Origin of the sequence: Paenibacillus sp. FSL W8-0439, from assembly GCF_038008995.1 — a bacterium.
GTDB classification, from domain to species: Bacteria; Bacillota; Bacilli; order Paenibacillales; family Paenibacillaceae; genus Paenibacillus; species Paenibacillus polymyxa.
In genome coordinates, this window is the sequence record NZ_JBBPAK010000001.1 from 3372226 (window position 1) to 3429896 (window position 57671).

65 protein-coding genes and 1 other annotated feature (2 of these 66 only partly in view) are annotated in these 57671 nt (G+C 46.2%); of the genes, 5 read left to right on the plus strand and 60 right to left on the minus strand.

Annotation, left to right across the window (positions count from 1 at the left end; translation table 11 throughout):
* Nucleotides 1-713, plus strand: partial view of a YitT family protein gene (locus tag MKX36_RS14415; RefSeq protein WP_016822189.1) — the 3' portion only. It extends 157 nt beyond the left edge of the window; only the last 713 of its 870 coding nucleotides appear in the window; the start codon falls outside the window, past its left edge; the stop codon is at nucleotides 711-713.
* 75 nt (nucleotides 714-788) lie between these two features.
* Here the strand turns inward: MKX36_RS14415 and MKX36_RS14420 are convergent, their stop codons facing one another.
* From MKX36_RS14420 to mtrB, 31 genes are all read right to left on the minus strand, one after another.
* Nucleotides 789-1634 (minus strand): sporulation protein YpjB, encoded by an 846-nt coding sequence (locus MKX36_RS14420; RefSeq protein WP_340864934.1) that lies wholly within the window; start codon nucleotides 1632-1634, stop codon nucleotides 789-791.
* A gap of 78 nt (nucleotides 1635-1712) precedes the next feature.
* Entirely contained in the window at nucleotides 1713-2276 is a 564-nt protein-coding gene (locus MKX36_RS14425; RefSeq protein ID WP_340864935.1) for a GNAT family N-acetyltransferase, read from the minus strand.
* A 129-nt stretch (nucleotides 2277-2405) separates the two neighbouring features.
* A complete protein-coding gene (locus tag MKX36_RS14430) occupies nucleotides 2406-3056 on the minus strand; it encodes a DUF1405 domain-containing protein (RefSeq protein ID WP_025365122.1) in 651 nt (216 codons plus the stop codon).
* 173 nt (nucleotides 3057-3229) lie between these two features.
* Nucleotides 3230-3409, minus strand: a complete 180-nt coding sequence (locus MKX36_RS14435) for an IDEAL domain-containing protein (RefSeq protein ID WP_013371655.1) — start codon at nucleotides 3407-3409, stop codon at nucleotides 3230-3232.
* 22 nt (nucleotides 3410-3431) lie between these two features.
* Nucleotides 3432-3938 (minus strand): gamma carbonic anhydrase family protein, encoded by a 507-nt coding sequence (locus MKX36_RS14440; RefSeq protein WP_090890187.1) that lies wholly within the window; start codon nucleotides 3936-3938, stop codon nucleotides 3432-3434.
* A gap of 54 nt (nucleotides 3939-3992) precedes the next feature.
* Nucleotides 3993-5102 (minus strand): hypothetical protein, encoded by a 1110-nt coding sequence (locus MKX36_RS14445; protein WP_340864936.1) that lies wholly within the window; start codon nucleotides 5100-5102, stop codon nucleotides 3993-3995.
* 183 nt (nucleotides 5103-5285) lie between these two features.
* Nucleotides 5286-5870, minus strand: a complete 585-nt coding sequence (locus tag MKX36_RS14450; RefSeq protein WP_025365124.1) for a histidine phosphatase family protein — start codon at nucleotides 5868-5870, stop codon at nucleotides 5286-5288.
* A gap of 67 nt (nucleotides 5871-5937) precedes the next feature.
* Nucleotides 5938-6564, minus strand: coding sequence for a hypothetical protein (locus MKX36_RS14455; protein WP_013371659.1), 627 nt, complete (start codon nucleotides 6562-6564; stop codon nucleotides 5938-5940).
* Entirely contained in the window at nucleotides 6561-7157 is a 597-nt protein-coding gene (locus tag MKX36_RS14460; RefSeq protein ID WP_013310707.1) for an RNA polymerase sigma factor, read from the minus strand. Before MKX36_RS14460 ends, MKX36_RS14455 begins: the two co-directional genes overlap by 4 nt.
* 140 nt (nucleotides 7158-7297) lie before the next feature.
* Nucleotides 7298-7486, minus strand: a complete 189-nt coding sequence (locus MKX36_RS14465; protein WP_340864937.1) for a hypothetical protein — start codon at nucleotides 7484-7486, stop codon at nucleotides 7298-7300.
* Between the two features lie 504 nt (nucleotides 7487-7990).
* Nucleotides 7991-9079, minus strand: a complete 1089-nt coding sequence (locus MKX36_RS14470; protein WP_340864938.1) for a prephenate dehydrogenase — start codon at nucleotides 9077-9079, stop codon at nucleotides 7991-7993.
* Between the two features lie 26 nt (nucleotides 9080-9105).
* The gene (hisC, locus tag MKX36_RS14475; RefSeq protein ID WP_340864939.1) at nucleotides 9106-10209 is read right to left on the minus strand and encodes a histidinol-phosphate transaminase; all 1104 of its coding nucleotides are present in this window, start codon (nucleotides 10207-10209) and stop codon (nucleotides 9106-9108) included.
* A gap of 57 nt (nucleotides 10210-10266) precedes the next feature.
* Nucleotides 10267-11073, minus strand: coding sequence for a tryptophan synthase subunit alpha (gene trpA, locus MKX36_RS14480; RefSeq protein ID WP_340864940.1), 807 nt, complete (start codon nucleotides 11071-11073; stop codon nucleotides 10267-10269).
* Nucleotides 11070-12266 (minus strand): tryptophan synthase subunit beta, encoded by a 1197-nt coding sequence (trpB, locus tag MKX36_RS14485; RefSeq protein ID WP_016822200.1) that lies wholly within the window; start codon nucleotides 12264-12266, stop codon nucleotides 11070-11072. The genes trpA and trpB overlap by 4 nt, the downstream gene beginning before the upstream one ends.
* Nucleotides 12263-12949, minus strand: coding sequence for a phosphoribosylanthranilate isomerase (locus MKX36_RS14490; RefSeq protein ID WP_340864941.1), 687 nt, complete (start codon nucleotides 12947-12949; stop codon nucleotides 12263-12265). Before MKX36_RS14490 ends, trpB begins: the two co-directional genes overlap by 4 nt.
* Nucleotides 12946-13740 (minus strand): indole-3-glycerol phosphate synthase TrpC, encoded by a 795-nt coding sequence (trpC, locus tag MKX36_RS14495; protein WP_340864942.1) that lies wholly within the window; start codon nucleotides 13738-13740, stop codon nucleotides 12946-12948. The genes MKX36_RS14490 and trpC overlap by 4 nt, the downstream gene beginning before the upstream one ends.
* Nucleotides 13730-14776, minus strand: coding sequence for an anthranilate phosphoribosyltransferase (gene trpD / locus MKX36_RS14500; protein WP_126666179.1), 1047 nt, complete (start codon nucleotides 14774-14776; stop codon nucleotides 13730-13732). Before trpD ends, trpC begins: the two co-directional genes overlap by 11 nt.
* Nucleotides 14777-14808: 32 nt before the next feature.
* Nucleotides 14809-16359 carry an anthranilate synthase component I gene (trpE, locus tag MKX36_RS14505; protein WP_016822204.1) on the minus strand — a complete coding sequence of 517 codons (1551 nt, stop codon included), beginning with the start codon at nucleotides 16357-16359 and terminating at the stop codon, nucleotides 14809-14811.
* A gap of 384 nt (nucleotides 16360-16743) precedes the next feature.
* Complete coding sequence (aroH, locus tag MKX36_RS14510; RefSeq protein ID WP_016822205.1) at nucleotides 16744-17118, minus strand: chorismate mutase; 375 nt, start codon at nucleotides 17116-17118, stop codon at nucleotides 16744-16746.
* 2 nt (nucleotides 17119-17120) lie between these two features.
* Nucleotides 17121-18215: a 3-dehydroquinate synthase gene (aroB, locus tag MKX36_RS14515; protein WP_340864943.1), complete on the minus strand. Its 1095-nt coding sequence runs from the start codon at nucleotides 18213-18215 to the stop codon at nucleotides 17121-17123.
* Between the two features lies 1 nt (nucleotide 18216).
* Complete coding sequence (aroC, locus tag MKX36_RS14520; RefSeq protein WP_019687864.1) at nucleotides 18217-19386, minus strand: chorismate synthase; 1170 nt, start codon at nucleotides 19384-19386, stop codon at nucleotides 18217-18219.
* A gap of 232 nt (nucleotides 19387-19618) precedes the next feature.
* Nucleotides 19619-20419: a CheR family methyltransferase gene (locus tag MKX36_RS14525; RefSeq protein WP_013371673.1), complete on the minus strand. Its 801-nt coding sequence runs from the start codon at nucleotides 20417-20419 to the stop codon at nucleotides 19619-19621.
* Nucleotides 20420-20449: 30 nt separating this feature from the next.
* Nucleotides 20450-20893, minus strand: a complete 444-nt coding sequence (gene ndk / locus MKX36_RS14530; protein ID WP_013371674.1) for a nucleoside-diphosphate kinase — start codon at nucleotides 20891-20893, stop codon at nucleotides 20450-20452.
* A gap of 110 nt (nucleotides 20894-21003) precedes the next feature.
* On the minus strand, nucleotides 21004-21978 hold the full coding sequence (locus MKX36_RS14535) for a polyprenyl synthetase family protein (protein WP_107733426.1): 975 nt from the start codon (nucleotides 21976-21978) through the stop codon (nucleotides 21004-21006).
* On the minus strand, nucleotides 21975-22841 hold the full coding sequence (locus MKX36_RS14540) for a menaquinone biosynthetic enzyme MqnA/MqnD family protein (protein WP_117289645.1): 867 nt from the start codon (nucleotides 22839-22841) through the stop codon (nucleotides 21975-21977). The genes MKX36_RS14535 and MKX36_RS14540 overlap by 4 nt, the downstream gene beginning before the upstream one ends.
* A complete protein-coding gene (locus MKX36_RS14545) occupies nucleotides 22798-23457 on the minus strand; it encodes a UbiX family flavin prenyltransferase (protein ID WP_016822210.1) in 660 nt (219 codons plus the stop codon). Before MKX36_RS14545 ends, MKX36_RS14540 begins: the two co-directional genes overlap by 44 nt.
* A complete protein-coding gene (locus MKX36_RS14550; RefSeq protein WP_016822211.1) occupies nucleotides 23457-24329 on the minus strand; it encodes a UbiA-like polyprenyltransferase in 873 nt (290 codons plus the stop codon). Before MKX36_RS14550 ends, MKX36_RS14545 begins: the two co-directional genes overlap by 1 nt.
* Nucleotides 24322-25050 (minus strand): demethylmenaquinone methyltransferase, encoded by a 729-nt coding sequence (locus MKX36_RS14555; protein WP_017427546.1) that lies wholly within the window; start codon nucleotides 25048-25050, stop codon nucleotides 24322-24324. Before MKX36_RS14555 ends, MKX36_RS14550 begins: the two co-directional genes overlap by 8 nt.
* Before the next feature lie 9 nt (nucleotides 25051-25059).
* Nucleotides 25060-25929 carry a heptaprenyl diphosphate synthase component 1 gene (locus MKX36_RS14560; RefSeq protein WP_117289647.1) on the minus strand — a complete coding sequence of 290 codons (870 nt, stop codon included), beginning with the start codon at nucleotides 25927-25929 and terminating at the stop codon, nucleotides 25060-25062.
* Between the two features lie 116 nt (nucleotides 25930-26045).
* Complete coding sequence (locus MKX36_RS14565) at nucleotides 26046-26597, minus strand: hypothetical protein (protein WP_340864944.1); 552 nt, start codon at nucleotides 26595-26597, stop codon at nucleotides 26046-26048.
* Nucleotides 26598-26695: 98 nt separating this feature from the next.
* A complete protein-coding gene (gene mtrB / locus MKX36_RS14570) occupies nucleotides 26696-26926 on the minus strand; it encodes a trp RNA-binding attenuation protein MtrB (protein WP_025365133.1) in 231 nt (76 codons plus the stop codon).
* Nucleotides 26927-27082: 156 nt separating this feature from the next.
* Here mtrB and MKX36_RS14575 point away from each other — a divergent pair, with 156 nt between their 5' ends.
* Nucleotides 27083-27256: a hypothetical protein gene (locus MKX36_RS14575; RefSeq protein ID WP_290402700.1), complete on the plus strand. Its 174-nt coding sequence runs from the start codon at nucleotides 27083-27085 to the stop codon at nucleotides 27254-27256.
* A gap of 71 nt (nucleotides 27257-27327) precedes the next feature.
* Here the strand turns inward: MKX36_RS14575 and MKX36_RS14580 are convergent, their stop codons facing one another.
* The 19 genes from MKX36_RS14580 to MKX36_RS14670 all read right to left on the minus strand — a co-directional run bounded on the left by MKX36_RS14580 (nucleotide 27328) and on the right by MKX36_RS14670 (nucleotide 45608).
* Nucleotides 27328-27600 carry an HU family DNA-binding protein gene (locus MKX36_RS14580; protein WP_014599981.1) on the minus strand — a complete coding sequence of 91 codons (273 nt, stop codon included), beginning with the start codon at nucleotides 27598-27600 and terminating at the stop codon, nucleotides 27328-27330.
* 246 nt (nucleotides 27601-27846) lie between these two features.
* Nucleotides 27847-28833 (minus strand): ABC transporter permease, encoded by a 987-nt coding sequence (locus tag MKX36_RS14585; protein WP_340864945.1) that lies wholly within the window; start codon nucleotides 28831-28833, stop codon nucleotides 27847-27849.
* Nucleotides 28830-30347, minus strand: coding sequence for a sugar ABC transporter ATP-binding protein (locus MKX36_RS14590; protein ID WP_340864946.1), 1518 nt, complete (start codon nucleotides 30345-30347; stop codon nucleotides 28830-28832). The genes MKX36_RS14585 and MKX36_RS14590 overlap by 4 nt, the downstream gene beginning before the upstream one ends.
* 73 nt (nucleotides 30348-30420) lie before the next feature.
* Entirely contained in the window at nucleotides 30421-31536 is a 1116-nt protein-coding gene (locus MKX36_RS14595) for a sugar ABC transporter substrate-binding protein (RefSeq protein WP_340864947.1), read from the minus strand.
* A gap of 167 nt (nucleotides 31537-31703) precedes the next feature.
* Nucleotides 31704-33182 carry a stage IV sporulation protein A gene (gene spoIVA, locus MKX36_RS14600; RefSeq protein WP_017427540.1) on the minus strand — a complete coding sequence of 493 codons (1479 nt, stop codon included), beginning with the start codon at nucleotides 33180-33182 and terminating at the stop codon, nucleotides 31704-31706.
* Between the two features lie 424 nt (nucleotides 33183-33606).
* Nucleotides 33607-33957 carry a 2Fe-2S iron-sulfur cluster-binding protein gene (locus MKX36_RS14605; protein WP_257125989.1) on the minus strand — a complete coding sequence of 117 codons (351 nt, stop codon included), beginning with the start codon at nucleotides 33955-33957 and terminating at the stop codon, nucleotides 33607-33609.
* A gap of 42 nt (nucleotides 33958-33999) precedes the next feature.
* Entirely contained in the window at nucleotides 34000-34650 is a 651-nt protein-coding gene (locus MKX36_RS14610) for a hypothetical protein (protein ID WP_257125990.1), read from the minus strand.
* Between the two features lie 178 nt (nucleotides 34651-34828).
* The gene (locus MKX36_RS14615) at nucleotides 34829-35104 is read right to left on the minus strand and encodes a stage VI sporulation protein F (protein ID WP_016822222.1); all 276 of its coding nucleotides are present in this window, start codon (nucleotides 35102-35104) and stop codon (nucleotides 34829-34831) included.
* Between the two features lie 166 nt (nucleotides 35105-35270).
* A complete protein-coding gene (locus MKX36_RS14620) occupies nucleotides 35271-36311 on the minus strand; it encodes an NAD(P)H-dependent glycerol-3-phosphate dehydrogenase (RefSeq protein WP_340864948.1) in 1041 nt (346 codons plus the stop codon).
* A complete protein-coding gene (plsY, locus tag MKX36_RS14625) occupies nucleotides 36304-36912 on the minus strand; it encodes a glycerol-3-phosphate 1-O-acyltransferase PlsY (RefSeq protein ID WP_016822223.1) in 609 nt (202 codons plus the stop codon). The genes MKX36_RS14620 and plsY overlap by 8 nt, the downstream gene beginning before the upstream one ends.
* 11 nt (nucleotides 36913-36923) lie before the next feature.
* On the minus strand, nucleotides 36924-38246 hold the full coding sequence (gene der, locus MKX36_RS14630; protein WP_013371698.1) for a ribosome biogenesis GTPase Der: 1323 nt from the start codon (nucleotides 38244-38246) through the stop codon (nucleotides 36924-36926).
* 147 nt (nucleotides 38247-38393) lie between these two features.
* A complete protein-coding gene (rpsA, locus tag MKX36_RS14635) occupies nucleotides 38394-39620 on the minus strand; it encodes a 30S ribosomal protein S1 (protein ID WP_013371699.1) in 1227 nt (408 codons plus the stop codon).
* A gap of 118 nt (nucleotides 39621-39738) precedes the next feature.
* A complete protein-coding gene (locus MKX36_RS14640; protein ID WP_016822224.1) occupies nucleotides 39739-40332 on the minus strand; it encodes a lysophospholipid acyltransferase family protein in 594 nt (197 codons plus the stop codon).
* Nucleotides 40329-41036, minus strand: a complete 708-nt coding sequence (gene cmk / locus MKX36_RS14645) for a (d)CMP kinase (protein ID WP_017427536.1) — start codon at nucleotides 41034-41036, stop codon at nucleotides 40329-40331. Before cmk ends, MKX36_RS14640 begins: the two co-directional genes overlap by 4 nt.
* A 129-nt stretch (nucleotides 41037-41165) precedes the next feature.
* The gene (locus MKX36_RS14650; protein ID WP_019687873.1) at nucleotides 41166-41825 is read right to left on the minus strand and encodes a flagellar brake protein; all 660 of its coding nucleotides are present in this window, start codon (nucleotides 41823-41825) and stop codon (nucleotides 41166-41168) included.
* Nucleotides 41826-41990: 165 nt separating this feature from the next.
* Nucleotides 41991-43376: a germination protein YpeB gene (gene ypeB / locus MKX36_RS14655; RefSeq protein WP_017427535.1), complete on the minus strand. Its 1386-nt coding sequence runs from the start codon at nucleotides 43374-43376 to the stop codon at nucleotides 41991-41993.
* A gap of 263 nt (nucleotides 43377-43639) precedes the next feature.
* A complete protein-coding gene (gene prsW, locus MKX36_RS14660) occupies nucleotides 43640-44335 on the minus strand; it encodes a glutamic-type intramembrane protease PrsW (protein ID WP_016822228.1) in 696 nt (231 codons plus the stop codon).
* 84 nt (nucleotides 44336-44419) lie between these two features.
* A complete protein-coding gene (locus tag MKX36_RS14665; RefSeq protein ID WP_016822229.1) occupies nucleotides 44420-45034 on the minus strand; it encodes a genetic competence negative regulator in 615 nt (204 codons plus the stop codon).
* 196 nt (nucleotides 45035-45230) lie between these two features.
* Nucleotides 45231-45608 (minus strand): hypothetical protein, encoded by a 378-nt coding sequence (locus tag MKX36_RS14670; RefSeq protein WP_013371707.1) that lies wholly within the window; start codon nucleotides 45606-45608, stop codon nucleotides 45231-45233.
* Nucleotides 45609-45701: 93 nt separating this feature from the next.
* On the opposite strand from MKX36_RS14670, the gene MKX36_RS14675 reads away from it, so the two are divergent.
* Nucleotides 45702-46628, plus strand: coding sequence for a polysaccharide deacetylase family protein (locus MKX36_RS14675; RefSeq protein ID WP_103042496.1), 927 nt, complete (start codon nucleotides 45702-45704; stop codon nucleotides 46626-46628).
* 149 nt (nucleotides 46629-46777) lie between these two features.
* On the opposite strand, the gene MKX36_RS14680 is transcribed toward MKX36_RS14675, so the two are convergent.
* On the minus strand, nucleotides 46778-47119 hold the full coding sequence (locus MKX36_RS14680; protein WP_017427534.1) for a hypothetical protein: 342 nt from the start codon (nucleotides 47117-47119) through the stop codon (nucleotides 46778-46780).
* The gene (locus MKX36_RS14685) at nucleotides 47116-47703 is read right to left on the minus strand and encodes a type II CAAX endopeptidase family protein (RefSeq protein ID WP_017427533.1); all 588 of its coding nucleotides are present in this window, start codon (nucleotides 47701-47703) and stop codon (nucleotides 47116-47118) included. The genes MKX36_RS14680 and MKX36_RS14685 overlap by 4 nt, the downstream gene beginning before the upstream one ends.
* Nucleotides 47704-47889: 186 nt before the next feature.
* Nucleotides 47890-48140, plus strand: a binding site (T-box leader).
* A 262-nt stretch (nucleotides 48141-48402) separates the two neighbouring features.
* Here MKX36_RS14685 and serA point away from each other — a divergent pair.
* Nucleotides 48403-49995 carry a phosphoglycerate dehydrogenase gene (serA, locus tag MKX36_RS14690; RefSeq protein WP_017427532.1) on the plus strand — a complete coding sequence of 531 codons (1593 nt, stop codon included), beginning with the start codon at nucleotides 48403-48405 and terminating at the stop codon, nucleotides 49993-49995.
* A gap of 204 nt (nucleotides 49996-50199) precedes the next feature.
* Here the strand turns inward: serA and MKX36_RS14695 are convergent, their stop codons facing one another.
* From MKX36_RS14695 to MKX36_RS14720, 6 genes are all read right to left on the minus strand, one after another.
* Nucleotides 50200-51654: an ATP-binding protein gene (locus tag MKX36_RS14695; protein WP_044785215.1), complete on the minus strand. Its 1455-nt coding sequence runs from the start codon at nucleotides 51652-51654 to the stop codon at nucleotides 50200-50202.
* Between the two features lies 1 nt (nucleotide 51655).
* Nucleotides 51656-52372, minus strand: a complete 717-nt coding sequence (locus MKX36_RS14700; RefSeq protein ID WP_013371713.1) for a response regulator transcription factor — start codon at nucleotides 52370-52372, stop codon at nucleotides 51656-51658.
* Nucleotides 52373-52481: 109 nt separating this feature from the next.
* Nucleotides 52482-53240, minus strand: coding sequence for a pseudouridine synthase (locus MKX36_RS14705; RefSeq protein ID WP_013371714.1), 759 nt, complete (start codon nucleotides 53238-53240; stop codon nucleotides 52482-52484).
* A 78-nt stretch (nucleotides 53241-53318) separates the two neighbouring features.
* Nucleotides 53319-53849, minus strand: a complete 531-nt coding sequence (locus MKX36_RS14710) for a spore maturation protein (protein ID WP_277507022.1) — start codon at nucleotides 53847-53849, stop codon at nucleotides 53319-53321.
* Nucleotides 53850-53856: 7 nt separating this feature from the next.
* The gene (locus MKX36_RS14715; protein WP_340864949.1) at nucleotides 53857-54600 is read right to left on the minus strand and encodes a nucleoside recognition domain-containing protein; all 744 of its coding nucleotides are present in this window, start codon (nucleotides 54598-54600) and stop codon (nucleotides 53857-53859) included.
* 63 nt (nucleotides 54601-54663) lie between these two features.
* A complete protein-coding gene (locus MKX36_RS14720) occupies nucleotides 54664-55926 on the minus strand; it encodes a D-alanyl-D-alanine carboxypeptidase family protein (RefSeq protein WP_340864950.1) in 1263 nt (420 codons plus the stop codon).
* 213 nt (nucleotides 55927-56139) lie between these two features.
* On the opposite strand from MKX36_RS14720, the gene MKX36_RS14725 reads away from it, so the two are divergent.
* Nucleotides 56140-56862, plus strand: a complete 723-nt coding sequence (locus MKX36_RS14725) for a protein-glutamine gamma-glutamyltransferase (RefSeq protein ID WP_340864951.1) — start codon at nucleotides 56140-56142, stop codon at nucleotides 56860-56862.
* A gap of 90 nt (nucleotides 56863-56952) precedes the next feature.
* On the opposite strand, the gene ytfJ is transcribed toward MKX36_RS14725, so the two are convergent.
* Both ytfJ and MKX36_RS14735 read right to left on the minus strand, forming a co-directional pair.
* Nucleotides 56953-57441: a GerW family sporulation protein gene (gene ytfJ, locus MKX36_RS14730; RefSeq protein ID WP_016822238.1), complete on the minus strand. Its 489-nt coding sequence runs from the start codon at nucleotides 57439-57441 to the stop codon at nucleotides 56953-56955.
* A gap of 98 nt (nucleotides 57442-57539) precedes the next feature.
* Nucleotides 57540-57671: the 3' end of a DUF2953 domain-containing protein gene (locus MKX36_RS14735; RefSeq protein ID WP_340864952.1), read on the minus strand. Its footprint extends 582 nt past the window's final position; only the last 132 of its 714 coding nucleotides appear in the window; the start codon falls outside the window, past its right edge; its stop codon occupies nucleotides 57540-57542.

Genomic DNA, 57671 nt, shown 5'->3' on the forward strand with positions numbered 1-57671 from the left:
CGATTTCACCTTCTCTCTCCACTTTGTTACTGAACATTCCATTATTTTTAATTGGATGGAAAATGCTTGGGGGCAAGCAGATTATATACACGGGGGTTGGTATCGGGTCGCTCACATTCTTTTTGTGGTTGTTTGAAAAAATGATTCATCTCGGATGGATGGGGACCTTTCAGACTGAACACGATTTTATACTTTCTTCATTATATGCAGGGGTTACGCTTGGGGCCGGGTTAGGTATTGTGTTTCGCTTTGGCGGCACTACTGGAGGCTCGGATATTATCGCTCGTATTTTAAACCGGAAGTTTGGCTGGAGTATGGGAAGGATTCTGCTGGTCATTGATATTGTCATTATCGGTGCTTCACTACTTTACATACCCAAAGAAAAAATTCTATATACATTAGTGGCTGTGTTCATCGCGTCTAAGATTATTGATTTTATACAAGAAGGGGCGTACTCTGCCAGAGCCTTTATGATTATCAGCGACCACACGATGGATATCGCAGATATTATTACCAGGGACATGGATCGCGGAGTTACCATTATTCCGGCTGTAGGTGCATTTTCCAAACAGGCCAAGCATGTTGCCTATTGTGTCGTGTCCCGTCAGGAAATAAGACGACTGCATCAAATTGTTAAATCAGTTGATCCACGGGCGTTTATCATCATTCAGGATGTGCATGATGTACATGGCGAGGGGTTCAAAGAGGAATAGCCCGGTAATCCGGGCAATGGGCTGACATCTATGAATGGCTCCACAGCCAACGACGCGAATGTTCAACTTTCATCATTACCCAGTGAAGCCAGCCCGATATTTACGATAACCTGCATAGGCCAGCGCCAACAGCACAATCATGCCGATAGTCAATTCAGCCCGGCGCTCACTCTCACGCGGGATAAATGGCGCCAGTGCGGTAGCATCTTTTTCACGTCCAAACAAGGCATTCAACGTCGGGTTGCCCTGGTCCAATGCTCCTCTAATCGCTGAGGCATCTGCATTTTGCTGATCCCCCAATCCTTTGACGTAGGAAATCCAGGAATCAGTCCGCACGACCTCGGTTGTTCTGCCATGGATCAATGCTGCTGTACGGATCGTTTCATAGTGGTCTTCCAGGACTTCGGTACCAGCTTTGAATCCCTTCATGTTCCCTTTAGCAAACTGGTTATTCAAACCGCTAACATCTTCTCTTAAAATCTTATAATACTGCTGCCATAAGGGCTGGCGTGGGTGTGCAATCGCATCTGTCGCAAGCCGTAAATTGGCCGCTGCCTTCACCCACTCATCCGGGGATGCTTGAACCGACTGTGTAGCTTGCTGCACCTCCAGGATGCTGCCGGATAGAGCATGAATGGCCTCTACAGATAACGTGGCCTGTACCTGTCCAGTGCTGAACCATCTGCTCACCTCGGCTACATCCGCACGCGCTTTTTCAATATTCCCGTCCATTACGTCACGGTACAGTGTCGCAGCTGCATGATCCAGTTCTTCAATTTCCTTGCTATTACCTTCGAGTTTTGACTGATCGCGCGCTTCTGCCATACCTGGAGGGACGCAGACGGACAGCAGCAAGACCATGGATAACACAATACTCGAAACCAAGCGTAACGTAATATGAACCCCCCGACCCCTAATCATGGGACATCCCTCCTCACCTTACTGTATGGCAAGGTTAACGGGACTAGAACTGGCTTTAGGTGAACCATTCGAAACCGGCTATGCTCTGGACAAAACAGGAAACATAAGTGGATTTTCATTACATCTGTTTGGGTGCTTAGTCATATAAAACAGTGTAGTATAAGGAATGTCGCCCGCTCCAAAAATATCGTAACAGTTCATCGTATCTCCTTCGAAACCTGCAACAACAATCGTATCGTATTGAGGTATGTGCCAAAAAAACTTGTCTTTAAAAAATAACGTACTATAAAATAAAACCAACCACTCATTGTTTTCCGCAGAAAAAAGTGAATACGGATTGAAGTCAGCACTCTTCATTTTCAACAACTGCAAATCCGGCATTTCTTCCATATTTAATTGATCAATCTTTATGTTTAGGTTGCTGGTAGGTGCCTTCCGACTACATTGATACTCAGGTGCCGAAGCGAAGCCGAATCTAGGATAAAAATCCTTCACACTATCATTTCCAAACAGATAGATACCGTCACAGATACCGTCACAATTGCCATGCCAATCTTTCAGCGCTTGCTCTACTAAAAACCGACTCAAACCTTGATTCCTGTAGTTTGCAATCCCCCAATTGAAACCAGGTTTCAAAATCAAAACCAAAACTCTGTTTTGCTAAATAATTAAAGCTTGCTTTTATTTTGTGATCATCACGGATGCCTTTTTGGAATACATATTCCTTCTGATTTATAACGATATGCATCTCTATTTCTCCATTCAAAAGACTCAAGCTAGTTCACGATAAGACGATACCTTTCGATTGCGTGCTAGCATGGCAAGCCATGCCGCTACAATACTAACAAGGGTCAGCATGTAGGTAAAAGTACGCACTTGCGTCACATCATCCGTTAGCGTCCTGGGAAGATAAGGGTATATGCCATAGGTATAATCCATCGTATCATTTAACAATGTCCAAAGTGCGGCTAAGCATAAAGCAATCCATTTGCAGCTAAAAAATCGTACAAACAGTAACGCTTCGACCGCCATTGCTGTGTGAGATGCTATCAGCATCCAATCCTGCCAAACCATAGGCCCCCCCTGCGCAACTCCCCACAAAATAATAGCCGAAGCCCAAATGCCGTACTTTACACTCGTAACGACAGCCAACGCTTCCATGATCTGGCGAATGACCTTCAAGCTTTTGAAATGCGGAGGATAGAGCAAAAATGCTATAGAAATTGTAAAAAATAGGCTGGCCGTCGGACTATCAGGCACAAATACAATCTGCCACGCCGGGTGATAATTCAGTGTATATTCCAGCTGTCCGCCATACCATATGTACCCATACACCGTTCCAACTAAATTACACCAGAACAGCAGCCACAAAAAGGGCCGGCTCGTCAAGAACGACCGGCTCCACAAATAAGATAACGACACGTCCTTCATCCTCCGTTCATACGACAGTTGCCTTGTACAGGCACTATCCTACAATGACTATATCATATCCAAGCGTATCAAAAAAACCTGACCGCCGTTACAGTCAGGTTTGATGATATAATCTCGAACTGGCGCTTGGTCAAAATGACCACCTTAAGCTTACCAAAAGCGTTCTAACTCATTGCTTTCAGCTCATCCGTAAGATGACGAAAAGCTACTTCATCTCCGGAGGCTAACGCCTCATCAATATCCTTGTAGAGTTTTTCACTCCGGTGTTTACGTAATGCCTCGTCCAAAACCATCTCAGCAGACAGGCCCAACATTACCTCATAAGTAACCTTCATTTTATCCATAGGATGCACCTCCAACATGAGTTTAAGAGATCCTATATTCTTTTCCTTTCGCCACATAGCTGAGTGTCGTTCGTGACATCCGCTGTAAATCTGCATCTGTCAATTCGCGCACCACTTTGGCAGGTGTACCGATAGAAAGAGTATAGGGTGGTATTTTGGTATTTTCCGTAACGACCGACCCTGCTCCTATTAAAGCATATTCACCAAGCTCCGCTCCGTTGAGTACAATGGCCCCCATACCAATTAAAGTGCCTTTGCCTATCGTACAACCGTGGATAATGGCAGCATGTCCTACCGAAATATCATCCGCCAGCAACAGGGGCTGATTCGTGTTCACATGTCCCACGACACCGTCTTGAATATTGCAGCGTTCACCGATGATGATAGGCGCCATATCCCCGCGCAGTACGGCATTAAACCATACGGAGGAATCTTGGCCGATCGTTACTTTTCCGACAATTTTTACTCCTTCTGCCACATAGACAGATGAATGGAGTTGTGGCAAGTTTCCGTTGTAGTGAATTAGCATCAACTTCACCCTCTCATATTTTGGGTGAAATTCTATCAACATGTGTACTGCTTGTCAATGGAGCTGTATACCCGAGTCGCTTCGCCCAAGACGGCACTCTCCCGCCAACTTCTGCCCCCAGGCCGTCATTTGTACAGAGGGTCCTGTCGAATGTTCACCTTGTCGAAGCATACCCAAGTGAAGCATCATTCGTATAATCCTCTGATCAAAGACCGAACGGGAGGTATCATAGTAAAACGGTCGGATCAGTGGGCCGATATGCACAAAAATCGACTCTGAGGAAGTCCATGGCCTGGCACATTCTCCAATCCAGTAGACTAGTGAAAGCAGATTGGGTACGGCTCCTTTATACAATCTTAACCAAAACCTGAATAGCTGTATCATTTCATCCTCAATTGCGAGTTCCTGTTGTGCCTCCCCTTTTGCGGTCAGCTCAACCCTGTCTCCCTTCTCCTCAATATACTTGGAGTGCCGGGCGTAATCATACAGTAATGCCATTCGATCCGGATAAAACTTAAAAGAGGAACCATAGCCAAAACGCCATCCTCCTTTACCCAATAACGGCTCCGCAATGTGCAAATGCTCCATTAGTTGCTGCTGATTGCGACGGTACCAAGCTCCCTCAGGGTTAAGCAGAACCTCATGCTGCCTCATATATTGAAGGAAAAGCCGTAAATCCTCCGCCAGTAGATGCCCTTCATCCCGGTACGACGACGGTTCGCTTACCCGGATCATTCCGTTTTGAAAGTCATGTACCATAACACGCCGAAAGCGCTCCTTCATATCCGAAGGAATTTGGTACAAATATCTCGTATTGTGCGTTGAACCATTGAACAACCAGCCGCTAGAACGTAGACGGGTCACAATATCTCGTGGTCGCTCACCAGCATCTCCGTCCTGCTCGACAGACTGTTTGGCAATCGCAATCAATTCCTCCATACTGAAATAAGGTCGGTCATCGAACAATAGCGCATTCAAAAACCTTACCTCTGACAACCTCAGCTCCTTGACCTGCGTCTCAAAAAAACTACTACTGCCGAGCTTTGTCAAAATCCCTTGGATCAACTCATGCTTGGAATTAGGTTTGCAGTCACAATCGTAATACACTGCGATTCTGTTCAAATGCACAATATCCGCAAATGTCAGCATATCCGCCAGATTCATTGTTCCATCGCCTCGTCACTGGACTGTCATCCGGAAATGATTCTTACCTGTTGTACCCACAGCTTTGACGGAATCTTCAGACTCTAAACCTCTTTTTTTGCAAAGGTATAATTAAAAAACAAAAAGACCACGACTCTACGATGAGTAGAAGCCGTGGTCTTTCACAAAGTATTGGAGTTGCAGTCACTTTTTCTCTTGCAAATGCTTCGTGCAATTATATAAAAGCGGTTCCCAGTCCGCATCCTCACGCTGGAGTACACTTAGTGACAAATTGCCAATTCGTTCTGTAAATTTTTCCTGATACAGAGCCTTATACAAATTAGCCAAGAAACCCCCGTGGGAAACGATCAACAGATTCTTGTCCCGATTTTCTGTCCAAAGAGCCTCCATAAAAGCTAGCGCACGAAGCTGAAGATCTGCATCGCTTTCCTGCCCTAAATCCAGCAGATGCCAGTCAACTCCCCACTTCTCTTCACGTTCGGCCTGTGTCATCCCCTCGACCTGACCATAAGCACGTTCTCTTAGTCGATCATCAGGTTCCAGCAATGGCAAATGCAGGGCAGAGGCAATAATATCCCCCGTCTCTTTCGCTCTGGAGAGACTACTGGTAATAAGCCCGTCCCATTGATAAGGCTCTTCCTTCAATCGTTCTGCCAGCAAGCGTGCCTGCCGACGCCCTTCCTCATTCAACGGAATATCACTGTGCCCCTGGATTTTACCTACCGCATTCCAATCCGTCAATCCATGTCTGATCAAGCCAATAAGCATTGTGTCAGTCCTCCGCTGTTGTGTTATTCAGGCATATAATGAATTTTATATGGAGCCCATCTGCCAGCTAATTTCTAACTCTTCTCGTCCGATGGATCCAGCCCAGAGAAAATAAAGCAAGCGCAAGTGCCAATACAGACAACAACATCCAGTATTGTGGGTAAGTAGGAACAATGCTTGCAACCAGCGGATCCATAATGCCACTATTCACATCTTTAATGTGGTATTGATACTGTGGAGATGTACTTGTAGTTTCCAGCAGGCCTGTCGGTAAAATACCCGTATCCATGACAGGAGCCGCTTGGGGGGGATTTTCCTGAGAGGAGCTTCCATTCCAGTTCAAAAACAAAAAGCTGCACAAAAATACGGCCAAGAAGCCGGCGATCCATACAGACATATACTTACGGGCTGCTGGGTTCACACGCGCACGTCGATGCTCGCCCGGAACAAGCCACGGTGATTCTTCATAAATTCGATCCATGACTCTACGATTCATTGCCTCTAGCTTATCATCTGTTATTTCAAAGGAAATATCACGAATAGCCGATCGACTTTCTTTTGACAAATTCCAATCATTCTCTTCCGAACCATGCTCCCACCCGGCAGACGAGCTTTTGGCCCGTCTGCGCTCCGAGTCTTGTTTCGATACATTTTTGCCTGTAGCGAACAAATCCTCAGCGTCCCTGGATTTCATTGGCTGCTCATCCCTTCGTTTTCCTCATAGAGAGGCTCAAAAAAATAAGGCTCCAACTGCGTCTTCACACTGGTTCTTGCCCGGAAAAGCAATGACTTCACCGCACTGACCGTCTGTCCTAAAATAGTCGCAATCTCCTGATAATCTAATTGCTCATATTCACGCAAAATCAGCGCAGATCGCTGCTTCTCAGGCAATCTGTTGATTGCTTCACGAACCATCTCTACCTTCTCACCGCGAAGAACAGCCTGCTCCGGGATTACATCCGATGGAGCTACCGGTACATAACCGCTCTCTTCCAATGGAACCTGACCACTACGGTGCTTACGAAGCTCACTTAGCACCGTATTGCGTGCAATTGTATATAGCCAAGTGGAGAACGATGCATCTACCTCGCGAAAAGAATGCAGGCTCCGATACGCTTTATAAAACGTCTCCGAGCATAAGTCCTCAGCAATCATTTCCAGGTTCGAACTTTTCAGCATATGATAAACAAAAGCTAAAATTTTACGTTGGTGCCGCCTCATTAATTCTGAATAAACCTCAACATTACCTTGTTTGATTTCCTGAATCATCTGGGAATCTGTCATCATCCGAGTGAGACCCTCCTCGCCCATACATGTGCTGTTTTCCCGTCCGATTCTGTCTATATATACCGAACAGGCCAAAAAAAGTTGCGCCCTCTGCGCAAATGGATGAAACAGCATCATGGAACATTTGTTATTTTCTTACCCTATGTAGTGCCAACATTAACGGTGCTATCCCCAACAATATTCAATATCCAAAATGGACTTACCCATTGTACCACAAAATGGCCGCCAGTAAAAAAGTCCAAAATCCCCACGATTTCCATCAAAGGCTCCCTAACGCTGGCAGCTAATTCATTTAAACCGCTTTTCAATGGAATTTTAAGTTTATTCAAGATAAATGACAAATCCAATTAAAGTGTTTCATTTAGAGCACCAATAAGGATAATTAAACAAAAAGAAAACGCTTTAAAAAAATATTGACAAAATGAAAACGTATACATATAATAAAAGTACAGTATGGTTTCTCTCCACTCCTATCCTACTCAGCTACTTTACTGAAAGTAGCTACCACCCGGGGCTTTACCCGGGTGGTTTTTTTTCTTTATTAATAAGTAGTAAAGGACCATTCCATCGACTCTTCAAATAACAAAAAAGCGGGAAGAGAACCTTCGCCCGCTTTAAATCTTTTCTTACTACTTCACTCCAGAAAGTATGATGCTTTTAAGGCGGTCCGTAGCGGAGCGATTCATTTGAATCTGGAGAAGCGTAGCGCTCGCCTTTGCCTGCGGATTTTCCCCTTTGTACATATATTCAGAAAATCTGCAGGCAACAGCGATCGTAAGATCAAATGAATCGCGGAGCGGTCTACCTCCTTATTGAACACTCATACTTTCCTTCTATACAACCACTTTATAGCCCATCGAATCCAGTAAGGTTTTGGCACGCTCCCAGTCCTGCTCTTGACGGAAGGAAAGCCTCATGATGCCAGGAACATCCTCCCGACTTTCAATGATTCGCATATTGCTCAGATTAATGCTGTGATTTCCTAGTTCCATTGCAATTCTTCCGATAATCCCTGGGGTATCCGGTACATCAATATACAGATCAAACGTAGAGACAATAACTCCTTTACGACGTTCTGGCAGTTCACTACGGAAATGCCCTGCTGTCAAAAATTCGTCAGCAATTCCCTCTCCGTCTTGTGTTCTCAGCAAATGAGTAAAACGCTCAATCTGCCCATTCCATTCTTCTAACAGGCCCAGTAAAACATCACGATTACTCAGCAAAATGTCCCGCCACACAACCGGATCACTAGAGGCTATCCGTGTAATATCACGAAACCCACCAGCAGCCAATGTACGGTACAACGGATTTTCATCATTGTGCTTTCTTACCTGATTCACCAGCGCTGCTGCAATAATATGTGGAAGATGGCTAATCACACCGACAATATCGTCATGCATATCAGGTTGGACACGCACAACATGAGCACCGGTATATTTCAACAAACGCTCCAGCGAGCTGTAAGCTTCCTCAGGCACACCCTCTGCAGGGGAAAGCACATAATATGCATTTTCAAACAACAACGCAGAAGCGGCCCTGACACCGGAACGCTCCGAGCCAGCCATCGGATGACCCCCGATAAAGTAAGCATTGTGCAAAGATATTTCTGATGCCTTTTTGGCAATCGCCGATTTTGTGCTACCTACGTCGGTAATAATACACCCCGCTTTAAGCGGTAACTTGCTTAACAATTCGAGGTAATGCTCCAGTAAACCAACCGGAACGCATAAAAAAATAAAATCGGCATCCTTGACCGCCTCTTCAACCGAAAGAGTCGCGGTGTCCACGACACCACGGCTTAGCATCGGTTCTATCAGTTCAGGAAGATGAGCATGACCGACCACAGTAATATCCGGCTTCCCTCTAAAACAAAGTGCGAGGGACCCGCCAATCAGTCCCACGCCGAAAATGGCAATCTTCATCTATTATCAAATCCCATCTGCGGAAATTATAGGCGTACTTTCGCCGCTTCCGCCCCCAGGACCTGTTCCAGCGCACGAATAAACAACTCATTTTGCGGCTGTGATCCAACCGACACCCTAATATATGTCGGATATTTGTGATGACCTGCGCGAATAATCACACCTTTACGAAGCAACTCCTGAAATACCTCACCGGATGGACGACGTACATCCAGCATAATAAAATTACCATGTGCCGGGAAAGACTCCAGCCCCAAACGCTTCAGCTCATTTTGCAAATAAGCTCTACCCTCTGCATTACGATCCCGACATTCCTGAACAAATTCCTGATCTTCCAAGGCAGCAATGGCCGCAGCCTGTGCTACCCGTGAAGTATTAAACGGCTCACGAACCTGATTGATCAAGCGAATGGTTGCCTCGGCTCCCATACCATATCCGATGCGTAGCGAAGCCAGACCATAGATTTTGGAGAAGGTACGCAGTACAACCAAATTTTCATAAGCTGACAACAAGCGAATACCGTCTGGATACGAATGATCTATTACAAACTCAGCGTAGGCTTCATCCAGCACCACCATGATATGCTTTGGCACTTGGTTCAGAAACGCAATCAGCTCAGCTTCGGGTACAATCGTTCCCGTCGGATTATTTGGATTACAGATCCAAATAATTTTTGTACGGTCATTGATATGAGACAGCATGGCATCCAAATCATGTACACCGTCACGCAAAGGCACCTCAACTGCAACTGCTCCCTCAATTTCCACGTTACTTTTATAGACGGAAAATGTCTGATCAGCCATGATGCTTTCTTCCCCTGGAAGGAGGAATGCACGCGTAATCAACGCAATAATTTCGTCAGAGCCACAGCCATAGATAAATTGTTCTTCTTTTAATCCCGTCCGTTTAGCTAGTGCCTGTGTCAGAGCAACTGCACTTCCATCAGGATATACACTGATGTTAGCAAACTCCTGCTGAATGGCCTGCAACACTTTGGGAGAGCTGCCATACGGATTCTCGTTTGAGGCGAGCTTGATTACTTCATCGAGTCCCAGCTCACGTTTCACATCCTCAATCGGTTTACCGGGCTGATATACTGGCAAATGTACAATATGCGGTTTAGGCTGCATGCCCCTTCCTCCTCTATCCAATCAGAACTAAATTAAATATTTTATATTTGACACCCATTACTGCTTTAATTGTGCCACAAAATCGCGAATTTGCAAAAGTCCTTCTTCTCTGCGTGCAGAATCCTCCAGCAATGGAATGGCTTCCTCCACCTGTCGCACAATGGCACTGCCAACCACAACTCCATCGCAAATGTCTGAAAACCGGACAACCTGCTCACGATTTGAAATACCAAAGCCTATCGCCACCGGAACATCCGTATGCCGTTTGACCTGCGCGATAAAGCCCTCTATACCTTCAAAAAAAGAAGCTCTTTCTCCGGTTACACCCAGCGAAGATACACAGTACACAAATCCTCGGGCCTGACGGGCAATTCGTTCGATCCGTTGTTCAGACGTTGGGGCTACCAGCGGAATCAGATGCACACCTACCTCTGCTGCCCGTCCTCCCAGCTCCTCTGCTTCTTCAAGCGGAAGATCCGGAATAATCAGACCACTGATACCGTGCTCCTGCAAGCCTGCAAAGAAAGCATCCATCCCCATTTGCAATACAGGATTATAATACGTGAACAGAATAAAAGGCAGGCTTGAAGCTGCCGCCCTAGCCAGAGACGCTGTCTCCATACAGGTGCGGATTGAAATTTGCCGTTTCAGTGCACGTTCAGACGCACGCTGAATCACAGGGCCGTCAGCCAACGGGTCCGAATAAGGTACGCCTAGTTCCAATATATCGGCTCCGGCTGACTCTAACTGCCGAATGATCTCTATCGTAGTATCCACATCCGGGTCGCCTACCGTCAGAAAAGGAATTAATGCCGTTTTGCCTTCATGTTTAAGGCGTTCAAACGCCTGATCAATTAAATTCATGACGGATTTCCCCCTAAATACTTGATAATGGAGTCCACATCTTTATCCCCGCGCCCAGACAAACAAATAACGATAATATCATCTGAAGTCAACGTAGGTGCCAGCTTGGCGACCTGTGCAACGGCATGTGCCGACTCTAATGCAGGCAGTATTCCTTCGGTACGGCAAAGGAGCTGAAGTGCATCCAGCGCTTCCTGATCAGTAATCGGGACATATTGGGCCCGCTCAATATCTTTTAGGTATGAATGCTCCGGTCCAACACCTGGATAATCCAGTCCAGCCGAGATGGAATGCGCAGGTTGCACTTGTCCGTACTCATCCTGAAGCAGATAACTCATAGAGCCTTGGAAGACTCCTTGCGTCCCCTTGCTCATGGTAGCTGCATGGAATTCCGTCTCGACGCCTTTACCAGCAGCCTCCACGCCAATCAAAGCAACACCTTGATCCTCTATGAAAGGATAAAACATACCGATAGCATTGCTTCCGCCACCGATCGCTGCCACAACAACATCCGGAAGTCTGCCTTCCTTCTCCAAGATCTGACGGCGTGTTTCATCGCCTATCACACGCTGGAAATCCCGCACCATCATCGGATACGGATGCGGACCGACAGCCGAACCCAAAATATAGAACGTGTCATGAACATGGCTCACCCAATAACGTAAAGCTTCATTCCCGGCATCCTTAAGTGTACGCGTACCGGATGTCACCGGAATCACTTCTGCACCCAAAAGCTGCATCCGAAATACGTTCAACTGCTGGCGAACCGTATCCTCTTCGCCCATAAACACTTTGCATTCCAATCCGAGCAATGCAGCTACGGTAGCCGTTGCGACACCATGCTGTCCTGCACCTGTTTCGGCAATGACCTTCTGTTTACCCATACGCTTTGCCAGCAATCCCTGGGCCAATGCATTATTAATTTTGTGGGCGCCAGTATGGTTTAAATCTTCGCGCTTCAAGTAAATTTTTGCCCCGCCCAGATGTTGGCTCAGACGCTCCGCATGATAAAGCGGAGTTTCCCGACCCGAATAGTCTTTTAGAAGTCCGTTCAACTCTGCTTTAAATTCAGGATCATCCGCGTATTTTCGGTAGGATTCCTCCAATTCAATCAGTGCGTTCATCAACGTTTCCGGTACAAAACGTCCGCCAAATGTTCCAAAACGTCCGTTGTTATCAGGTAATTGTGTCATGCCTGCTTCACCCTTTCTACGAATGCTGTGATTTTTGCAATGTCCTTGACTCCGTTCGTCTCTACACCGCTGGAAACATCCAGCCCGTCGGGATGATACTCGCTAATCAGTTTTTCTGCGTTATCGGCAGTCAGCCCCCCAGCTACAAACAGAGGGATTCCGTGTTGATGAGTCCAAGCCTGATAGGCGGGAATTCGATCCCACGCAAACGTTTTTCCAGTACCGCCACCATACAGGGGATCATAGGTATCCAGCAGTAAAGCATCAATCGTCCCAACGTAGGCCTCCAGTTCGTCCGCCCGGCGTTCTGCCTGGCCCTTCACCGTCTGCTCTTGATTGTGCACAGACCAAGCCTTGAATACCTGTATGCCGAAATGTTCCTTAAGCTCCCGGCAACGCTGCGGACTCTCCTGTCCATGCAACTGAATGACATCCAATGGTGCTTTCTCCATCACATCGTTTAACAGTGCATCGTCAGGGTTCACAAATACGCCCACGCTGCGCGGTCTGCTGCCCGAGGCCCATTCATCCAATACGCGAAGCAACTCTCCAGCATGTGCGCCGTCAATCCGGCGCTTGCTGTCAGCAAACACAAAACCTATATAATCGACCGGTAAGTTTACCATAGATTTTAGCACTTCAACGCTTTGAAGTCCACAAATTTTTACGCCCGTTTTGTTCATGCTTTAACCCCGTCCATCAATTCGACTACAGCCTGTCCTACATCTTCCTTACGCATCAGATGCTCCCCTACAAGAATGCCGTGCGCACCTACCGAATGCATATACTTAACATCTTCCGGTCCTGCAATGCCGCTTTCGCTGATGAATGTAACCCCTTTTGGGATCAGTGAGATCAGCTCCTCTGTCGTCTGGAGACGGGTCTCAAATGTCCGAAGATTGCGATTGTTCACACCAACTAAGGTCGCTGTACCCAGATCCAGCACTGCTTTAAGTTCCTCACTGTCATGCACCTCTACCAACGCATCCAGCCCAAGATCCTTGGCGATTTGCAAGAATGACCCTAAAACATGGGGTTCCAATATCGCGGCAATCAACAGTACCGCATCCGCTCCCAATAGACGAGCTTCATAGATTTGCCGTTCATCAATGATAAAATCTTTTCGCAGCAGCGGAATTTTCACTTGATCGCGAATTTGCTGTAAATATTCAGGACTCCCCTGAAAATACGTAACATCTGTCAGTACAGAAATGCAATCGGCTCCTGCTCCCTCATATGCACGCGCAATATCCACCGGATGGAAATTGGGTCGAATCAACCCTTTGGACGGAGAAGCCTTCTTTACTTCAGCAATCAGCCCGAGCGGACGGTTGCGTCCGCTAGCGATCGCATTTTCAAATCCTCTCGTCACAGGTAAATCTGCAATTAAGCGTTCGGCTTTATTAATCTCAAAATGCTGCTTAAGCTGCTCCACTTCTTGTCGCTTCGTCACCACAATTTTATCAAGATACATATTGATATTCCCCCGTTGCCTGTATTAATTGATCCAGCTTGGAAAGAGCCAATCCAGAGTCGATGGCTTCTGCCGCTCGCGCTACTCCGTCTGTTAAGGTAGCTGCTGCGCCTGAGACATAAATACACGCTCCTGCATTCGCTAGCACAACATCACGATAAGCTCCATGCTCTCCGTTCAAAATTCGCCGTATGATCTCTGCGTTAACCTGTGCATCGCCGCCCAACACCTGATCGAGAGAATGTGTCTGCAAGCCCAGATCGGACGGATGAAGCTCGAACGTGTGAACCTTGCCGTCCTTGAGCTCGGATACTCGTGTGGCGGCCGAAATACTAATTTCATCTAGCCCATCCAAACTGCTGACGACCATGGCTCGTTTGGAGCCAAGCTGGTTCAATACCTCGGCAATCACTTCCGTTTTGCCAGCATCATAAATACCCAGCAACTGCCGATCCGCACCAGCCGGATTCGTCAATGGACCGAGCATATTGAATACCGTCCGCACACCTAGCTCGCGGCGCGGTGCTGCGGCATGCTTCATAGACGGATGATACAGCTGTGCGAATAAAAAGCAGATACCGATGCGGTCCAGACACGAGCGAGCCTGATCACTTGTCAAATGAATGTTGACTCCGAGTGCCTCCAGGACATCAGCGCTCCCGGCACGGCCACTTGCAGAGCGGTTGCCGTGCTTGGCTACCCGTACAGAAACCGAAGCCGCGATAATAGCGGAAATGGTGGAAATATTAAACTTGTGAATACCCGAACCCCCGGTGCCGCATGTATCCAGTAGACGACTGTTCCCCTCCCCAGCTTGCACTGGACTAGCGTAATTGCGCATTGCTTCGGCAAAACCGGTGATTTCATCTACCGTCTCTCCCTTGAGGCGAAGAGCCGTCAGGAGCCCGCCGATTTGCGCCTGTGTAGCACTCCCACTCATAATCTGTTCCATCACGCTACGGGCCTCCGTACGCGAAAGATGCTGTCCTTCAATGATCCGGCTTAACCCTACTTGTATCATGTCATGTCGTTCCATTGTCGTCTCCTCCTCAGAATCAGATTTTTGTGTTACGGAGTGTACAAATAATCTTGGTTGATGACGCTGTTGTAAGGCTGTGTCGTTGCTGGAAACATCGCTTCCGCCGTGCGGATTGCTTTGAGCAGTGCCTTTGCTTTGTTCACCGTCTCCTGATACTCGCTTTCCGGTACCGAGTCCCACACAATTCCAGCCCCTGCCTGGACATAGGCCCGGTTCTTTTTAAACACAATTGTGCGAATCGTAATGCAAGCATCCATATTGCCTGAGAAGCCCAAATATCCAATTGCTCCTGCATAGGTTCCGCGTGCTTCCCGCTCCAGCTCAGCAATAATCTCCATCGCCCGTAGCTTTGGAGCTCCGGATACGGTGCCGGCCGGCAGGCAAGACAGGAAAGCATCGAAGAAATCTTTGTCCTCACGCAGTTCGCCCGACACATTCGATACAATGTGCATCACGTGGGAATAGCGTTCAATCTCCATGAATGTATCGCATTTTACGGTGCCAAACTGGGATACACGTCCCAGATCATTTCTTCCCAGATCTACCAACATCAGATGCTCTGCACGTTCTTTTTCATCCTTCAACAATTCTTCAGCAAGCGCCGCATCTTCGGTTTCCGTTACGCCACGCGGTCTCGTTCCTGCAATCGGTCGGGTCTCTACACGGCCGTTTTCCACCTTGACGAGTGCCTCCGGCGAAGTGCCTACGATGATCTCGTCATCCATTTTCAGATAATACATATATGGCGACGGGTTCATCGTGCGCAGCACGCGGTATACCTGTAGTGGAGAGGCCTCTGTATCGATGTGAAAACGCTGGGACAGTACAACCTGAAAAATATCACCGGAGCGGATATACTCCTTTGCCTGCTCCACGTTTGATATAAACTGTTCCTTTGTCACATTGGATTGGATCTCACCCAGTTCCACATCATCAGGAATGGAGGCAGAGCCTAATCGCTCCGGTGGGGACTGCTTGCGCAGATACTGCGCCGTGTTCTCCAACTTGCGTTCCACATCTGCATAAGCAGCACGAATGTCCTCCTCGCGGAACCCTTCACCTATATGAACATTGCCAACCAGCAAAATTTGCTGTTTCACATGATCAAAGACAATGACTTGATCGCAAAACATAAAACGAATATCATCCATATTCAAATCATCTACCGAGTGCTCTGGCAGCTTTTCGTAGTATTGAAGCAGGTCATATCCAAAAAATCCGATAGCCCCGCCTGTAAATGGAGGCATGTCTTTCAGTTTCGGACTACGGTATTTACGAAGTAATGCTTTGAGCGCTTCAATCGGCTTGTCGCTTAATATTTGCCGTTTACCGTGTTGTTCCAAAATCAATCGACCTTTTTTACCTGAGACCATCAGAAATGGGTCTGTTCCGATGAAGGAATGTCGCGCCCACTGCTCGCCTCCCTCTACACTCTCCAGCAGAAAGGCACGGTCCCGCTCAGCATACCGACGGAAAATCCGAATCGGCGTCTCCATATCAGCCAGCACTTTTTTGTACACAGGAATCAGGTTAAATTCATTCGCCATCGCTATCACTTGCTCCACATGCGGCGTTAACATGAGATCACTTCCTTTCCAAATTGGCGCAGAACCCAATGGAGAGAATAAAAAAGCCTCTACCCGTAAGGTAGAGGCTGTCAGTTATTGAAATTATAAGAATGCTCCATATGTAAAATGATCACAGCAAATAGAAAAGCATACACTTATCCCTTTTGCATAACCGCGCAGATTACCTCAAATAAGCTTCTCTTTATGAAGAAGGTCTCTTCACGGACAAAAGCTTACCCGCTACCGCTGGTCTCTGTAATCTCATATGGAATTGGCTAGACTACACTCTTCTCATCTCAACTCTGCTCTGGCTAACTCTACTCTACTCAACTCTGCTACACACACTATATCTCATGGAATGTTACTTTGGCAACCATCAACTTAAAAAATGGACGATTATTTCCCTTGGGAAGCCAGATCCGGTCTTAGCATCTGTGCTCCGTTCAAATATACATGTTTCATTTCACGCTGAGATTTATCGGTATTCACCTGTACCATCAAACGGATGCACTTGGGCAAGCTACCAGCCACAGGAATTTCTAATGCACACATGAGCGGAACCATGTCCCAGCCGTCAAGCTGACGGATGGCCATGGCTGGAAAGGCAGCATCCAGGTCATGGGTCACCGTTATCCATACATTACTAATATCCTCCGGCTGAATTTCATTGTAGGATACAATTTCCTCCAGTAGTTGGCTTGTTGCTTCCAAAATTTCGTTTGCTTCATTATTCGTCACGGTCGTCGCGCCACGAATTCCACGATTGTACATCGTTACGCCTCCTCTTTTAACTGTTCAATGACTTCCCGGATGTAAGAGACGGAAATATCCTTCACAACCTCCACACGCCCAATACTGCGTGGGACAACGAAAGTAATGCTGCCTTCTTTGAATTTTTTGTCATGCATCATCGCTTCGAGCAATCGATCTGTATCGAGATGTGACGGAAGAGAAGTCGGTAAGCGCAGCGATGACAGCATTTCCTTCGTTTCGTTTACCAAAGAAGGATCTGCCCCCAGCTTCACACCCAGTAGTGCCGAGCCAACCATACCAATAGAAATGGCTTCCCCGTGTAAAAACTCACCATATCCCGCAATCGCTTCAATCGCATGCCCAATCGTATGGCCTAAGTTTAAAATAGCGCGCAAATCATTTTCTCGTTCATCGCGTGATACAATTTCGGCTTTAATGGAACATCCCTTCTCCAGTCCGTACTCCAATGCCGTCGCATCCAGTCCGAGCAAATCCGTCGCATGTTCACGGCACCACTGAGCAAAATCAGCATCCCAGATCAAGCCATGCTTGATCATTTCAGCAAGCCCCGCAGATACCTCGCGAGGAGGTAATGTTGACAACGTATCTACGTCATACAGTACGAGTTCCGGTTGATGAAAGGCTCCTATCATATTTTTCGCCAAAGGATGATTGATGCCGACCTTACCACCCACGCTGCTGTCATGGGCAAGGATAGTAGTTGGAACCTGTACGAACTTGATGCCTCTCATAAAAGATGCCGCCACAAATCCAGCCAAATCACCCACCACACCACCACCAAGAGCGATAACAGCTGAATTGCGATCCAAACCGCCCTCAATGGCTGCTGTTATACCCCGCTCAAATACAGCAAGCGACTTGGATGTTTCACCTGGCTTAACGACAAATGATACCGTTTTGTACCCCGCCTCTTGAAGATTGCTTTCCAATGTTGCCAAGTAGAATCCCGCTACATTTTCGTCTGAAACAATCAATAATGGGCTTTTTTGTGCAATTCCTCGTTCCTTCAACGACTCTCCGGCTTGATGCAGCAACCCACGTCCGATAAGAATAGGATAAGAACGTTCGCCAAGCTGTACCGTCAGCGTACTCATCTTAGTATTGCTCCAGTTGTTGTTCATAGGATGCAATATTCGCGCGGATTTCTTCAATTGAATCCCCGCCGAATTTCTCTAGTAAAGCTTTGGCTATCTCCCAAGCTACCACATGCTCCATGACTACGCTTGCCGCTGGTACCGCACATGCATCCGAACGCTCAACCTGTGCAGTGAACGCTTCTTTCGTATCAATGTCGACGCTTTGCAGCGGCTTATAAAGTGTGGGAATTGGCTTCATAACGCCACGAACCACCACTGGCATTCCGTTGGTCATGCCACCCTCAAAACCACCCAAACGATTCGTACGACGGTGATATCCACGTTCCTCATCGTATAAAATCTCGTCATGCACCTGTGAACCGCGCAATTCTCCTGCTTCAAACCCAATGCCGATTTCCACACCTTTAAATGCATTGATCGACATGACGCCTTGTGCGATACGTGCATCCAACTTCCGATCATACTGTACATGACTGCCCAGACCAATCGGAACACCTTCCACGATACATTCCACTACCCCACCGACGGAGTCACCTTCTTGCTTGATCAGGTCAATATACGCTTCCATCTTCTTCTCCGTTTCTGGATCGGTTACTCTTACCGAAGAAGCTTCTGTTACGGCAATCAGTTCATCAATCGGCAAATCGCGATAAGGAGCTTCGATTTCACCAATGCGGATAACCTGACCTGCCACCTTGATCCCGAACTCAGCCAGTAATTGACGAGCCAAACCGCCACATGCCACACGAATTGCTGTTTCACGTGCACTGGAGCGTTCCAACACGTTACGAAGATCCTTCAGGTTGTATTTCATTCCGCCATTCAAATCCGCATGACCCGGACGCGGCCGATGAACCCGACGTTTTTCTTCATCACTGCCTTCAATAGGCTCAATATTCATAATATTCTGCCAGTGCTTCCAATCGTTATTTTCCACAACTAGTGCAATTGGTGCACCTGTGGTATATCCGTGACGTACGCCACCAGCAATCTTCGCCGTATCTTTTTCAATCTGCATACGCCGCCCCCGTCCATATCCTTTCTGACGACGGTGCAATTGAAAATTCAATTCTTCAAAATCCAATTTCAAATTACTCGGCATACCCTCTACAATGGCAGTTAGCTGGGGACCATGCGTTTCCCCCGCGGTTAAATAACGTAAACTCATGACGCGTTCCCCCTTTAAACTGTTAAACTGTGCATCGCTAAAATCTTTAACTGTGCTTCATTATAGTATACGCACCTTTCTTTGACAAGAAAAGCCACGTCTGAGGCAGATAAACAAAAAAACACGTCCCTCAGCCAGAAGAGCTAAAGGACGTGCGCTGTTGATAAGCCAGCCATCCATTACTTTAGAATAGAAATAAGTTCCTACGAAACGATGGATGATATGTACAGGCTTATGCTTTTTTGCGGTAAAAAAAGGTTTCAGTCGATTCCAGCCCATATTGGTTAGGAGAAAAGATTTGCTCGGTACTGCCGACAAATAGAACACCGCCGGGACGAAGGCTGGCAGCAAACTTTTGATACAACGCATGTTTGGCCTCTTCTGTAAAATAAATCATAACATTTCGACAGATAATGAGATCATACCCATCCTCAAACCGATCCAGCAGCAAGTTTTGCTTTTGAAATTTCACAGCCTGTTTTAAACGGTCATCAATCCGATACATGGCACCATCTGGTTTAAAATATTTGCTAGCTACCTGCTCAGGCACATCCTTGAGCGAACGCTCCAAATATTTACCTTCCTTGGCTTTAGCCAATGCACCATCATCAATGTCGGAAGCTGTAATAGAGCAATTTCCTAAAATTCCTTTACCGTCGAGAACCATAGCCAGGCTATAGGGCTCTTCACCAGTCGAGCAGGCCGCACTCCACAGCTTAAGCTTCTGCTTTCCTACAAGCAGCTGTGGCAAAATGATATCCCGTAGCACTTCCCACCGATTGGGATTTCGCCAAAACTCGGAAACATTGATCGTCATACGATCCAAGAATTCATAGAATAGAGGTTTTTCCTTCATCATGGCATCATAAAAAGAAACAAAACTGGGAAACCCGTTTTTGTTGCGAAGCGTCGTTAACCGCCTTTTCATCTGTGCTTCTTTGTATTGTGCAAGATCAATACCTGTGCTGTCCTTGATTTTGCGGATAAACGCTGTGTAATCGGGGTCCGTCTGACCCAGTTCCAGATCCGTCATGCTACCATCCTTCTTCATACGTAATTAAACTTACACCCAGGTCGCTACAGTTTTTTCATACCGAACCAATTCTTCTGGTGTGAAAAAATTTGCAATCTCGCGCTCTGCGCTCTCCGGTGAATCTGAACCATGAATGAGGTTAAACGGTGTATGTGCAGCAAAGTCTCCACGAATGGTGCCCGGAAGAGCCTCTGTTACTTGTGTTTTACCAATCAGCAAGCGGGAAAGCGTAACAATGTTATCCCCTTCCCAAACCATGGCAAATACAGGTCCTGATGTGATAAAGCCTACAAGCTCTTCAAAAAAAGGCTTGCCCACATGCTCCGCATAATGCCGCTCTGCTTGTTCTCTAGATACCTGCACAAGCTTGCCAGCCGCCATTTTGAAGCCCTTGTCTTCCAAACGACTGACAATACGTCCAATCAGTCCGCGTTGTACACCATCCGGTTTAACCATCAAAAACGTACGATCCATCGGCTCACTCCCAATCCAATCTAATGTATTTATACAGTACTAATCTGTATTGTAACAGAAAGATTGGAAACGGTTAAAGTATTTTGTCACAGCAAACCTAAAATACAACTTTAGTAGGAGCGGCGTGTTACAAAATGAGCAATATCGCGCAGCGTCTTTTTTGTTTTGACATCTGGTAGTAAGTCCAGCGCATTCAGCGCTTTATTAATATATCGGTCGGCGAGAATTTCAGCTTTAGTGATTCCTTCACTTTTTTTGATCATATCCACCGCTTTACGGGCGTCTCCTTGCCCGTCCCCATCCTGAATTCGCCGAATTTCAGCCAGCAGATCATTCCGCAGTTCGGGTTGTTCAAGCGCATAAATGACCGGAAGAGTAATATTGCCCTGTCTCATATCACTGCCTGGCGGCTTGCCGATCTTTTTTTCTGTTCCACACAGATCAAGCAAATCATCCTGAATTTGAAAAGCCATACCTACGTTATAGCCATAGCTGTACAACAGAGAGTTGACTCTTTCCCGTGCTCCTGCAGCCATAGCTCCCAACTGGCAACTGACCGCAATCAACAATGCCGTTTTGCGCCGAATGCGAAGCAAGTAATTGCGCACACTCTGATCCACATTAAAAAAATCACGTATTTGTTCCATTTCACCAATCGACATCTGCACCAACGCCTTAGACAGCACTCGGTGAATATCAGGATTCGGCAGCCCAGCAGCAATAGATAGTGCGCGTGCATATATGTAGTCTCCGGTGTACATAGCCACCCGATTGTCCCATTTGGACTTCACGGTGGGTTGGCCGCGTCTCATTTCCGCATCGTCAATCACATCATCGTGAACGAGAGAGGCAGAATGAATCAGTTCCAGAGGTACCGCTATGCGCTTGAGCTTGTCCAGATCATATTCTCCAAACTTGCCTCCCAGCAATACAAATACGGGACGCAAACGCTTGCCCCCTGCTTTAAGCAGATGAAGCGACGTATCATTAATCAACGGCTCCCTACTGTCAATGCTGCGGTACAGCTCTTCTTCTATGAAGTTCATATCCTTTTTTAATAAACCGAACAAATCCAATCGTTTCATTCTTTCACCCGTGTCAGCGTATTGTCACTCCAGAGAAGCGGCTTCACTCGTCGGTCAAGCAGCCCCAGTTCATATGCATACTGAAAATAAAGCTCTAAACCTTGTTGTTGCTTCTCTCCAAAATCATAACACAGATTCGTAAAGTAGCGCTCCCAATAATCTTCCGAACCTCCAATTTCCTTGCAAGCTTCAGAAATAACAGGTGCTAGGTCAGACAGACTACGCTGCTTGCTTACGCGGAACGCACTCGCAATTTCAGCCACCGCAGCGGGATTCTGAGCAGCAACAGCACGTCGAACTGCCCATACAGCAAAGGTCATACTATAGCCCGTCCAGCGTTTCCACTCTTCCCCGAGGTCGGTTACGTACAGGCCCTCACTTCGCCAGGAAGCCTTGATCGCGTGATCTCCAATCAGCAGCCCTGCATCTGCCTGTTTCAGCATCAAATCAAGATCCGGTTCACAATCAAAGTAAGTAGGCTGACCTTCCCATGCCTTTTGCATCAAAATTTTCAACAAGTTCACCGATGTGGCTGAAGTATTCGTCAGTGCAATGGTGCCGTTAATGATTTCATTTAGCGGCTTGCGTGAAAATAGTAATATGGATTGGACTGGACCGTCTGCACTAACGGATAAATCGGGCAACAGCAGCATTTCCTCAGCACCTGATGCATACGCAAAGGAGGACATCGCACTCATATCCAAACTCCCTTTCAGCATGCCTCGATTCAATTCAGCCGGAACTTTGGAAACCATCTCCGCCGAATGGAGAAGCTCTGAAGGATTAAAGTAATGAAAAATAGGCCAGGCGTTTGTATATTTAATTTTTCCGATTGTGATTGTCTTGGTGTCCGGTATCGGCATCGGAATCCCCCCATCTCGTAAACAGTTGATGTTCTATACGCAAGCTGTCTAATACTTTGCCTACGAGGAACAGTACAATATCATCCAGCGTCTTTGGATGAAAATAAAAAGCTGGCATGGCCGGAATCATTTTGACGCCGAGTCTCGCAAGCTTAAGCATATTTTCCAAATGAATAGCATGTAGCGGTGTCTCACGAGGCACAAGGATTAGCGGACGACCTTCCTTCATCATCACATCTGCTGCACGTGCCATGAGATTATCAGACGAACCGTGCGCTACCGCTGACAACGTCCCCATCGAGCAGGGCATGATAATCATGGCATCTACTAAATAAGAGCCACTCGCTATTGAAGCTCCAATATCTGTGAACGGATGGTATACAAGAGAACCGGGACGGCCTCCGAATTGTTCATTCAAAGCTCCTTCCCGGTCGGTCACATTCCAGCCCAGCTCCTCTTTCAATACCCGCCAGCCAGCATTAGAAACAATCAGGTGAACTGTATACTGCAAGTCCAGCAGTGTCTCTACTAGTCGTACACCATAAATGCTTCCGCTCGCACCTGTAATGCCAATAACGATTCGTTTGCCTTGATGGTTGCTCACCTGATTATTCATTAGTATTGACGCACCACCAAATCAATCAGTGTAAAAGCAAATACGACAATGCTAAGTACACCGTTCATAGTAAAGAATGCCGTCTGCAAACGACTCAAATCTTTTGGAGATACGATATAGTGCTCATAAAATAAAATAATGTATGAAATAATCATGCCCGCCAGATACCACCAGCTTAAATCTGCGATAAAGAACAGCACAATAAATCCGATCGCCGTAATGACATGGAACACACGGGCGATGTTCAGAGCACCTGCTACACCAAAACGGGCAGGAATAGAATAAACCCCTTCGCTCTGGTCAAAATCAATATCCTGACAAGCATAAATAACATCAAATCCAGCGGTCCAAAATGCAATCGTGAGATAAAGTACGATAGCAGTTAAATCCATTTGTCCCGTCACTGCAACCCACGCGCCTAGCGGCGCCAAACCAATGGTCAAACCAAGTACAAAGTGGCACAGCCAAGTAAAACGCTTGGTGTAAGAGTAAAAAACAAGCATAAAAAAGGCCAGCGGGAACAGCTTGAACGCCAGCGGACTTAACTTGAATGAGGCCCAAAATAACAACAACAAGCTAACGATGATGAAAATCACCACTTCGCTCGATTTGAGCAGCCCTGCCGGAATAGCGCGTCCTGCTGTACGCGGATTTTTCCCGTCAATCACACGGTCAATCATACGATTGAAGCCGAAGGCTGCGCTACGTGCGCCAACCATAGCCAGCAAGATCCAACCGATCTGCGGCCATGAGGGAAGGTTGTCCGTCACGACAACTGACCCCAATACAGCCCCCATAAATGCAAATGGGAGCGCAAATAAAGTATGTTCAATTTTAATCATTTCCAAAAAAATAGCAATTTTCTTAAACATGCTGACTCTCCTTGATTCCAATATGCAATGCCGCAATGCCTCCGGTGAGAGAATGAGCCTGAACATCCTTCAATCCGACTTCACGAAAGATGTCAGCCAGTTCATCCCTTCCTGGAAAAAGCGCCAACGAATCAGGGAGCCATTTGTACTGCTCATAACGTTTGGCGAACAATTTGCCGAGCATGGGCAAGATGTGCTGAAAATATGCGTAGTAAATTCCCTTGAACGGCTGCCAAGTAGGTTTGGACAACTCTAGACATACAACCTGCCCACCAGGTTTGACGACTCGTTGCATTTCCTGCAACACGCGGCGCAGATCAGGTACATTGCGTAGACCGAAACCAATCGTCGCATAATCAAATGAATTGTCTTCAAAAGGTAGATCCATCGCGTTGCCTCGTACAAGCTTGATTTGCTTTTCGCGGGATTCTGATGTAATCTTGCGCTCGCCAACATTTAGCATGTTCTGGCTAAAATCCAATCCTACGATGTGACCACTTTCACTTGCACGCGCCATCGCAAGCGTCCAGTCACATGTCCCACAACAAAGGTCGATTGCCGTATCGCCGTGATGCATGTTCATTTTTTTCATTGTAAATTTCCGCCAAGCCTTATGTCTGCGAAAGCTCAGTATATCGTTCATCAAATCGTATTTACCGGCTATACTTTCAAACACGCCATGAACGAATTGCTCTTTCGGCTTGGTGTCGCTTGATCCCATGACGTTCACCTAACCTTCCCTCACAACCGGGTGCGAACTGTTTAGCAGCTTCAGGAAAGGCTCAAGCATGCATTCAAATTCCTCAATCCCCGTGTTTTGTTCATCTGACAGGGTCTGCCGGATGTGTGTAACAGCCGTGCGAAGCTTGTCCAGTATCGCATCCTCGGCTTTGTATTTCAGCACAAGCTTACGCCAAACTGCTGTTTCAGTACCACCCTCTGAAAGCAGTGCCTGCTCATGCTGGTCTCCGTTACCGTAAATATGCCAGAACATATATCCGAAACGGGACTTGTCTGGTTCTGCCCGTTTCTCCCATTCCTCCACCAGCGTGTCACAGAGAGCGAATTCATTAAGAAGCTGCTTCCAGACTTCCTGATCCTGTTCTGCAATAAGTGAAGTCAATGATAAAAAAAGCTCCTGTTTGAAGCAAACCATCTGAGATAAATACTGAGCGGCATTCAATCGATAATGCTTCATCTCCCAGTATAAGCTCATTTTCCCTGCGTTCACTTCACATACAGCATCACTCAGCTTCGAAATGGCCTCGATTCGGCCTGCCAGTGCAAGTAGCTGATAAAAACGGCTACTGAAGTAGTCACCGGCTAACACTTTCAGCTGTCTGGATCGCATCTCTTCCGGACTTCGTATACCGGATAAAGTATCAATCATATCATGCGTATCCAGTCCCATCTGCACAAGTGATGTAACCAAAGCGTACAGTTCATCCTCACTGGCATGCAGCCCTTGCGCATTCCGGTTCAAAAACTCAAACAGCAAACGGGTACGGCTGTCAGGAAAAGCCGGCATTTCCGTATGTTGTTGAATCATGTCGTATTCCACATATTTCCTTGCTAATTGAGGTACGCGATACGGTTTCATCCTAAGCCTCCGAGCCATGACTTTCTGGTATACTCAAATAATTGCAATGCCTTATATTATATCACAATTTAAAATGATTCGCGACTAAAGTACTGTAGGTCCAGCGGTAGAAACATCTAGTTTGTATATACACCGCTAAACCTGTTTTGCCACATAGGCGTTACTGTAATGCGGAAACGAGATTTCAAATCTTCTGGCAGTTCAGCGCCTTCCCGATTTCTAAGTTGTTCCAATGCCTCGTTCGTCCACTCGTTCCGGCGTATATCGGATGCCAGCAGCAAATGGCGTTCTCCTGACCATTCGTCCTGCGTCACCACCCGCAACAGCAATTGCCGTACATTCGTCGTTCCGTAAAAGCTAAAGGCGGCAAGCTCCGCCATGTTTTGATAAATCTCCAGAGGTGTGGTTTCTTCCTTGGACAGCTTAACATCCAGGGTCAGGACAGAATGTTCCCAGCTTGCACTTGCAATCGGTGTGGTCAATGGAAGCTCGTTCAGTGTATCTACCAGATTGTCATCCGTCAGCAACACTCGTTGCTGGGGCGAGATTGTTGCCTGTGTTTCACGAACTGCTGCGGTACCCGAGTCCAGCATCTGTAAGGACGGCAGCAATATTGCTGCTGCGGTGGTTATGAGAATGGAACCACCGAGTGCAATCCAAGGTTTCATCAGAGCCTCCCCTGACCCCTACCCCATAATGTGGGTTTGCTACGGTAAAGGTCCTCACTCTCATTGTACAACAAAAAAAAGCAGGCTATGCCTGCATTTTACTCCTCCGTATCTACAACCCCGTGCTTGGTCATCACCACGGCCTTGCCGCGTATTTTGATGGCAGAAGTATGATCCGTAAATTGGACGATCAGTATCTCACCCTTGTCCAATTTTTCTGAATGATGCAGGCGTGTATCCTGACCTCTGGTCAGACCAAAAACCTGACATCCGTTGCTTTTTGCTTTAATTACGACGTACTCACTGCTGCCCGTCACGTTATCTTCCATGTCCTTTTCCTCCCTGAGAGCCGAAGCTATATTTTTATGATGGAGATTTAAGCTTGTTTTGTCAACTACCTGCTTCCCACGCTGCCTGCAACAATTAGTGCTTCCTGTGCCATACTATCTGTGCAGTCCCATCTATTAACGAAAGGAACGGATCGGATGGAAAACTATCATCCCGCCAATCTCAGTCCTGCTCAGATTGAACAGCTACAACGGCTGGAACATGAATTTGCCGAGCTGACAGGTGAACCCTTAGTGCTGATCGCTTATGCCTCGCAAAACGGCAGGGCACCTTCCTCTTCTTCAGTCCATAGCACCTCTACCACAAAGTAAATAGGACAAAAAGAAAAGGCCGTGAATCAAATTCACGGTCCTTTCAGCGCATTGGGAATATGTAAGAAATCTTATTTAATTCCGTCTTTGAGCGCTTTACCCGGTTTGAATGCCGGAATTTTGCTCGCAGGGATTTCGATTTCTTCTCCTGTTTGCGGGTTACGTCCTTTACGTGCGGAACGTTCACGAACCTCAAAGTTCCCGAAACCTACCAGTTGTACCTTGTCTCCGTTTTGCAGTGCTCCAGCGATCGCTTCAAATACTGCATCGATTGCTTTGGTTACGTCCTTTTTGGACAATTCAGTGCTCTCAGAAACCTGATTGATCAAATCCGTTTTATTCAACATATTCACCTCCCAATTCAAGTGTAGTCCAGCATTAAGGTTATCGGTGCTCCACCGATAATGAAGTCGCCTGTATAAAATAACCCGGGCGGCATACTGCCTTCCATAATGTTATCATCTGTTTCCGTTTCGTCGTTAAATATACATAGAATATACCTAACCACCGCCATATAGGCCGAAACTGGCGTTTTATGGCACCCTTCTTGCGTGGAACAAGGTTTATAGTAATACAGTCGACAGACAATTTCAAGTACGACGACGGTTCAGTACGTAAAAAGTAACAGCCAGCGCAAGCACCAGCACTACTCCTTTGACAATGTCATGGGCAAAATATTGCACATTCATCATGGTCAGTCCATTAACTAATACGCCGATTAACACCGCACCAATAAATGTACCAATAACATTGGGTTTACCCGCACCAAACACTGAAAAGCCGACGAATACTGCAGCTACTGCCTCCATAAGTAAGGGAGAGCCAGCGTCAATTTGACCCGAGCCTACACGCGAGGCATATAAAATACCGGCAATTGCCGCAAATACGCCTGAAGCGATATAGGCCAGTGTACGGACCTTTTTTACCCGTATACCTGACAGACGAGCAGCCTCCTCATTCCCGCCAGTTACATACATTTGACGCCCGTGCTTTGTGTAGGTCAAGAAAACATGCACCGCTGCCACAGCTAGCAACAGTAAAATAACCGAAATCGGGATACCCAACCATTTACCCTGCCCCAGTAAAAGAAATGCTGGAGATATCTCGCCTGGCGCCTTGCTGCCATCAGGAAACTGCATATGATTGTAGATGGTATAGCCTTGTGCGTATGTTTGGTGAATCCCGCTAACGATATACATAATGGCTAGAGTTGCGAGCAAATCGGGGATACGCAGTTTAATAATCAAAAGTGAATTCAACAGCCCAACCAAAGCTCCAACAATCAGAGATACAATAATAACCACTGCAACAGGCTGTTCATACCAGACCATCAACGAGGCTGAGACGACCGTCGTCAAGGATACCGTTGCACCAACCGACAGGTCAAAACCGTCTACAATAAGTGATAACGTCACACCAATGGCCACGAAAGTAACAATCGCAATGGAGCCAAGAATATCCATCAAATTATCATACGTCCAGAAATAAGGTAATGTGGCTGAGAAAAACGCCACCACACCTATAATGACAACTACAGCACCGTAACGAAACGAGACATTTAACCATTTTCCCTTCATGAATGCACCTCTTCACCACCGCTGGCGTACAACAGAAGCTGTTCCTGTTCGACTTCGCCTCGCGCAAATTCCCTTATTATTTTACCGTCATACATGACTGCTATCCGATCACCAATGCCAATACCTTCAGCAAATTCACAGGTAAGATAAATGATTGCTTTTCCTTGTGCAGCCAATTCTCCGATGATACGGAAAATATCGCTTTTTGCCCCTATATCCACACCCTTGGTTGGCTCGTCAAAAACGAATACATCCGCACCGGAATGAAGCCATTTTCCTATCGCAACCTTTTGCTGATTCCCACCGCTCAAATACTTAACATTCTGGCGCAATGAAGGCGTCTTAATACCAAGAGAGGCGACAACCCCATTACCGTTATTACGTTCTTTATGCCGACTGATGAAACCCAGGACACTCAGCTTGCCCAAGAGCGGAAGACTAAGGTTTCGTTCCACGCTCTCCTCAATCAAGACCCCCTGCTTACGCCGCTCCTCGGGTATGGACACAATTCCTTGAGCTACCGCGTCCGCTGGCTCACGCATACGAATGAAGCGCCCCTTGAAGGTCAGCTCCCCCACATCGGGCTTGTCTGCCCCTGTAAGTAGTCGTGACAACTCCGTCTTGCCCGCACCGACCAAACCCACAATAGAGAGAATTTCACCGCGTCTGACCTGCAAATCAACGCCGTGAACTCGCAATCCCTTACGGAGTCCTTTTGCTTCCAATACCGTTTCACCAATAGGTACCTCTGTTTTCGGAAATTCCTCATCAAATGTTTTCCCAAGCATATACGTGATAATGTCGCCTACATTTAAATCAGAAGCAGGTCCCGAGAACACGCGCTCACCATCACGCATCACCGTAATACGGTCACTGTGCGCGATGACCTCCGGCAATCGGTGCGTAATGAGAATACATGCTACTCCCTCATCCTTGAGGGTATGAATGGTGCGGAACAAACGCCTCGTTTCTTCCTCGCTCAGCGGTGCCGTTGGCTCGTCAAAAATGATAGTATTCGCCCGCTGTGTCAAAATCCGTGCGATGAGTACAAGTTGCTTTTCTGCCAACGTCAATTCTGACACGTATCGTCGTACATCTATATCAACCTCCAGACGCACTAATGCCTCACGTGCTCGCCTGCGCATGGACGCTGGTGCAGCCCACCATCGACCATCAGGTGCAGACAAATCGTCCATTACAATATTTTCAGCGACGGTTAACTGAGGCACAAGTGCCGAATCGACTTCTTGATACACGCAGTGAATTCCGGCTCTTTTGGCTTCCCACGGTGAACGAATAATCAGCTCCTTGCCATCCACAACGATCGCTCCCTGATCGAAACGATAAGCACCTGACAAGATTTTCATTAATGTGCTCTTCCCTGCCCCGTTGGCACCTAGCAGAGCGTGAATTTCGCCACCCTGCACCGTAAAATCCACGGCTCTCAGCGCATCTACACCAGCAAACCGTTTGCTGATCTTCTTCATCTCCAATGTATATACTTGTGTACTCATGAATGTCCCCTCACTCCCGCTTATGATAAAAGCGCGCCGAAGCGCGCCTTTGCATTTGCGTTATGCATCCATTTTATTTGGACGTTTCATATTCCTTCATCCAATCCTTGTAGCCCTGCTCACTCTTGCCCCATCCTTTCACAAATTGAGACAACTCGGATGTGGAAATTTGCTTATCTGGTAACTCTTCGCGCTGTACATATACTGCCTTCAGCACAACTTTCTCCTCAGGGTTATCCCCATGCAACTTCTGGTATGCATAGCGCACTTGTACGCGCCCGATATCTGTTGGATCTACGGCTGCTGAAGCCACCCACGGGTTTTTCGGGTCCTGAATCATTTGCAAATCTTCATCACTCATATCAATCCCATAAACTTTAATTTCCGTACGCCCAGCTTGTTGTATCGCACGAGCTGCACCTTTGGCAAATTCATCCCAAGCCGCCCACACTGCTGTAATTTCACCCTTAGGATATTGCTTTAGCACTGCTTCCATTTTGGCTTGCGTATCCAAAGCAGGATTCTGAGCCGAACCAAAAGTTGCAATCTCTTTAATATCTGGATTGGCTTTCAAAAATGCGTCATAAGCAACCTGACGGCGCTCCATTGGCGCAAACCCAGCAACCCATACCTTCACAATGTTTCCTTTGCCACCGATGTCCTTTTTCATTTGCTCAAGCGTCAGCTCTGCCATGCTTTGATCATCCTGTGAAAGCACTACCGCACCCGGAACATTGACCGCGGCATCGAACACGATAACCGGAATATTGCGGGAAATTGCTTTTTTAAGTCCTGGCTCCAGCAATGCGTCACCGTGGTCAGTCAAAATAACATCAAACTGCTGGTTAATCGCACTATCTAGCAAAGAAGCCATTTTAGCCTTATCGTTATTGGCAACAAACTTGGTCAGCGTACCGCCAAATTTCTTAGCCTCATCTTCCACACCTTGAACATACTGCTGCGAAAACGTACCTGTATTAAACTCCATGATCAAAGCAACTCGTTTACCCTTTAGATTCGAACTATCTGTTTTTCCGTCTCCTGTACTCGTTCCTGCAGTGCTTGTCCCTTGAGCGCCGTTCTCTGTTTTCGGCGCGCCACATGCTGTGACCAGTATAATCAGCACTAGTAGCATGATGGCTCCGAGCCCTAGCTTCTTGTTTTTTTGGAGCCCTTTTTGGATATACATGATTTGTTTCCCCCTCGTTCGATCCACTAATATGTTTCAAATTTGATACTTAATATATCGCGTTAAACCAAGTATGTAAATAGGTTTTATTAAATATAAAAAAATACCGCAAAGAGCAGTCAGCTCTCTACGGTATCCCCCTTACATATTTTGGTTATGGCTTAGCCTTAAAGAATGATAGCAATAAGACCACCAGAACCTTCGTTAATAATGCGACCCAGTGTTTCTTGAAGCTTGTAGCGTGCATTGTCCGGCATCATGGCAATCTTGCCTTGAATACCTTCACGCACAATAGAATGCAGCGAACGTCCGAAAATGTCAGATTCCCAGATTTTGATTGGATCATTCTCAAAATCCTGCATCAGGTAGCGTACGAGCTCCTCACTTTGCTTCTCTGTTCCGATAATCGGAGCAAATTCCGATTCCACATCGACACGAATCATGTGAATGGAAGGGGCTGTCGCTTTAAGCCTCACGCCAAATCTTGTACCTTGTCGAATCAACTGCGGTTCGTCTAGTGCCATCTCGGCCAGTGACGGAGCTGCAATACCATAACCTGTTGTCTTGACCATTTCCAGAGCCTCGGCAAAGCGGTCATATTCACGTTTAGCGTGGGCAAAATCCTGCATCATTTGTAGCAAATGATCCTTGCCGCGAATCTCTACCCCAACGACTTCAACCAAAATCTGGTCATACAGCTCATCAGGCGCATACAAATCAATTTCCGCTACGCCCTGCCCCATATTCATACCGCTTAATCCGGCTCTATCGATGAACTCATACTCCATAAACTGGCTGACCACCCGATCTACATCACGCAGGCGTCGAATATCTTTAACCGTATCACGAACGGAATTTTCATAGTTGCTACGCAGCCAGTGATTTTCGTTCAATACCATAACCCAGCTCGGCAGGTTCACATTCACCTCATGCACCGGGAATTCATACAATACTTCACGAAGTACACCCGTAACATCATCTTCCGTCATGGTCGCCGCGCTGAGTGTCATGACTGGAATATCATACTTGGCAGCCAGTTCACTGCGAAGTTGGAGTGTTTCATCACTGCGTGGATGCGTGGAGTTGATAACCAGAACAAATGGCTTGCCAACTTCCTTCAACTCTTCAATGACGCGTTCCTCCGACTCTACATAAGAGCTACGCGGGATTTCAGCAATGGTGCCGTCTGTGGTGACTACCACACCGAGTGTCGAATGTTCTTGAATAACCTTACGTGTACCGATTTCTGCAGCTTCCTGAAAAGGAATGGGTTCTTCAAACCATGGTGTAGAGATCATCCTTGGACCATTTTCATCCTCGTAGCCTTTTGCACCTTCTACTGCATATCCCACACAGTCAACCAGACGTACATTCACGTCCAGTCCTTCCGTTACTTTGATCTGGACGGCATTATTCGGTACGAATTTAGGTTCCGTCGTCATGATCGTCTTCCCTGCCGCACTTTGCGGCAACTCGTCTACGGCGCGGGCACGGTCCGCCTCACTCGTAATGTTGGGCAGTACAATCGTTTCCATAAACCGCTTGATAAACGTTGATTTTCCTGTTCGGACTGCGCCGACGACCCCAAGATAGATGTCTCCTCCGGTGCGTTCGGCAATGTCTTTAAAAATGTCCACTTTCTCCAATGAAATCCCCTCCTCAAAAGTCTCCGAAGGAAAAATGCTTAAAGAGCATCCGCTTCGTGTTCAACCAACTGCTTGATCCCAGATGCGGCAGAACAGCCTTTAAAATGCCCGGAAGTCGTCCGCCGCCGAGATTCAGGAGACTGATGGAATCGGCGAAACGGCGTAAACTCGTACATGCATTTGGACTGATACCATCATATGTATCCCCTCCGTAAAATATGTTTAGTTTTTTTAAAATAGATTACGTCACAGCGATCATTGCAGAAACGATATTTTACGTTTGGGTCCACTCACCTAATATATGCGCAGCAAGATTTCCACATGACTTTGTTGCTAGACCTAAATAAAAAAAGGATATGTCTCTGACCGGTTCTAGCCGTCGAGAAATATCCTTTGTTTTTTGTTCTAATTATTAAAATCGATATTACCACAGTTCGTCATCCAGTGCCTGACGCTCCAGTTGCCGCCTAATAGCTGCCTTGAGTCTATCCTCCGGTATGGTTACCTCTACATCACCTTGAGCGCGGGCCTGACAGGATAAACGTATTCCTTCATTCAGTAAAGGTCCCAGCTTACGCCGCTCTGCATCGTTAGGACGACCTGCGAGCTCAGCCCGTTCCGGTGCTATCTCTACCTTACACATCAGACAGGCTGCTTTTCCATCACAACGTGTGGGAATGTATACACCTGCTTTACGGGCAGCCTGGAGCAATGACGTGCCCTGACCGACTTGTACGCGCTTGCCTGACGGCTTGAACGTAATCTGCACATTCATGAACGGTCCTCCATTCACCTTTTCTCTTAATACGCACGCAACCTATATTTCATTACTCATCCCGATTAAGGAGTGAAGTTCTGGCCAAGGGAGAAGCTCTATAAGCTTGCCCAACTGCTCCTTATTCCAAATGTTACGGACCAATAGCTGTGTTAGTATCCCTATGTGTTGTTGTGGGTCTCGCTTCATGACATCTGCAATCGCTTGATAGCGGTCAGGACGATTTCGCAACAGATTGAATAGCAACTCGTGACTGAGAGGCATCAAACGCAATGATGTATTTTCCAGATCAAGCTGAATCCCAGCCGACCAGAGTAGCCACTCGACCTCTAAGCGATATAAAGCTCCATCACATAAAACCTCAAATCCTCCCACCAATTCGACTGGAAATCCCTCCAGCTCATAGTGGCTTAGCAAAGAAACGTAAGATCCGCTACGGTCAACCTGCTGTTGATCTATACTCACACCTGGCGAGTGCGCGTGTAATAGCTTTGCGGCATGAATATCCGCATAAATATCAATGTCCCGAGGCAGACGATCCAGTTCAACTTCTTGCACAAGTAGTGCACAGCTTCCCCCCAGCATCCACGGAACCGACACCGCTGACCAGCTCTCAGTCAAGCTACCCAGCGCAACTGCCAGATCGTGAGGAAGCCTGTCCACTAACACTGATGATATTGCCTCCTTCAACATCGTTTCCTCCTTTGCTGTCTTTCCACCCGTTTCCTGATGGGCATCATTATAACATGTTCGACATGGCAGTTCGACATTTTGTGTACTGAAAAAGCACTTTACTGCCTCAAAATATAAAAAAAACCGCGAACCTTCCCGGTTCACGGTGAATAAAACGAACCATCATACGGCCAGTGTTTTATTTTTTCATCATCATTTTCATTAACGCTTCCATATTGGAAGGATTCATTCCACTCTTTTTGACGGCTCCGACAATATCCCTGACTGTATCTTCCGATACCGGAATGTTAGCCATCGCAGACACCTGTTTTATAAGCTGACGCAACTGCGCTTCACTTTGAAGCGTGTCCGGCTTTACCGTGCCTGCCAGCTTTTTCACTGCATTTTCGGATATGTTTTTGCCGCCTTTTTTGTTAATGGCCTTCAATGCATCTTTCGGAAAGTTTTTACTCACAATCTCCCCTCCTCCGCCATTGCTCAACTCAGTCTATGAGTGACGGAGACAAAAGGTGATTAAGCATACAAAAGACATGCCAAACGCCTAACTAAAAAAGGCTATCTCATCGTAGAAAGATCTACTCATGAGACAACCTTTATACTTTAGAAGCTCCTCTGTACTCTTATGAATGCCATTGCTCCCAAGTTTGAAGCGGCATGACTTCCATCTCGGTTTTCGGATCGCGACCCATTAATGCCTCAACGGCTTTGCGGACGTCACGTCCTTCAAACAGCACTCCATACAACACCTCTGTAATAGGCATTTGCACACCCAATTTTTGTGAGATAGCGTATGCTGCTTTTGTCGTACGAATCCCCTCTACGACCATTCCCATAGATTCCAGTACGGCATCAAGCTGTTGGCCCTGTCCCAATAATGAACCTGCACGCCAGTTGCGGCTGTGACGACTCGTTGCAGTCACAACTAAATCGCCTATACCAGCGAGTCCGGCAAAGGTTAATGGATTAGCCCCCATCTCAACTCCGGCACGGGTAATCTCAGCCAATCCACGGGTCAACAAAGCCGCTTTGGCATTATCACCGAAGCCAAGTCCATCCGACATTCCCGCGCCCAGTGCAATAATATTTTTTAAAGCACCGGACAGTTCTACACCGAGTAAATCACGGTTTGTATAGACGCGGAAATAGGAGTTCATGAACAGCCCCTGGGCCGCCTGAGCAGCCTTCTCATTGGAAGAAGCTACAACAACCGTTGTAGGACATTTCTTCACCACTTCCTCCGCATGACTCGGGCCTGACAGCACGGCAATATCATCCTCCGCGATTTCCAGCTCTTCCGAGATCACCGTGGACATACGCTTGAGTGTCTCTGTTTCAAAACCCTTAATGGCATGTACTACCAGTATATCCTTGGTGAAATGAGCCTTCAGACTACGTGCAACATGCCGAGCGGCAGACGAAGGAGATACGATGATCACCGCTTTAGCTCCAGATACCGCAGTCTGCATATCCGTTGTAGCTGAAATGCGATCAGACAAAATAGAGCCTGGTAAATAATGCTCATTCGTATGCTTCTCATTGATCTCAGCAGCTTGTTGTTCGCTTCTCGTCCAGACAGAGACATCGTTGTTATTGGTCGCAAGTACGGAAGCTAAGGCTGTTCCCCAACTCCCTGCCACCAGCACAGCTATTTTCTCAGACAAGACGATCTCCTCCTTTGGAGCCAAGCTTATTCTCATTTCCCCGTGCCAACTTGACTATGTTAGTACGGTGTCTCCACACAGCGAACAGGCAAATGATTAGAGCCGTCCAAAATAACGGCCAAGCAAAACCAAGTACGAGTAATATCCAAGGGGTCAAAATGACAAAAATTAGTGATCCCAGGGATACATAACGCGTTATTACGATGGCAAGTATCGCAATGATTCCGGCATATAATGCCGGCAGCAAGGCAAGAGATGCCAATACACCAATGGCAGTCGCAATCCCTTTGCCTCCGCGAAAGTGAAAATATACCGGCCAGTTATGGCCCGCAATCGCCGCAATGCCACACAAACCCGGTAACCAGGATGATTCTCCACCCAACCAGTGCCCTATCAGCACCGCAATAACCCCTTTAAGTACGTCCAGCAGCAGTACCAGAATAGCTGGGCCTTTTCCAAGCACGCGCAGCGTATTCGTCGCACCGGCATTGCCGCTTCCATGCTGGCGAATGTCGATTCCTTTTAATTTTCCATACAGCAAACTAAAGCTGACAGAGCCAAGCAAGTAACTGAGTACGATGGCAACGATCTGTAAAATCAACCTATTCGCTCCTAACTTTCGTCAGACTTGCGCCGTGTAAATATTCGAATTGGAGTTCCTTCAAAATTAAAGGCGGCGCGAATTTTGTTCTCCAGATAACGCTCATAAGAGAAGTGCATTATCTCTGGATCATTTACGAATACAACCATCGTAGGCGGTTTAACAGCAACCTGAGTCACATAGTTAATACGCAGACGACGGCCCTTGTCTGTTGGCGGTGGATTGATGGCAACCGCATCGGAAATGACATCGTTCAGCAGATGTGTCTGAATACGCATGACATGCTGCTGTGCCACATGCTGTACAACTGGAAGCAACTTTTGCAGACGTTGCTTTGTCTTTGCAGACAAGAACACAATCGGAGCATAGGTCATGAACAGAAAGTGATCACGGATTTTAGTCTCAAACTGATGCATCGTTTTATCGTCTTTATCTACGACATCCCATTTATTAACGACAAACAACGAGGCTTTACCCGCTTCATAAGCATAGCCAGCAATGTGTTTATCCTGCTCAATGATGCCTTCCTCGCCGTTAATAACGACCAGTACAACATCTGCACGCTCAATCGCACGCATCGCACGCATTACACTATATTTTTCTGTCGTTTCGTATACTTTACCACGTTTACGCATACCTGCCGTATCAATCAGTACATACTTTTGACCGTCTTTTTCAAAAGGCGTGTCAATTGCATCACGCGTTGTACCTGCAATGTCACTAACGATAACCCGTTCTTCTCCTAGAATGGCATTAACGAGTGAAGATTTACCTACATTCGGACGTCCGATCAAAGCGACACGTATAACGTCTTCATCATAATGATCTTCTTCTAGTTCAGGTAAATTGGACGTAATTGCATCCAACAGATCACCGATCCCTGTACCATGACTACCAGAAACAGCAATTGGATCACCAAATCCATAAGAATAAAACTCATAGATCAGATCAGCGCGACTGAGGTTGTCCACCTTGTTTACTGCTACGATGATCGGTTTACCCGAACGATACAGCATTTGAGCTACCTCTTCATCCGCTTGCGTTATTCCTGCTTTTGCATCGCTCATGAATACAATAACATCTGCTTCTTCTATTGCGAGTTCGGCCTGCATACGGATGGACTTCAAAATAACATCCTCACCATCAATCTCAATGCCGCCGGTGTCAATAATACTGAAGGATTTACCATTCCACTCCGATATACCGTAAATACGGTCACGAGTGATTCCCGGTTTATCTTCCACGATGGACAGACGATCCCCGATAATCCGATTAAAAATCGTGGACTTACCCACATTCGGACGACCAACGATAGCCACAACGGGTCTTGCCATAAATTCACTCCTCCTGTCAATTCTTCCGCTATCATCATAGCAAAAAACATACCTATTGGCGATATAGTGACGTAACAACAATCGGCGAACCCTCTGGGTCCGCCGATGGTGTACGTTATGCTTATTATAAAATGTATTGATTTAAACTCATTTAAATTTGTTCAGCTTATCGCCAAAACGCTCGCCAAGCGTAATGCTCAGTCCGGAGTTGTTGAGGGAAACGTTAGGATTATTCAGTTCCTCACGAGGTGCGCGAGATGCACGTGGTGCTCTTTCTGCTTTTGGAGCAGCTTCAGGAGCTTCCTCAGTTTCTTTAATGCTCAGGCTAACACGTTTTTCGGAAGGATTCATTTCAAGAATTTTAACTTTAACTTCTTGTCCTTCTTCCAGAACTTCTTGTGGAGTTCCAATGTGTTTGTGGGAAATTTGAGAAATATGAACCAAACCTTCCACACCAGGAGCGATTTCAACGAATGCACCGAAGTTAACCAGACGTTTAACAACACCAGTTACGATGTCATTGTTATTGAATTGTCCAGCAGCCGATTCCCAAGGACCAGGCTGTGCAGCTTTCATGCTCAGGCTGATTTTTCCTTTTTCAGGATCTACTTTCAAGACTTTCACTTTCACTTGATCTCCTTCGGAAACAGCATCAGAAGGCTTATCAACATGAGTCCAAGCAATTTCAGATACGTGAACCAGACCATCTACTCCGCCAACATCTACGAAAGCACCAAACTGAGTAAGACGTTGAACCGTACCAACGATTTCTTGTCCTTCTTTCAGCTCAGCCATTACTTTAAGCTTGTTAGCTTCAAATTCTGCTTCCAGAACGTCTTTTTGGGAAAGGATCACTTTGTTGTTTTCACGATCCAGTTCTTTTACAACAACACGCAATGTGCGGCCTTTGTAATCACTGAAATCTTCAACAAAATGGCGTTCTACCATGGATGCAGGGATGAATCCTCGCAGACCCACGTCTACTACGATGCCGCCTTTAACAACATCATTCACAACAACTTCAAATACTTCTTTGCTTTCGAACAGTTGCTCCAACTTTTCCCAAGCATTTTCACTGTCGATTGCACGTTTGGACAGAACAAGTTTTTCCTTGCCGTCGTCGATGCTGATAATTCTAGCTTCAACTTCTTGGCCTACTTGTACTGCTTCTTCTGCATTGTCCAGACCAGAAGACAATTCGCGAATTGGAATAACTCCATCGTATTTATATCCAATGCTTACTACCGCTTGGTTATCTTCCAATTTCACAATTGTACCCTTAACGGTGTCACCTTTTTTCAGGGAAACGATTTGATCGAGCTCGTCTTGATTTGCCGCTTCAGCAGCTTCTTGATTTTTAATTTCTTCCGACATGTCAATACCCTCCTCAATTCAAAAAAACCATTTATTTAAACCTGCGCATAGCAGAGTTCAAAACAAAATACATTTTTGTTCTAGTTTTCCAAGCTTAGACACAATTCATGCAAGCCGTTCAATCATTCGTAGGCTTACCCGTTTCCTTCATTGTGCGAATACGTGACATAATTGCTTCTGTTGCCAGTTCAAGAGGATCTCCTTCGACATCGGTACCCTTTTGGTAAGCGTCCAAATTAACAGGTTTACCGTATATCACTTTCGTTTTACGGAAAAGCTTGTAATCACCAATAATGGCGACCGGAACGGCAGCCGCTCCACTACGCAGTGCAAAACTGGCAGCACCCTTTTTACCAATTCCCCCAGCTCCTCTGGAGCCTTCGGGAAAAATCCCCATAACCTTACCTTCACGCAAAATGTTCAATGCCAGCTTAATGGATTCCTTACTCACACCACCACGTTTAACTGGAAAAGCTCCCAGTTTGTCGATCAGTGGTCCCAGTACAGGAACATTAAACAGCTCTGCTTTGGCCATAAAGTGAACCTTTCGCTTCAGCAAAATGCCAACTGTAGGAGGGTCAAGATTACTAATATGATTAGAACACAACAGCACTCCACCCTCAGCAGGAACATTTTCCCTGCCTACCGCCTCAAGCCTGAACAGAACGCGGTAAATGAGACGCAAAATACTGGCGCATACAGTATATATCATTGGCTGATCTCTCCATCCTTCTCCGTTAAGCAATAAGATACGATCGTATCTACGACATCCTGGATGCCCATATGAGTCGTATCAAGCACGATGGCGTCCTCACTGCAACGAAGCGGGGATACCTCCCTCTCCTCATCAAACTTATCACGTGCCGCAATGTCACGTTCAAGCTGTTCCAGAGTGATATCATCAGTTTCGCTCAGTTCTTTAAAACGACGTGAGGCACGTTCCTGAACACTTGCGGTCATGAACACTTTGACTTCCGCATCGGGAAGCACAGTTGTTCCAATATCGCGTCCGTCCATGACGACACCTTTACGCGCAGCCATTTCACGCTGGTATTCGGTCAAGCGTGTACGTAAACCAGCAATACTCGAATACTGTGACACATTGCTAGTCACTTCCATCGAACGAATCACAGTGGTTACATCTTCCCCGTTACAATAAACCTTTTGGCCTGTGGGGTCCGGTACTAATTCAATCACCAGCTCAGGTACATGCTGAAGCACTTTTTGTACATTTTCTGCAGGAATTTCTTTGCACATCATGTACCATGTTGCTGCTCGATACATGGCTCCGGTATCTACATATACATAGGAAAGTGCTTTCGCCACCAAGCGGGCCACTGTACTTTTCCCTGCGCCAGCAGGTCCATCAATGGCTACATTTATTTTGTTAATTGAAGATGCATGTTGCCTTGCCAACAGGGAATTCCTCCTAACCTAACCTCAAGAAAAAAGCAGGCATTGCCTGCGACGTGAAAATTATACCACACATTTATAGGCGATGCAAAATAAGCGACAGGTTTACTAAAAAAGAAAAGCTTCGGATGTTTACGATTTCCCCCGGAACTCCAACTGTCTTTCAAAACAATATTTAATCAGTTTTTGGCGCTCCTGGTCAGCGATTTTCTCATATTTCAACATAATGAGTTTGCGGCCATTTTCCATCTGCTGAATGCGTACAATTTCGGATTGGAACGGAACATGTTCTTGAGTGCCGTTTTTATATGGAACCAAAATCCAGCAAGACAATGATTCTCCTTCTTCAAGATGATGTGAACCCTGAGTCTGAAAAGATACGCCTCCACCTCCTACATCATGCGTCTCTGCTACAAATCTAGATTCGTTTGCACCATGTTTAACCGCAATTTCCAAGTTGGCCTTTACCCTGAGAAAGTTTCGACGCTGAATTTTGCTGATGCTGTCGGGAGCAGGCTTGTGAATACGAACCATCCGGAGGACGTCTTCTTTAAAGCCTGTAACGTGGGTATTAAAATAGTTTTTAATCCCACCCTCGCTCATAAAAAATATAGACAGTTCTTCCCCAAGAAACAGCTTTTTCAAATGCCCGCTTGTTTGTGACATGGGAATTTCGATTAGAAAGTTCTGTGGGTCCTCTTCCGCAATACGTGACTTATATTCAAAAGATTCCTCCTTCTGATCGGTACCAGCAACTTGTATGTATAACACATCGTTAATTTTCGGAAACAAACGATTCACCATCCTTGTCCATTCAAAACTATAATTAAGGTATATAATACCACGACTTTGTGCCTATATTAAGTATTATATTTGCTAGAACCATGACTAAAGCACAAAAAACCTCCTTAATAAAGGAGGTTTAGAGTGACTATAGATTCATTTTAGTGTAATCAACTAGGCATTACTTGCCGTAACTTGTGGTTCATCTGAATCTTTTACCTGTTCAATCGTTTCTTCCATTCCCGTGTTCGCGTTAATGTAAATTCGATAAATGGAACCGTTGATTTTACCGCCAAATTCATAGCACAGAACTTCATTTGACAGTTCATTTTCAATTAGTGCTTTGCGGTGGTAAGTTTCGCGAAACTCAGGATTCAACTTCGCTCGTGCTTCATTCAAATTCAATTTTGCCTGAGGAATGCGACGGAGGTGACTGTGCTCATAGACATAATCGCTGCATTGGAAACCAATCACTTGTCCGTTATCCAAGCCTGATCTGACTGTGATTTTTTCTGGATAGATAATCACATCCCCTTGTTGGCTTGCAAATGTAATGTTGGCTAAATTCCCGCTTTCATCATATGCTACGGGCTTCATTCCTTTGTAGCCCTTTTGTTCAAGATACTCACTTGCATAGCGAACCGCTTCATTACGAGTTGCTTTTTTAGGACCTACTGTTCTCATGTCATGATAAGAAATGAGTTTGCCGCCCTTTTTCGTAAAATCCATCGTGGCTACAGGCTGTTGCTTATTTAACAGCGTAGCCGTATAAGACGCCCATTCTGTTCCTTTGCCATTTTCGTTCACACGAATCTGACTTTCTGGTTTTCCTGTAAATTCAGCGGCGTTACGCTTAATTTGTCCAGCATCCACCGCCGGGAGACTCAACTTTTTCACTGAGCGCTTATCATAAATGCTCGCAACAGACGGTCCCCAATCCAGTTCTTTGTAGTTCTCTACTTTTTTGTCCACGGTTTTGAAGCCATCAATAATGGTGTTGTCCTTCGGTCCAGTTTGAGAACCGGCCGCCATATCAACATCCATCCAGCGCAAGTTTTTGCTAATGACCTTTTGCTGCACCTCATGCATGTTTTTCGAAATTTCCTTGGAATTGTTATATAACGTTTTTAGATTCGAAATTTCTTTCTCGTTTAAAGGCTCGTGATCCAGATCACGAACAGCGGTCTGATACGAGAATGCAGATAGATGTGACAGCAAATCTTTAGCATGATTAAAAGGCATTACATTGAGAGGCAACTGATTAACCTCGTTTTGGGCTTCACTTGCAATCCTCCACACGTTCATCAAGCATTTGCGATGCATCGCGTGTGAAGTAGTATGGACAGCAACCGCGTTACCGAGTTGGGAATGCAGCTGATCCATATGAAACGACAAATCATGAAATGCACGCTGGTATTGATTTTCCGCTTTAATCGACATGCTATTTGCCTGAGAAGACACCTCTTTTCTCATCTGGTTTTGCTGATAACCCCACACAAATGCTCCTATCATAATCAGGGTAACCACCGGGAACAATACGGCACTAAGTCGTTTATACATATTGGGAGTCTCCTTTCTTCAAATACACTACCGATAGTGTGACAAGAAGAAAGCTCTCTTATGCATGGTTTTCCATGACTTCAACAATAAACTCACAGTTATCGCAAATACAGCGTTTAAAGCCGGTCTGAATCTGTCCTTGCTCCATTCGCCCTCTCAGTACAAAGCGTTCTCCGCATCTTTTACAATGAATTCTTACTTTTATACGCAAAAAAGACACCTCTTTCTCTAACAGGTTTGTCAGATCAGTGTGTCCCATTTCGTTACATATTAACCTTTTCCTCCCGTTTTAACATTCGAAAAGGAGAACGGTTATTCGCTCGACTGATTTTTGCCATCCCTCCATACCATAGAAATGCCATCAGCGGAATGATAAACCAGATCCAGTCGTGTGAAAATTTCGTCAAAATTAAATCATACACTCCATGCCAAAACCATGGAAGCACTAATGACAGAAGCAGCATATATTTACTCTTCAGGTCTTTCGAAAACTTGGCTTTCCCCATATAGTAGCCCATCATAACGCCAAACATCGCATGACCGGATACCGGTAGCAACGATCTCATTAACATCATGCTGATCGAAGCATGCCCCGCCCAGGCATATAACAGATTTTCAACTGTGGCAAACCCGAGTGAGACTGCGGCTGCATACAATATACCATCATAAGGCTCGTCGAACTCCGTATGGTTATAGATGATGTGATACAGCAGGAACCATTTAAAAAACTCTTCCACTCCAGCGGAAATACCGAACACCTGAATTAAAGTGTCATCTCCTAGCCAAAGCAGCAACCCACGTTGAAAAATCATGACCGGAAGCACCACCAAAAAACCGAGCAAAAATACTTTAATAACCATGTGCAGAGGCTCCGAATCATATCGATCCTTTAAGTAAAAATACATCAATAAGGCGAGACCCGGCGCTGTAGCTGCCGCTAAAACAGAAAACAGAAGCACCGATCATCCCTCCATAAAAATGAGTCGGCTCTGCTTTCAGCGCAGAGCCGACAAATTAACTTCATTATCACTTTCTAAACCAAATCAAGAACGGCTGTCAAAATGGGTGCAGATGACAGCAACTGCCTGTTCAGGAATGATCAGCTTTCCATACTCTTCCAGCATAGCTGGTGTTACGGATGAACCTTCTCCAAATTCAGCCAGAATCGCGATTAAGGCCGCAAGCTTGGACTCTTCTACTTCTTCTGGCTCCAAATGCAAAATCCATTTTCCTCTATAATGATACAGCTTACCTGCTTCCGTAGTGTTGCTGCGGAGCATATGAGCCGCTTCTATGAGTACTTCGAAATCGCTAAACGCGTAAACGATGGAATCACTGTGCTCCATTGTGACTTCCATTTCGTAGACTTCCTCTGGAAGCTCCTCATCGGGACCCGAACCGTACTGCTGGTGATCGTATTTTCCCCGAGTGACGATAACAACCATTCCCTGAGCAGGAAGCGCAAAGACTTCTACAGCTAACGGTCCCGTGGCGTCGAAGCCCAGTTCGCTGTATGCCTGATCCATCATTTCAGTAAACAGCTCATGAACTCTTGGAATTTCTTGCCACATATCATCTTTTTGGATACCCCGTTCGCTCAAATCGTCAAAGGTAAGGAAAATCCGTATCTTGTCCTGACTTAATCTTTCTATTTTCATACTGGACCCTCCTCCTGGCAGCCGAGTGTTATTAGCAGATTATGATTCAAATATGATGCCTGTGATGAAAATGGTTCTATGTAATCATGTTATCATTTTATAATCGTAAATGCACGAATAAAAATGATAAAAAAAAGAATCATTTGAACGGCTTTAACAAAAAAGCCGCAAAATGATTCGGAATAGAGGTTTCGGGTTACAATCCCGGTACGGCTGTATGAGTTTCTTTCAGTATTTGCTCGACCTCACGTTTAACATCGGGACTTGTGCTAATAAACTCTTTAATCAACTTCATATTCTCTTCTTTGCTCTTGGCAGTTTGGGCGTTATGAACGGTTTTATCTGCTTGTGAACGATGATCATGATCCTTGTGGGTGTCTTGTGTATTCAGCGCAATATCACCCATGCCTGGAAATGCGGCGTCCATCATTTTTGTACGAGCTTTCTGTACCAAATTTCCGCCTTTTTTTCCGCCCATGTCCATGGATAAGCCCAACGCATTGCGGTTACGAGAGATCAGAGAGCTTGCGACAGCCCCCAAGACGATTCCCAGGAAAAATGAAGATGTTTTCACAATTAGAACCTCCCTTTGTGGTAGAATCAAGCATAGTGTTCGTCAGCAGAGACAAACTCATACGGTATAAATACAGGAAGGTGAGATGAATTAATGGGTACAAAAACAGCAGCCATTTTGCTAACAGCATGTCTGCTGCTTAGTGCTTGCACTGCGACGAAGCCGGAGTCTGCGGATTCCAGTAACCATCAGGATTCAGTAACTTCTGATTTAAGTAACAGTGCCAAAGATCAGAGCAGTAAATCTTCCCCCAAAGGAAGCAGCAAGCAAGCAGACAATGATGAGCAAAAATCAGTGAGTACAACAAATACACAAAATGACAAAACCGCCGTTAAGAGCAACGAGACTACAGTTCCAACAACTGCGGTTACCACTAACAAGATGTATCACTTGGACAAAGCTTACAATGTTATTCCTAATCAACAAGGTGTCGAAAAAAAAGTGGTATTGCTGACCTTTGATGATGGCCCGAAGGAAGCGGTCATGATTAACAAAATCATAGATATATTGGATAAGCACAAAGCAAAAGCGATTTTCTTCGTAAACGGTTATCGTGTAAAAGAACATCCTGAGTTACTCAAGCTTATCCATGACCGTGGACAGCCCATTGGCAACCATAGCTGGGACCACATCGTTCTCAAGAACAAGTCTGAGGCTGAGGTTAAAAAACAGATTGAAACAGTACAAAAAATCGTTAAAGACACTACAGGCCAAGCCCCCGTATTCTTCCGTCCGCCTCATGGTGCTGGTGGAGACGTAGGTCGCAAGGTTGCTAAGGAAAATGGGCTCTTGTATATGACATGGTCCGTAGGCTCTCTGGACTGGACCATGAAAAAAAACCAACCTCATAAAACGGAGACACTTCTCAAAAATGTAACAGAACAACTTCATCCAGGTAGCAATATTTTGATGCATGAACTGCCATGGACAGCGGAGGCACTGGACAGTCTATTGACGCGCCTTGAGCAGAAGGGCTATCAATTTGTCGATCCACAAAGCATTGAGATTCCTACCAGTTAATTATCACTTGCTCATAGGTCAAATGTAGATGATGTAAAATAAATGATGTAAAAAAGCCCCCCTCTCCGCATATTTTGTGGGAGTTGGAGGCTTTTTTAGCATAATATTGCACGCACGTACTAGACGCAAGCTATCACAATGCCTTTATATCACCAAAGCATTTCACTAATGGGTGGTGCACCCTTAATTCCCCACCATAGTAGTGCTGCTGTAATAAGCACAAAAAGAGTGCTTAAAAAATTCAAAAACCACTTACTCACCCGAATACGACGGGACGGAAACATCTCTGTCCGTGTTCGGTACTCACTGGCAGGAGTGTCCTCCTCCATTGTCACAGCAACTTCTGGTGCAGCGGCAACGTCTGCCAATTCTGGCATGGGCCGTGAAGCACGGGAGCGAACCGGTTTCGGCTTTGGCCTGTCCTCCTCCTTGCCTTTGCGGCCATTTCGGCGGCTACCATAAGTCTGCACTCTGCTAAGTTCCTGATTCATTCTTCATACCTCCGAAAACGTAACGCTAAGCCAGATATAAGGTCAATCACAAAATGACAAATGATCGGTGCCCACAGGCTGCCTGTCTGCACGTATATATATCCCAATCCATAACTGCTAAGGAAAACCCAACCCGTGGGAATCCAGTGCCGTAAATATCGGATATGAATAACCGCAAACAAAATGCTTGTCCAATAAGGACCAAAGCTGTACTGAATCGCACCTCTAAACAAAAGTTCCTCACAGATGGAAACGATAGCAGCTATACAAATAATATGCCAAACCGGTCGATTTTGAAACAGCATTTGGTTAATACCACCGTCATCCATGGCATCCTCAGGCATGATCCGAGACAGCAGCAAATCTACTAATAGCATAGCGGCTGCCAAACCCAATCCCCACCATAAGACATGTAGCGTGTTGGGCAATGCAAACAGTTCAAACACATTTCTTTTCTGAAATATAATCCAGATTACGCCAATCAGCAGGGTCAGCCCCTGAGTTAGATACAAATTGTAAAGCAGCAAGCGGTCATTCAATTGATGAATTTGCGCTCTTTTCCATTTCACTTTAAGCTTTTTCATAGTTAGTTAGTCCTCTGCTTAGTCTTCTTTAGCATCATAGCCAAAAAGTCGGGCGGATTCAAGAAGACTTAAATCTTAATTTTTCCGCATTCTGTAGCTATGTTTCTAGTCGTCCATCCACACATGCCGCATGTCCTATTGACATGCCCATGTAAGCCATGATACATTATGAAAAAATTATTAGCGACAACAACAATGATGGAGAAAAGGTATTGATTTCGTCCTCAGAGAACCGGTGTTTGGGTGGAAGCCGGTGGCGAAGTAACTACTTTCAGCGCTCCTGAGTTATTGCATCGAGGTCTAGGGAATCATTTTCCGACATTAGATGCAATCGGCAGAAAACCGTTATCCTTTCGGTCATTATATGACCGCTGAAGGCAGTCCATTGCGAAATGGCTGCGAATTAGGGTGGTACCACGATAACTCTCGTCCCTTACTATGGAGATAGTATGTGATTCGGGAGTTTTTTTGATGCCCGAAAACCGTAAAGCAACTCCACATAAGGCCTTTGGTTATCAGTTTGGTGCAAAATACTATTTTATTCCTTTTCTGCGTCAATGCGTTATCACACTAGTATTTAGACCGCTCTCCTGTACTTTTTAGAAGCATTTCAAGTTTTTTTCATGTTCTTTATGGAATGTATTTCAGTTCGAAGTACATCCTGTCCATAAAAGAAGTTAACTTTGAGGAGGAAACCAAATGTTTAAAGTGTTAGTATCCGATCCAATCAGTGACCTGGGCATTCAGCAGCTGATGGATGCAGACGATGTCACGGTGGACAAGAACACAGGTCTCAGTGAGGATGAATTGGTTCAAATTATTGGTGACTATGACGCATTACTCGTCCGAAGCCAAACCCGGGTAACCGAACGCATCATGGCGGCAGGTAAAAACCTCAAGGTTGTCGGACGTGCCGGGGTCGGCGTGGACAACATCGACCTTGAAGCAGCAACACAACGCGGGATTATCGTTATTAATGCTCCTGACGGCAATACAATTACGACATGTGAACACACTTTTGCCATGATGATGGCACTGGCTCGCCATATTCCACAGGCTTACGCTAAAACCATCGGTGGTACATGGGATCGTAAAACATTCCTCGGTGTCGAACTACGTAACAAAACACTTGGAGTTCTCGGCATGGGACGTATCGGCAGTGAGGTGGCTAAACGCGCCAAAGCATTTGGCATGAGCATCCTTGGTTATGATCCGTTTCTGACTGAAGAACGTGCTGAGAAGCTGGGCATCAAGCTGGCCAGCGTGGACGAAATTATCCGCAACGCAGATTTCATGACCGTACACACGCCATTAACACCAGAAACCAAGCATATGATTGCTCGTCCGCAGTTTGAAGTGATGAAAAAAGGAATGCGCATCATCAACTGTGCCCGAGGCGGAGTTATCGATGAAATGGCTCTTGTTGAAGCCATCGATGAAGGTATCGTTGCCGGTGCAGCCTTTGACGTATTCGAGTCGGAACCACCAGCACCGGATCATCCGTTCCTGAGCCATCCAAAAATTATCGTTACACCACATCTGGGTGCATCGACCGTCGAAGCTCAGGAGAACGTGGCGATCGACGTGTCTGAGCAGGTGCTGCATATTTTACGTGATGAGCCGTTTAAAAATGCGGTCAACATGCCTCCAGTACCATCCAATGTCATGACGCAATTGCAGCCATATTTCTCGCTTGGAGAGAAGCTGGGCAGCTTTGCAGCCCAGATCACCAATCAGGCTGTACGTGAAATTCAGGTAGATTATGCTGGCGATTTGTCTTCTGTGGATACACAGCCGCTCACACGTTATATTTTGAAAGGTGTACTTAGCCGTCATCTGGGCAGCGATGTGAACATCGTGAACTCTGTGCATCTTGCCAAAACACGTGACGTTCATCTCATCGTCTCTCAGGCGCCTGCCACCAAGGGTTTCACCAACCTGATTACCGTTACGCTCAAAACACAAAGCGGCGAAGAGCAACGTGTTTCCGGTACCCTGCTAGCAGGCTATGGTGAACGTATTGTTCGATTGAACCAGTTCCCGGTAGATGTCGCACCGGAGGCTCATTTCCTGCTTATCTCACACAATGATAAACCCGGCATTATCGGCCGTGTCGGCACCTTGCTTGGGGAGAACAGCGTCAACATTGCTTCTATGCAAGTAGGTCGTAAAATTGTTGGCGGTGAAGCCATCATGATCCTGACCGTTGACAAAGCTGTGCCTAAAGACGTGCTGATTCAACTCGTAGGCTTACCAGAACTGAATACTGCCCAAGAAGTAGTACTGGATTAGTTCCAGTCAGTGTTGAAAAATTCCTTGGTTTTATTTATAAAGAGAGGCGCCGGCTACCGAGGCGCCTTTTCTTATACCCTTATCTAACATAGAAGCAACCACCTTGAAACAGAATGTTCCACGTTGAACAAGATAAATGTTGATTTTTCAACAAAAAGCACCCTCTTCCGAGGATGCCTGCAAACTGGGATATATGAGCCGTCGTTATAAGCTTGTTACAGAGCCCAGCCTTGTTTTATTGGAGATCGGCAACAAAATAGTAAATTCCGTCCCTTCTCCCAGTACGCTAGAAGCTGAGACAGAGCCTCCGTGAGCCTCTACGATGTTTCTAACAATAGCAAGCCCCAGCCCAGTCCCTTTGTCTTCACCACGTACTCTGGCTTTGTCTGCCTTGTAGAAGCGGTCAAAAATATAAGGTAGATCCTCACTGGCAATGCCCACACCTTCATCCTTAATCCGAATGCGGATTAACTCATTCCGTTCTCCCAGAATTTGATCCGCCGCAATGGTAACTTTTTTCCCAGAGGGCGTATGTCTGAACGCATTATCCAGTAAATTGGTCAACACCTGCTCCAGTCTGTCTTCATCTGCCTCAGGCAACACTAAGCGTTGACCTGGCTCATAATAATCGAGTGTCAGTCCTCGTTCCTTGGAACGAACCGTAAATTTCCGGTGAACACGCTCGATCAGTTCATTCATATCCACTTCCTGACGGTACATATCTGTATGACCTGCCTCCATTCGGGCCAAGTCGAGCAGATCCTTGACTAACCTTCCCATACGTAATGATTCATCATGGATGACCTGTACTAGCTCCTCGGACTCTTCCGGTGAACCTGCCATGCCGTCCAGCAAAGCCTCACTGTATCCCTGCATCATAGATAAGGGTGTACGGATTTCATGGGATACGTTGGCTACAAAATCACTGCGCATCTTCTCAAGTTTTACTTCTTCCGTAATATCTCTAAGTACAGCTACTGCACCACGAATAGCGTTATCTGTATACAGCGGCGCCATTTGCACTGACCACGAGCCTTTCTTGACATGGATGTAGTCTCCGACATCCTCGCCTCTGTCCATAACCGTATGGAACAAAGGCAGCAAAGGCTCAGGCACAGAAGCTCCGAATTCCTCCAGATCACGTTCCTGCCACTCCAGCTTTTTCCAAATATCCAGCAAACTTTGTGCAGGCGGATTCGTCAAGATGATTTGTCCACTTCTGTCGAAGGTAATTACGGCATCAGACATACTTCGCAGTACACTGGATAAATGGTTTTTCTCCTCATTCAGACTGCGGATCGTCGCTTCCAGTTCCGTAGACATATGGTTAAAAGTTTTCGCCAGCTCTCCAATCTCATCGCTGGTCACCAGCGAAAGCCGAGTATCATACCTTCCCTCACGGATGGCATTCGCCGCCTGAATCAACAGCTGCATAGGCTGTGTGATTTTAGTAAAAAGAAATAGAGCAAAAAAGGTCGTCAATAAAAATCCGACGATACATGTATAGGTGAATAAATGCTTGATTTCCGTCGATTCATGCGCCGCAAAATTTCTATTGATATATGGCAATAAAAAAAGCCCCAGAAAAATAAGCACAGAACCTACAAGACAAATGATGGTGATCCACAGCTTGCCTACCAGCGATCTCCAGAAGTTCACGTTATTTTGGAACCTCCAGCTTATAACCTACGCCCCATACGGTCGTAATCATAGCCGCTGCCTCTGGCGATACCTTATTCAGCTTTTCACGAAGCCGTTTCACATGCGTATCCACAGTGCGGAGATCACCAAAGAATTCGTAATTCCAAACATCTTTCAGCAGTTCTTCGCGTGAGAAGACTTTATCTGGCGACACCGCCAAATAATGCAATAGCTCGTACTCTTTAGGCGTTAGACTGATTTCAATTCCGCCTGCAGTTACCCGGTGTGCATCATGCTCAATAATAAGATTTGGAAAAACAATACTATTGCTTGGCACAGCCTCTTTCGTTAAAAAAGCCGTCTCCGACGATCGTCTTAAAATTGCCTTTACCCGGTAAATGACCTCTCGCGGGCTGAAGGGCTTGACCACATAATCATCAGCTCCAACTTCGAAGCCTTGCACGCGGTTCACTTCCTCACCTTTGGCTGTCAGCATGATCACAGGCGTAGATTTGGTTTGACGTAGACGTGTACACACTTCAATCCCGTCCATACCCGGAAGCATCACATCGAGCAAAATAATACTGTAATCGCTTGCAGTCGCTTTTTGGAGAGCAATCTCACCATCCTCAGCTTCTTCAATTTCGTATCCTTCTTTTTCCAGATACATCCGCAGAAGGCGGCGAATGCGTTCTTCATCATCTACAATTAATATGCGGTTGCTTTGTTCTGACATATTCCCAGCCCCTTCGCTAAAAAAAGCATTCTCTCTATTTTACTATTTTCCCGTGCTTGGTCAAACTTTACTCTCATCCAACAGCCTCTTTACACCAAAAAGGCCGGGGTTATGACCCCCGTCCTGTCCGTTTCTTTTTCGTGTTGTCTGATTTGGCAAGTTGAATGAGACGGTTGATTTCGTCCTTGGTTAGGGGTCTGGTGAGACCACGCTTCAAGTTTTGCAGCAATAGATCCCCAAAGGCAATCCGCTTGAGTCTGATAACTGGGTGCGAAATGGCCTCAAACATCCGTCTTACCTGGCGATTTCTGCCTTCATAAATGGTAATCTGGATCACAGATTCCTTACCGTCCGGATCTACATCCTTATATTCTACCTCGGCCGGTGCAGTAATGCCATCCTCCAGCACGATTCCTTTTTTCAGCTTATCCAGCTCAGTACCGTGCGGAACGCCTTTGACTGTAGCCACATACGTCTTCGGCACATGATGCTTGGGATGGGTGAGCAGATTGGCGAACTCTCCGTCATTGGTAAGCAACAGCAACCCTTCAGTGTCGTAATCGAGACGACCGACCGGATATACGCGTTCCTTGACGCCTTTCAGATAGTCAGACACAATTTTGCGACCTTCCGGATCGGAAGCGCTTGTAATGACCCCTTTGGGTTTGTTCATCATCAAATAGATTTTTTTCTCAGTTTTGATCGGGCGTCCCTTTACTGTAATCATATCTTGATCAGGGTCTGCTTTCGTTCCCAGCTCAGTTACGGTAACCCCGTTAACTTCCACACTGCCCGCCTGAATAAGCTCCTCACATTTACGTCTGGAAGCTACACCGGCTTGGGCCAATATTTTCTGCAATCTTTCCATGTTCGCTAATTCACCTCATGCTAATGATACCCATCCATGAGCAAAATCACAACCCCCGTTCAAAAAACGATGCAAAATTCAAAATACAAGCAAACAAATGGCAATAGCCGCCACAAAACCAACCACATCTGAAAATAGTCCCACTTTCAACGCATATCGTCCATTGCGGATACCTACCGCACCAAAGTATACAGTTAATACATACAGCGTCGTATCTGTGCTGCCCTGAATCGTTGAAGCAATCCGACCGATCATGGAATCGGGACCATAAGTGCGAATTAAATCCGTCGTGAACGCGAGTGAACCCGTGCCCGTCAATGGACGGAGCAAACCTAAAGGCAGCACCTCGCCAGGTACGCCCCAGTTTTTAATCCACGGGGTTACCCAGGATATTACATAGTCCAAAGCGCCGGATGCTCGAAAAATGCTAATCGCCACCATCATGCCTACAAGATGAGGAATAATGCTGATGGCGGTAGAAAAGCCGTCTTTGGCTCCATCTACAAAAGAATCGTAGACAGGGACCTTTTTGGCATATGCATATAAAGGAATAAAAGCGAGAATAACCGGGATGGCCCAAGTCGATACGAGGTTAATAATATTCAGCATGCCTCCCTCATCCTTTCCAAGTGGTGTCCCTGCCCTTGGTAGCTGTGATTCCCGTTCGCGGTACGGCAGGTGAAGATACGGGCGGTACATGTGAAGAAACCACAGATGTTGGTGCAGGCGAGGTACGTGGCGCCAAGGAAGTCTGGGACGGCGGATTCGCTGGAGGACGGCGACGCAATTCTCGACTACGATACCAACGATCTGCCGCAATGGCGGCAAAGGTAGCTAATGCGGTCGCCACCAGTGTCGTTCCGACGATTTCAGCCGGGTGTGCGGAGTGAAAATTTAGCCGAATGGCGATCAACGTTGTTGGAATAAGCGTAATGCTGGCTGTATTCAGCGCGAGCAGCGTACACATGGCGGGTGTAGCGGTTTGCTTATCAGGATTGAGTGTTTGTAACTCTTGCATCGCCTTGATCCCCATTGGTGTTGCTGCATTCCCCAGTCCGAGTAGATTGGCGCTCATATTGGACAAAATGTACCCCATAGCGGGATGATTACGAGGAACATCAGGAAAGAGAAAGGCGACCAAAGGAGAAAGCAGCTTAGATATTTTCTGTAAGAGCCCACCGTCTTCAGCCAGCCGCATCATACCCATCCAGAATACCAGCACACTTATCAGTCCAAAGCATACTGTAACACCCGTAGTTGCCCCGTCAAAAGCTGCCTTCGTCACCACCTCTATATTCCCCTGTGCGGCTGCAAATACAAATCCTATACAAATCAAAGCCACCCATATGAGATGAATCATGACTGATTCCCCCTTTTCCCAATGATGTGACACCGCAGCTTTATAACATCAAGCCTACTTGCCTTATGCTCCGAACAGATTTTCAAGAATTTCATTCCATTTGCTCGTCCAACCTCGTTGTTGAGTATGGTTTGCAGGAACTTGTGCAGTCGGAGCCTCCTGCTGTGGCTGCACAGTAGTTTGAGCAGGCAGCTTACTACCTTTTTCATATACAGGAACGGAACCGATCAATTTACCTTCCAGTAAAAATTCGATCCGTCCTCGTAAACCAAAAGACACGTCAGCTCTATCTGCCGAAGCGGAATTTTTAAACAATACCAGTCTTTTGTGCAATTGAGTCTTCTCCCCCTCATGTAAAGGATAAGAAAAACTCGCACCTGTCAAGAGGGGGTAACCCTCAATAGGCTGCTGCTTGTCCGTAATCGGAATGAGGGGATAATAGCGGAAGCCGTAATCAAGCATACGGGCATGATCATTCCAATCGTCCCCGTCATTCAAGGTAACAGCAGCCAGCTGACGCCCCTCGCGTGTGGCCGAGCTGACCAGACAGCGAAACGCTTTTTTAGTATAGCCTGTTTTTACACCGTCAGCTCCCTCATACAGCCGCAGCATTTTGTTTTTATTATGCCATGAGTAGTCCCAGGAATCGTTGGGGTTCGGTGCTTTTTTCAGTTCTGTTTTTACGATACGGGCAAAAGTTGGATTATGCAGCGCATAAGCGGTGAGCCGGGCCATATCGTTGGCTGAGGAATAATGTCCGTCGGCATCCAGCCCATGAGGATTAGCAAAATGTGTATGGTTTAGCCCAAGCTGAACCGCCTTGTCATTCATTAAATGGACAAATCCCTCTTCTGTTCCACCCACATGCTCGGCAATGGCAGAAGCTGCATCATTACCAGAACGGAGCATTAAGCCATACAGCATATTTTCCAGCGTCATTTGTTCACCCATCTGCAAAAAAAGCGATGATCCTTCTTTGGCATACGCCGTTGAACTCACCTTTACTCGGTCCTGCAAGCGTCCATGTTCAATGGCTACAATCGCAGTCATAATTTTGGTTAGGCTAGCTATACGGAGCTCCCGGTCACCTTCGGCTGAATATATGATCCGTCCTGAAGTGACATCAATTAAAGAAGCAGCCTGGGCATGAGTTCCTAACGTGGGCGGTGTTGCTTCTGTTCTCATTGCTCCCAGAACAGGCTGTGGACTCAGCAATGTAAGCGGCAATGACAAAATAAGCATAAGCGCTAGCGGCAAAACAAATGCGCGTGCCTTATTCTTATAATGGATGTGGTCCGCATGGATATGTTGTTTTTTTTTAAACATTTGGATTCCTCCGGTTTTGAGCAAGTCTTGTACCATTCTATGTCCAAGCTGTTCAAAGTATGTCCACCTTTATAACAGAAAATTCCTTATACAGGACAGTCATTAGCCGCTCCTGTTTTGCTTTCTTTCTACGTTAATCAAGCAACTTGCAATCCTGAACACATATAATATTAGTTACTAACGTTAAATATGAAATCGAGGGGGGGTTACAACATGCAGCGATTACAGTTTGAAATGATTTTAAGATCGCGGATTGTAGAGTCCGCACAAGCATTACATCAAAGTGGTGTATCCTTTGCCACTTTTGCTACCGCGCGTTGCAACCCGCAATTTTGGGAGTTAACGGAAAAAGGCGGTTTTCGGATCAAAGCAGGTGTTACTCCCGCGCAGGGGATCAGAGATATCTTTATAAATGGTCAACAATACGCTTTTGAATGTGCAACAGCAATGGTTATTGTGTTGTACAAAGGAGTACTGGATTCCATTCTAGAAAGTGAGTTTAATCAGATTTTTGCAGATATGCTGTTGTATGATTGGCACTATGACAGTGATCTCAGGCTTATACAACAGCAAGGCAGCCATAAAGCAGTTCCTGGGGACATCCTGTATTTCAACAATCCAGATGTGTCGTCAGATTCATTGGAATGGAAGGGAGAAAATGTCGTCAAATTGAAGGAAGATTCATTCTATGGACATGGGATTGGCATCTTGCCGGCTCAAGGTATTATTGATTCTCTTAATCGACATCGTCGCCCCGATGCCACGGTATCTGCTTATTTGACAAATGAAGTGATCTACCCTGACTTCGTTTACCTATCACAGTTCGCACCCGAAGAAAACCGAGAAAATGAACTATCAGTGAATACATTTTATTACCAAGAATTCAGTCACTGTATACATGCTATCATTGGCGGAAGGCAGTATATTCAGGAATAGGGTCGAGTGCATACTAAAAAGAAGGTATTCCTAGGCCGCGCTCGGCTTGGGGATACCTTCTTAAGAGAACACTTTTAATTTCAATAACTTTTACAAGTAAGCCGGTCCAGATTGACTTTGATCCGTATTAGCATTTGCAGGTACCTGTGGAGGTGGAGTCTGCATGTTGCTGCCTGAATTCTGGAAAATAGACTGCACCTTATCAATCAGGTATGGTGTGGAGTCGATGATTTTCTCAAACAGATGCGTTTGATTGTCCAACGGAACGATTTGTGCTCCCTGTTTGCCGACAACTAGAAAGGCAATGGGATGAATAGATACACCACCCCCGCTACCGCCACCAAAAGGATGTACTTCCTTCCCACTATGATTACCCGATGAGGAAGTATGAAGCGACTCTTCATCTACGTTAAAATCACTTCCGCCGGCTGCGAAGCCAAATCCTACCTTACTGATTGGCAAAATAACGGAACCATCGGGTGTTTCCACTGCGTCTCCCACAATCGTATTCACGTCCACCATGGCCTTGATGTTCTCCATCGCGGTTTGCATGAGCCCTTGAATCGGATGATCTGACATGTTTTATTCCTCCTCTGCTTATCTCAAGCGTAGACTGCTTTTCTTTCGCTATTGTGCGCAAAGGTTCAGGAAATATGTATGTCAATCCTCTACACTGTTTATTCTTTACTGTTGGCTTGATGATTCTCAGGAGCTTTGGAAATAACCCGCTTCCATGCCTCTATGCCTCCCGGAACGCGCCATATGCGGAAAGATAATCTGAGCATGGAAAAGATTAAATAACCGAACGA

Coding starts and splice junctions, on each gene's coding strand:
- MKX36_RS14420 (WP_340864934.1), bottom strand. CDS start 1,634: ATGATTAGGGGTCGGGGGGTTCATATTACGTTACGCTTGGTTTCGAGT.
- MKX36_RS14435 (WP_013371655.1), bottom strand. CDS start 3,409: ATGGATAAAATGAAGGTTACTTATGAGGTAATGTTGGGCCTGTCTGCT.
- MKX36_RS14440 (WP_090890187.1), bottom strand. CDS start 3,938: ATGCTAATTCACTACAACGGAAACTTGCCACAACTCCATTCATCTGTC.
- MKX36_RS14445 (WP_340864936.1), bottom strand. CDS start 5,102: ATGAATCTGGCGGATATGCTGACATTTGCGGATATTGTGCATTTGAAC.
- MKX36_RS14450 (WP_025365124.1), bottom strand. CDS start 5,870: ATGCTTATTGGCTTGATCAGACATGGATTGACGGATTGGAATGCGGTA.
- MKX36_RS14455 (WP_013371659.1), bottom strand. CDS start 6,564: ATGAAATCCAGGGACGCTGAGGATTTGTTCGCTACAGGCAAAAATGTA.
- MKX36_RS14460 (WP_013310707.1), bottom strand. CDS start 7,157: ATGATGACAGATTCCCAGATGATTCAGGAAATCAAACAAGGTAATGTT.
- MKX36_RS14470 (WP_340864938.1), bottom strand. CDS start 9,079: ATGAAGATTGCCATTTTCGGCGTGGGACTGATTGGCGGGTCCCTCGCA.
- hisC (WP_340864939.1), bottom strand. CDS start 10,209: ATGCAGCCTAAACCGCATATTGTACATTTGCCAGTATATCAGCCCGGT.
- trpA (WP_340864940.1), bottom strand. CDS start 11,073: ATGAATTTAATTGATCAGGCGTTTGAACGCCTTAAACATGAAGGCAAA.
- trpB (WP_016822200.1), bottom strand. CDS start 12,266: ATGACACAATTACCTGATAACAACGGACGTTTTGGAACATTTGGCGGA.
- MKX36_RS14490 (WP_340864941.1), bottom strand. CDS start 12,949: ATGAACAAAACGGGCGTAAAAATTTGTGGACTTCAAAGCGTTGAAGTG.
- trpC (WP_340864942.1), bottom strand. CDS start 13,740: ATGTATCTTGATAAAATTGTGGTGACGAAGCGACAAGAAGTGGAGCAG.
- trpD (WP_126666179.1), bottom strand. CDS start 14,776: ATGGAACGACATGACATGATACAAGTAGGGTTAAGCCGGATCATTGAA.
- trpE (WP_016822204.1), bottom strand. CDS start 16,359: ATGTTAACGCCGCATGTGGAGCAAGTGATAGCGATGGCGAATGAATTT.
- aroH (WP_016822205.1), bottom strand. CDS start 17,118: ATGTACAATCGTGGAATTCGTGGCGCGACGACCGTGACGAATAATGAA.
- aroB (WP_340864943.1), bottom strand. CDS start 18,215: ATGAGTACGCTGACGGTACAGCTTGGCGAACGTTCTTATCCTATTCTT.
- aroC (WP_019687864.1), bottom strand. CDS start 19,386: ATGAGTTTACGTTATTTAACCGCGGGGGAAACGCATGGTCCCCAGCTA.
- MKX36_RS14525 (WP_013371673.1), bottom strand. CDS start 20,419: ATGACGGATCTGGAACTGGGTCAGACGGACCCCGATTACACAGCGTTT.
- ndk (WP_013371674.1), bottom strand. CDS start 20,893: ATGGATCGTACGTTTTTGATGGTTAAACCGGATGGTGTACAACGCGGA.
- MKX36_RS14535 (WP_107733426.1), bottom strand. CDS start 21,978: ATGAAACGATTGGATTTGTTCGGTTTATTAAAAAAGGATATGAACTTC.
- MKX36_RS14540 (WP_117289645.1), bottom strand. CDS start 22,841: ATGCCGATACCGGACACCAAGACAATCACAATCGGAAAAATTAAATAT.
- MKX36_RS14545 (WP_016822210.1), bottom strand. CDS start 23,457: ATGAATAATCAGGTGAGCAACCATCAAGGCAAACGAATCGTTATTGGC.
- MKX36_RS14550 (WP_016822211.1), bottom strand. CDS start 24,329: ATGTTTAAGAAAATTGCTATTTTTTTGGAAATGATTAAAATTGAACAT.
- MKX36_RS14555 (WP_017427546.1), bottom strand. CDS start 25,050: ATGGGATCAAGCGACACCAAGCCGAAAGAGCAATTCGTTCATGGCGTG.
- MKX36_RS14560 (WP_117289647.1), bottom strand. CDS start 25,929: ATGAAACCGTATCGCGTACCTCAATTAGCAAGGAAATATGTGGAATAC.
- MKX36_RS14565 (WP_340864944.1), bottom strand. CDS start 26,597: ATGAAACCTTGGATTGCACTCGGTGGTTCCATTCTCATAACCACCGCA.
- mtrB (WP_025365133.1), bottom strand. CDS start 26,926: ATGGAAGATAACGTGACGGGCAGCAGTGAGTACGTCGTAATTAAAGCA.
- MKX36_RS14575 (WP_290402700.1), top strand. CDS start 27,083: ATGGAAAACTATCATCCCGCCAATCTCAGTCCTGCTCAGATTGAACAG.
- MKX36_RS14585 (WP_340864945.1), bottom strand. CDS start 28,833: ATGAAGGGAAAATGGTTAAATGTCTCGTTTCGTTACGGTGCTGTAGTT.
- MKX36_RS14590 (WP_340864946.1), bottom strand. CDS start 30,347: ATGAGTACACAAGTATATACATTGGAGATGAAGAAGATCAGCAAACGG.
- MKX36_RS14595 (WP_340864947.1), bottom strand. CDS start 31,536: ATGTATATCCAAAAAGGGCTCCAAAAAAACAAGAAGCTAGGGCTCGGA.
- MKX36_RS14605 (WP_257125989.1), bottom strand. CDS start 33,957: ATGAATGTGCAGATTACGTTCAAGCCGTCAGGCAAGCGCGTACAAGTC.
- MKX36_RS14610 (WP_257125990.1), bottom strand. CDS start 34,650: ATGTTGAAGGAGGCAATATCATCAGTGTTAGTGGACAGGCTTCCTCAC.
- der (WP_013371698.1), bottom strand. CDS start 38,246: ATGGCAAGACCCGTTGTGGCTATCGTTGGTCGTCCGAATGTGGGTAAG.
- rpsA (WP_013371699.1), bottom strand. CDS start 39,620: ATGTCGGAAGAAATTAAAAATCAAGAAGCTGCTGAAGCGGCAAATCAA.
- MKX36_RS14640 (WP_016822224.1), bottom strand. CDS start 40,332: ATGATATATACTGTATGCGCCAGTATTTTGCGTCTCATTTACCGCGTT.
- ypeB (WP_017427535.1), bottom strand. CDS start 43,376: ATGTATAAACGACTTAGTGCCGTATTGTTCCCGGTGGTTACCCTGATT.
- MKX36_RS14665 (WP_016822229.1), bottom strand. CDS start 45,034: ATGAAAATAGAAAGATTAAGTCAGGACAAGATACGGATTTTCCTTACC.
- MKX36_RS14675 (WP_103042496.1), top strand. CDS start 45,702: ATGGGTACAAAAACAGCAGCCATTTTGCTAACAGCATGTCTGCTGCTT.
- MKX36_RS14680 (WP_017427534.1), bottom strand. CDS start 47,119: ATGAATCAGGAACTTAGCAGAGTGCAGACTTATGGTAGCCGCCGAAAT.
- MKX36_RS14685 (WP_017427533.1), bottom strand. CDS start 47,703: ATGAAAAAGCTTAAAGTGAAATGGAAAAGAGCGCAAATTCATCAATTG.
- serA (WP_017427532.1), top strand. CDS start 48,403: ATGTTTAAAGTGTTAGTATCCGATCCAATCAGTGACCTGGGCATTCAG.
- MKX36_RS14700 (WP_013371713.1), bottom strand. CDS start 52,372: ATGTCAGAACAAAGCAACCGCATATTAATTGTAGATGATGAAGAACGC.
- MKX36_RS14705 (WP_013371714.1), bottom strand. CDS start 53,240: ATGGAAAGATTGCAGAAAATATTGGCCCAAGCCGGTGTAGCTTCCAGA.
- MKX36_RS14710 (WP_277507022.1), bottom strand. CDS start 53,849: ATGCTGAATATTATTAACCTCGTATCGACTTGGGCCATCCCGGTTATT.
- MKX36_RS14715 (WP_340864949.1), bottom strand. CDS start 54,600: ATGATTCATCTCATATGGGTGGCTTTGATTTGTATAGGATTTGTATTT.
- MKX36_RS14720 (WP_340864950.1), bottom strand. CDS start 55,926: ATGTTTAAAAAAAAACAACATATCCATGCGGACCACATCCATTATAAG.
- MKX36_RS14725 (WP_340864951.1), top strand. CDS start 56,140: ATGCAGCGATTACAGTTTGAAATGATTTTAAGATCGCGGATTGTAGAG.
- ytfJ (WP_016822238.1), bottom strand. CDS start 57,441: ATGTCAGATCATCCGATTCAAGGGCTCATGCAAACCGCGATGGAGAAC.